Source organism: Hyalangium gracile (assembly GCF_020103725.1).
Taxonomy (GTDB): domain Bacteria; phylum Myxococcota; class Myxococcia; order Myxococcales; family Myxococcaceae; genus Hyalangium; species Hyalangium gracile.
Genome location: NZ_JAHXBG010000025.1, coordinates 1 through 57,671, shown reverse-complemented (window position 1 = coordinate 57,671; position 57,671 = coordinate 1). Strand labels below are relative to the sequence as shown.

40 protein-coding genes (1 of these 40 running past the window's edge) are annotated in these 57,671 nt (G+C 69.7%); 22 read left to right on the top strand and 18 right to left on the bottom strand.

The genetic code is table 11. The features are described from left to right. On the bottom strand, positions 1-232 hold the start of the coding sequence (locus tag KY572_RS36640) for a class I SAM-dependent methyltransferase (RefSeq protein ID WP_224248349.1). It extends 956 nt beyond the left edge of the window; the window shows 232 of its 1,188 coding nt (coding positions 1-232); it begins with the start codon at positions 230-232; the stop codon falls past the left edge of the window. Next, positions 229-1,170 carry an alpha/beta hydrolase family protein gene (locus KY572_RS36635; RefSeq protein WP_224248348.1) on the bottom strand — a complete coding sequence of 314 codons (942 nt, stop codon included), beginning with the start codon at positions 1,168-1,170 and terminating at the stop codon, positions 229-231. The genes KY572_RS36640 and KY572_RS36635 overlap by 4 nt, the downstream gene beginning before the upstream one ends. A 202-nt stretch (positions 1,171-1,372) precedes the next feature. On the opposite strand from KY572_RS36635, the gene KY572_RS36630 reads away from it, so the two are divergent. Further along, positions 1,373-2,608: an amidohydrolase family protein gene (locus KY572_RS36630; protein ID WP_224248347.1), complete on the top strand. Its 1,236-nt coding sequence runs from the start codon at positions 1,373-1,375 to the stop codon at positions 2,606-2,608. 7 nt (positions 2,609-2,615) lie between these two features. Here KY572_RS36630 and KY572_RS36625 read toward each other — a convergent pair whose 3' ends face one another. Then, entirely contained in the window at positions 2,616-3,653 is a 1,038-nt protein-coding gene (locus KY572_RS36625; RefSeq protein ID WP_224248346.1) for a pirin family protein, read from the bottom strand. Between the two features lie 236 nt (positions 3,654-3,889). On the opposite strand from KY572_RS36625, the gene KY572_RS36620 reads away from it, so the two are divergent. Genes KY572_RS36620 through KY572_RS36610 form a run of 3 tightly spaced genes read left to right on the top strand, consistent with a single transcriptional unit; the run spans position 3,890 to position 7,043 of the window. Beyond that, entirely contained in the window at positions 3,890-5,335 is a 1,446-nt protein-coding gene (locus tag KY572_RS36620; protein ID WP_224248345.1) for an ABC transporter substrate-binding protein, read from the top strand. 3 nt (positions 5,336-5,338) lie between these two features. Further along, complete coding sequence (locus tag KY572_RS36615; RefSeq protein WP_224248344.1) at positions 5,339-6,172, top strand: carbohydrate ABC transporter permease; 834 nt, start codon at positions 5,339-5,341, stop codon at positions 6,170-6,172. Between the two features lie 19 nt (positions 6,173-6,191). After that, positions 6,192-7,043: a carbohydrate ABC transporter permease gene (locus tag KY572_RS36610; protein WP_224248343.1), complete on the top strand. Its 852-nt coding sequence runs from the start codon at positions 6,192-6,194 to the stop codon at positions 7,041-7,043. Between the two features lie 28 nt (positions 7,044-7,071). On the opposite strand, the gene KY572_RS36605 is transcribed toward KY572_RS36610, so the two are convergent. Then, the gene (locus tag KY572_RS36605; protein ID WP_224248342.1) at positions 7,072-8,460 is read right to left on the bottom strand and encodes a spondin domain-containing protein; all 1,389 of its coding nucleotides are present in this window, start codon (positions 8,458-8,460) and stop codon (positions 7,072-7,074) included. 142 nt (positions 8,461-8,602) lie between these two features. On the opposite strand from KY572_RS36605, the gene KY572_RS36600 reads away from it, so the two are divergent. Continuing rightward, the gene (locus tag KY572_RS36600) at positions 8,603-10,537 is read left to right on the top strand and encodes a hypothetical protein (protein ID WP_224248341.1); all 1,935 of its coding nucleotides are present in this window, start codon (positions 8,603-8,605) and stop codon (positions 10,535-10,537) included. A 20-nt stretch (positions 10,538-10,557) separates the two neighbouring features. On the opposite strand, the gene KY572_RS36595 is transcribed toward KY572_RS36600, so the two are convergent. The 3 genes from KY572_RS36595 to KY572_RS36585 form a co-directional block, all read right to left on the bottom strand. Continuing rightward, positions 10,558-12,057: an ammonia-forming cytochrome c nitrite reductase subunit c552 gene (locus KY572_RS36595; protein ID WP_224248340.1), complete on the bottom strand. Its 1,500-nt coding sequence runs from the start codon at positions 12,055-12,057 to the stop codon at positions 10,558-10,560. Positions 12,058-12,077: 20 nt separating this feature from the next. After that, the gene (gene nrfH / locus KY572_RS36590) at positions 12,078-12,569 is read right to left on the bottom strand and encodes a cytochrome c nitrite reductase small subunit (protein ID WP_224248339.1); all 492 of its coding nucleotides are present in this window, start codon (positions 12,567-12,569) and stop codon (positions 12,078-12,080) included. Positions 12,570-13,031: 462 nt separating this feature from the next. After that, a complete protein-coding gene (locus KY572_RS36585; protein ID WP_224248338.1) occupies positions 13,032-13,187 on the bottom strand; it encodes a hypothetical protein in 156 nt (51 codons plus the stop codon). A gap of 668 nt (positions 13,188-13,855) precedes the next feature. Here KY572_RS36585 and KY572_RS36580 point away from each other — a divergent pair. Both KY572_RS36580 and KY572_RS36575 read left to right on the top strand, forming a co-directional pair. Beyond that, the gene (locus tag KY572_RS36580; RefSeq protein WP_224248337.1) at positions 13,856-14,770 is read left to right on the top strand and encodes a DUF6310 domain-containing protein; all 915 of its coding nucleotides are present in this window, start codon (positions 13,856-13,858) and stop codon (positions 14,768-14,770) included. Continuing rightward, positions 14,767-15,525: a DUF5953 family protein gene (locus KY572_RS36575; RefSeq protein WP_224248434.1), complete on the top strand. Its 759-nt coding sequence runs from the start codon at positions 14,767-14,769 to the stop codon at positions 15,523-15,525. Before KY572_RS36580 ends, KY572_RS36575 begins: the two co-directional genes overlap by 4 nt. A gap of 195 nt (positions 15,526-15,720) precedes the next feature. Here KY572_RS36575 and KY572_RS36570 read toward each other — a convergent pair whose 3' ends face one another. Together KY572_RS36570 and KY572_RS36565 are read right to left on the bottom strand one after the other, a co-directional pair. Next, the gene (locus KY572_RS36570; RefSeq protein WP_224248336.1) at positions 15,721-17,577 is read right to left on the bottom strand and encodes a discoidin domain-containing protein; all 1,857 of its coding nucleotides are present in this window, start codon (positions 17,575-17,577) and stop codon (positions 15,721-15,723) included. Positions 17,578-17,834: 257 nt separating this feature from the next. Then, a complete protein-coding gene (locus tag KY572_RS36565) occupies positions 17,835-18,713 on the bottom strand; it encodes a zinc metalloprotease (RefSeq protein WP_224248335.1) in 879 nt (292 codons plus the stop codon). A gap of 128 nt (positions 18,714-18,841) precedes the next feature. Here KY572_RS36565 and KY572_RS36560 point away from each other — a divergent pair, with 128 nt between their 5' ends. The 8 genes from KY572_RS36560 to KY572_RS36525 all read left to right on the top strand — a co-directional run bounded on the left by KY572_RS36560 (position 18,842) and on the right by KY572_RS36525 (position 34,468). Then, positions 18,842-20,758, top strand: a complete 1,917-nt coding sequence (locus tag KY572_RS36560; protein ID WP_224248334.1) for a ribonuclease R family protein — start codon at positions 18,842-18,844, stop codon at positions 20,756-20,758. Between the two features lie 313 nt (positions 20,759-21,071). Next, on the top strand, positions 21,072-23,885 hold the full coding sequence (locus KY572_RS36555) for a serine/threonine protein kinase (protein WP_224248433.1): 2,814 nt from the start codon (positions 21,072-21,074) through the stop codon (positions 23,883-23,885). Positions 23,886-24,020: 135 nt separating this feature from the next. After that, entirely contained in the window at positions 24,021-24,902 is an 882-nt protein-coding gene (locus KY572_RS36550) for a hypothetical protein (protein WP_224248333.1), read from the top strand. An 8-nt stretch (positions 24,903-24,910) separates the two neighbouring features. Next, positions 24,911-26,320 carry a DUF4215 domain-containing protein gene (locus tag KY572_RS48250; protein ID WP_224248332.1) on the top strand — a complete coding sequence of 470 codons (1,410 nt, stop codon included), beginning with the start codon at positions 24,911-24,913 and terminating at the stop codon, positions 26,318-26,320. A 108-nt stretch (positions 26,321-26,428) separates the two neighbouring features. Then, positions 26,429-28,138: an NHL repeat-containing protein gene (locus KY572_RS36540; RefSeq protein WP_224248331.1), complete on the top strand. Its 1,710-nt coding sequence runs from the start codon at positions 26,429-26,431 to the stop codon at positions 28,136-28,138. A 121-nt stretch (positions 28,139-28,259) separates the two neighbouring features. After that, positions 28,260-31,283: an nSTAND1 domain-containing NTPase gene (locus tag KY572_RS36535; protein ID WP_224248330.1), complete on the top strand. Its 3,024-nt coding sequence runs from the start codon at positions 28,260-28,262 to the stop codon at positions 31,281-31,283. Between the two features lie 18 nt (positions 31,284-31,301). Then, positions 31,302-32,330 (top strand): hypothetical protein, encoded by a 1,029-nt coding sequence (locus KY572_RS36530; RefSeq protein WP_224248329.1) that lies wholly within the window; start codon positions 31,302-31,304, stop codon positions 32,328-32,330. A gap of 8 nt (positions 32,331-32,338) precedes the next feature. Then, complete coding sequence (locus KY572_RS36525) at positions 32,339-34,468, top strand: DUF4215 domain-containing protein (RefSeq protein WP_224248328.1); 2,130 nt, start codon at positions 32,339-32,341, stop codon at positions 34,466-34,468. Positions 34,469-34,592: 124 nt separating this feature from the next. Here the strand turns inward: KY572_RS36525 and KY572_RS36520 are convergent, their stop codons facing one another. From KY572_RS36520 to KY572_RS36500, 5 genes are all read right to left on the bottom strand, one after another. Then, complete coding sequence (locus tag KY572_RS36520) at positions 34,593-35,954, bottom strand: hypothetical protein (protein WP_224248327.1); 1,362 nt, start codon at positions 35,952-35,954, stop codon at positions 34,593-34,595. Next, positions 35,951-37,360 carry a DUF1501 domain-containing protein gene (locus KY572_RS36515; RefSeq protein ID WP_224248326.1) on the bottom strand — a complete coding sequence of 470 codons (1,410 nt, stop codon included), beginning with the start codon at positions 37,358-37,360 and terminating at the stop codon, positions 35,951-35,953. The genes KY572_RS36520 and KY572_RS36515 overlap by 4 nt, the downstream gene beginning before the upstream one ends. 18 nt (positions 37,361-37,378) lie before the next feature. Beyond that, positions 37,379-39,178, bottom strand: a complete 1,800-nt coding sequence (locus KY572_RS36510) for a hypothetical protein (protein WP_224248325.1) — start codon at positions 39,176-39,178, stop codon at positions 37,379-37,381. 33 nt (positions 39,179-39,211) lie between these two features. Continuing rightward, positions 39,212-39,910 (bottom strand): hypothetical protein, encoded by a 699-nt coding sequence (locus tag KY572_RS36505; RefSeq protein ID WP_224248324.1) that lies wholly within the window; start codon positions 39,908-39,910, stop codon positions 39,212-39,214. Positions 39,911-40,072: 162 nt separating this feature from the next. Then, on the bottom strand, positions 40,073-40,645 hold the full coding sequence (locus KY572_RS36500; RefSeq protein WP_224248323.1) for a hypothetical protein: 573 nt from the start codon (positions 40,643-40,645) through the stop codon (positions 40,073-40,075). Positions 40,646-40,859: 214 nt separating this feature from the next. On the opposite strand from KY572_RS36500, the gene KY572_RS36495 reads away from it, so the two are divergent. From KY572_RS36495 to KY572_RS36475, 5 genes are all read left to right on the top strand, one after another. Further along, entirely contained in the window at positions 40,860-45,191 is a 4,332-nt protein-coding gene (locus KY572_RS36495) for a pilus assembly protein (protein WP_224248322.1), read from the top strand. A 33-nt stretch (positions 45,192-45,224) separates the two neighbouring features. Beyond that, the gene (locus KY572_RS36490) at positions 45,225-45,902 is read left to right on the top strand and encodes an NADase-type glycan-binding domain-containing protein (RefSeq protein WP_224248321.1); all 678 of its coding nucleotides are present in this window, start codon (positions 45,225-45,227) and stop codon (positions 45,900-45,902) included. A gap of 63 nt (positions 45,903-45,965) precedes the next feature. Continuing rightward, positions 45,966-46,916, top strand: coding sequence for a hypothetical protein (locus KY572_RS36485; protein WP_224248320.1), 951 nt, complete (start codon positions 45,966-45,968; stop codon positions 46,914-46,916). Between the two features lie 38 nt (positions 46,917-46,954). Beyond that, positions 46,955-48,154 carry an SDR family oxidoreductase gene (locus tag KY572_RS36480; RefSeq protein ID WP_224248319.1) on the top strand — a complete coding sequence of 400 codons (1,200 nt, stop codon included), beginning with the start codon at positions 46,955-46,957 and terminating at the stop codon, positions 48,152-48,154. 54 nt (positions 48,155-48,208) lie between these two features. Next, positions 48,209-49,042 (top strand): metallophosphoesterase, encoded by an 834-nt coding sequence (locus tag KY572_RS36475; protein WP_224248318.1) that lies wholly within the window; start codon positions 48,209-48,211, stop codon positions 49,040-49,042. A 136-nt stretch (positions 49,043-49,178) separates the two neighbouring features. On the opposite strand, the gene KY572_RS36470 is transcribed toward KY572_RS36475, so the two are convergent. The 4 genes from KY572_RS36470 to KY572_RS36455 all read right to left on the bottom strand — a co-directional run bounded on the left by KY572_RS36470 (position 49,179) and on the right by KY572_RS36455 (position 54,145). After that, a complete protein-coding gene (locus KY572_RS36470) occupies positions 49,179-49,667 on the bottom strand; it encodes a hypothetical protein (RefSeq protein WP_224248317.1) in 489 nt (162 codons plus the stop codon). A gap of 62 nt (positions 49,668-49,729) precedes the next feature. After that, complete coding sequence (locus tag KY572_RS36465; protein ID WP_224248316.1) at positions 49,730-51,061, bottom strand: DsbA family protein; 1,332 nt, start codon at positions 51,059-51,061, stop codon at positions 49,730-49,732. A gap of 197 nt (positions 51,062-51,258) precedes the next feature. Then, on the bottom strand, positions 51,259-53,181 hold the full coding sequence (locus KY572_RS36460) for a carboxypeptidase regulatory-like domain-containing protein (protein WP_224248315.1): 1,923 nt from the start codon (positions 53,179-53,181) through the stop codon (positions 51,259-51,261). A 94-nt stretch (positions 53,182-53,275) separates the two neighbouring features. Beyond that, complete coding sequence (locus KY572_RS36455) at positions 53,276-54,145, bottom strand: hypothetical protein (RefSeq protein WP_224248314.1); 870 nt, start codon at positions 54,143-54,145, stop codon at positions 53,276-53,278. A gap of 178 nt (positions 54,146-54,323) precedes the next feature. Here KY572_RS36455 and KY572_RS36450 point away from each other — a divergent pair, with 178 nt between their 5' ends. Together KY572_RS36450 and KY572_RS36445 are read left to right on the top strand one after the other, a co-directional pair. Continuing rightward, positions 54,324-55,994, top strand: a complete 1,671-nt coding sequence (locus KY572_RS36450) for a tetratricopeptide repeat protein (RefSeq protein WP_224248313.1) — start codon at positions 54,324-54,326, stop codon at positions 55,992-55,994. 141 nt (positions 55,995-56,135) lie between these two features. Beyond that, positions 56,136-57,572, top strand: a complete 1,437-nt coding sequence (locus KY572_RS36445) for a BamA/TamA family outer membrane protein (protein ID WP_224248312.1) — start codon at positions 56,136-56,138, stop codon at positions 57,570-57,572. The last annotated feature ends 99 nt before the right edge of the window (positions 57,573-57,671 follow it).

Sequence of the window (57,671 nt, the reverse complement as noted above, 5' to 3'; positions counted from 1 at the left end):
GCGTGCCCTCCTCGACGGTGAAGTCCCCCTCCATGTAGGCCTCGCCCATCCCCAGGTTGCCCTGGCTCAGCACGCGCGAGAAGAAGCGACGGTCGTGGATGCGGAGCGTCGCCACGGGTGCATCCCCTCCGCCGCCCACCGTGAAGGGCTCGTCCTCCACGATCAGGCGAACGGTGGCATCGGCGATGTGACGGTTCAGGATCTGGATGAAGGTGTCTTGCGCCAGGCTCATGCCAGGGGAGAGGGCGTCTGCGCAGGCTGTGACAGGCCGAACCGCGGAACCCCGGTCGACGGGAGGGCCTCGGTTGCCTGCTGCTCCAGCCAGGAGGCCATGTCCTCCCACAGGCTCGCGCGGAAGCTCTCCTTCAGCCACCGGAAGTGGTCGATGGCGTCGACGTCCAGGTCCGCGGGAGCGAGGTGCAGGTGCTCCTTCCGGGCGCGGGTGTAGAAGCCCAGCAGGGCCTCCACCGCGGCACGCGGCGCGAAGCGATCGTCGGAGAAGCTGTAGGCCCGCAGCGGGCCGGTGAAGTCATGGAAGTACGGCCGCAGCGGCCCCCCACGCTCGTCGGAGATGTAGTTCGGGTTGCGGCACCAGCGGGCCCACTCCCGCGCCACGCCGCCCGGCAGGTCCTCGCCCATCCCCAGCCGCTTCGCGGGGAAGTAGCCGAGCAGCCTCGTCGCCGCCGGCATCGCCGCGTACCAGAGCAAGGCGAGCTGGTAGCGCCGCGGTCCCTCCCAGTGGCGCCAGTAGCCGCTCTGGGCCCCCACCGCGAGCAGGGCGGAGACGTGCTGGATGCGATCCGTCATCCCGAGCAGCTGTCCGCCCGAGCTGTGCCCCACCGCGAGCAGCGGGCAGTCGGGGAACTGCTCCACCAGCCAGTCCACGGCCCCCGCCAGGTCCCGCGCTCCCCAGTCCACCATCGTCGCGTCCAGTGAGCGCAGCGGCTCGGTGCGGGAGCCGCCGATGCCCCGATAGTCATAGGTGAGGACGTGCATCCCCCGCCCCGCGAGGAACCGGGCGAACTTCTCGTAGAGGGTGCGCTTCACTCCGGTGGCCGGGTTGATCAGCACCACGGGGCGGGCAGCCTCCCCGTCGGGGGAGTAGAGGGTCGCGGCCAGCCGGAAACCGTCGGTGGCGGGAATCGTCAGCTTCTCGAAGTGGATGTCCATGTCTCGCTGCCCTCGCGCAACAGGCCCCGGTCGTGAGGCCTCGTCTGGAAGGTGGGCCCTCCCTGGGTCGAGTGCGCCAGGCCAGGATGTGAGCAGGCCCTCCGACCAGGCCTGCTCCCAGGGCCGCCGAGCGGCACGCCCGTCACGCTCGCCGTGGGGCGCCTCTGTCTCCCGGGAGCAGCCGACACGGGAGCGACGAGCCATGGCACGAGCAGGCTACAGGGTCTTCGACAGCGACATGCACTGCGTGGAGCCTCCGGATCTATGGGAGCGGTACATCGAGCCGCGCTTCCGGGAGCGAGCTCCGCGCAGCTCGGAGTTCGCCTTCCGCAACGCGGTCGTCTACATGGAGCTCGAGCAGCGGATCATGCCCTGGTTCGATCCCCGGGGTCCGGACGGCCGCCCGCTGCCGTCGGTGCTGCCCTCGGCGCAGGTCCGGGCCATGGTGCGCCAGGCCATGGAGCAGCGCCCGGAGGCCCGCTCGCTGGAGCGCTTCCAGCAGGCCCGGTTCGCCGACTCCTCCCGGCGCGGCTGGTCCGCCGACACGCAGCTGGAGGCCATGGAGACCGAGGGCGTGGACGCCACCGTCGTCTTCCCCACCTCGGGGCTGCTCGCGCTCGCCGTGGATGAGCTGGAGCCGGAGTACGCCGGCGCGGTGGCGCGGGCGTACAACGACTGGCTCGCCGACTACGTGAAGCGCGCGCCCGAGCGGCTGTTCGGCGCGGCCATGGTGGCTCCGCACTCCGTGGAGGAGGCCGTGCGGGAGACCTGCCGCGCCGTGGAGGAGCTCGGCTTCCGCGCCATCTTCCTGCGCCCCAACCCCGTGCAGGGCCGCCAGTGGTACGACGCCGCGTATGAGCCGCTCTGGGAGGCGTGCACCCGGCTGGACATCCCCGTGGTGTTCCACGAGGGCGTCGGCTCGCACCTGCCGCAGGCGGGGAGCCAGTTCGGCGGCAACATCTTCCTGCGCCACGTGGCCTGCCACTCCATGGAGATGATGTACGCGGCCATGGCCCTCTGCGGCGGCGGCGTGCTCGCGCGACACCCCACGCTGCGGGTGGGCCTCCTGGAGGGCAACTGCAGCTGGGTGCCCTGGCTGCTGCACCGCATGGACGAGCACTGGGAGATCCAGCTGGGCGTCACCCACCAGCAGCTCCCCGAGCCCCCCAGCCACTACTTCCGGCGGCAGTGCGTCGTCTCCGTGGAGGCGGACGAGGACTTCGTCACGCACGTCGTCGACGCCCTGGGGGCCGACAACATCGTCTTCTCCACGGACTGGCCGCACCCGGACTCGCGCTACCCCCGGGCCGTGGAGCGCTTCCTGGAGATTCCCCTCCCGGAGAGCGCCCGACGGAAGATCCTCTGGGACAACTGCGCCCGGCTCTACGGCTGGGATCAGCGCGAGAGCCGGAGCGTCACCCGCGCGGCGCACGGGTAGCCACGGCTCAGGCGGGGCGCTCGATGCGGCCGTCGGCGTGGCGCGCGAAGCGCCCCTCCTCCCGGGCGTGGACCGGATCGTTGCTCGACCAGGGCCAGCCGCCGAACTGCGTGCGCTGGAAGTCGGCGAAGGCCTGCTGGATCTCCTCGCGCGAGTTCATCACGAAGGGCCCGTACTGCACGACGGGCTCGCTGATGGGGCGCCCCTGCAGCAGCAGGCACTCGGTCTCGTCCGGCCCGTTCTCCAGCACCGCGTCGAGCTCCGAGCGGAGCGTCGCGGAGTGCGAGGGGGGAATGACCTTCCCGCCCACGCTCAGCCGAGAGCCCCGGAAGAAGTAGAGCCGGCGGTTGCTTCCTCGCGCGGCGGCCGGCAGGGTCCACCGGGCGTTGGGCGCCAGCTTGATGGTCCAGATGGCGACGTCGGTGTCGGGGCGCGCGGCCCACGACTTCGGTGGGGGCGGCGGCGCCTTCACGTCTCCCAGCCGGCCCGCCACGAGCGTCACCTCGGTGGTGCGCCCCTCCGCGTCCCGCGCGACATGCCGCGGGATGGTGTGGTTCCAGAGCATGGCGAAGTGCGGCTCGGCGAACTTGTCCGCCTTCGGCAGGTTGAGCCAGATCTGGAACAGCTCGACCGGGTTGGGCGCCTCGCGGTTGAGCAGGGGGAACATCTCCGAGTGGAGCAGCCCCCTGCCCGCGGTGATCCACTGGGCATCGCCGCCCCCGAAGCGGGCCACGGCGCCGAGCGAGTCGGAGTGGTCGAGCAGTCCGCTGCGCACCACCGTCACGGTCTCGAAGCCACGGTGCGGGTGCTGCGGGAACCCCGGGACGGTCCTCCCGTGGTACATGCGCCAGCCGTCCTTGCCCACGAAGTCCTGCCCGATGTCGCGGCCCGCCAGCGAGGCGGCTGGCCCCATGTGCTCGTTGCCCTTCGGATACCGATCGTCATGGTGGACGCAGAAGAGGAACGGGTCGGGCGTCTCCCAGATGAATCCCAGTGGATTGACGCTGACGACGACGTCCACCTGCTCGCTACCTTTCTGACTCATCCCCTTCTCCTCCGGCTTCCGAGAACTGTCCGTGCAGCCTGTCGCCGACGCGCCCGCGACGGCAATCAGCTTCAGCGCATCCCTGCGACTCACGTCACTCATGGGTCGGGAGTCTAACGCGAACAGGACAGACGCGCCCGTCGTCCTGTCCGCCAGGGCTTGCGCGGCTGGACAGGGCAGCGGGTGGCTGGCAGAAGACGGCCCGGAGCATCCCTGAGTGTCCTCGGAGAGAAGAGATGAAGCGGACGGCCTGGACGGTGATGTGGAGCCTCGCGCTCGCGGCGCTGCTGGGTGGGTGCAAGAAGGAGGCGGACGACTCCAAGGCAGCGCCAGCGGCCCCCCCGAGCGACACCCGCCCTCCCGACGCGCCGAGTACCGCCAGCGCGGAGGTCACCCTCCAGCTCTTCGGCGATCCCATCGAGGTCGACGCCTACCGCCAGCTCATCGCCACCTTCGAGGCGAGGAACCCCGACGTGAAGGTTCGGCTGATCCCCATCGGCAAGCAGAAGGACCACATGGTGAAGCTCACCACGGGGTTCTCGGGTGGGACGCCGCCGGATCTCTTCCTGCTCAACTACCGGCGCTACGCGCAGTTCGCCGGCAAGGGCGTGCTCGAGCCCCTGGGCATGCGCCTGGAGAAGAGCACCGCGCTGAAGGAGGCGGACCTGTACCCCGCCACCGTGGAGGCGTTCCGCTACCAGGGCACCCTCACCTGCCTGCCGCAGAACATCTCCAGCCTCGTCGTCTATTACAACCGGGGCCTCTTCCAGCGCTTCAAGGTGCCGCTGCCCACGCGCGACTGGACGTGGGAGGACTTCCGGCAGGCGGCGAAGGCGCTCACCCAGGACACGGATGGAGACGGCAGGAACGACATCCATGGCCTGGGGATGGAGCCCACCCTCGCGCGGCTGGCGCCCTTCCTCTGGCAGGCCGGCGGTGACGTGGTGGACAACCTGCAGCGCCCCACGCGGTTCCTGCTGCTGACCCAGCCCTCCCAGGACGCCCTGCGCTTCGTGCTCGAGCTCCAGCGCGTGCACCGCGTGACGCCCTCGCTGGAGGAGGCGAAGTCGGAGGACCTGGAGGCGCGCTTCATGGCCGGCCGCCTCGGCATGCTGCTGCAGAGCCGTCGGCTGGTGCCGACCCTGCGCTCGGTGCAGGCCCTGGACTGGGACGTGGCGCCCCTGCCCAGGAACCGCGCCGCCGCCACCGTGCTCCACTCGGACGCCTACTGCATGGCCCGCGACTCGAAGGTGAAGGACCAGGCCTTCCGCTTCGTGGAGTTCGCGCTCGGGCCCGTGGGCGCCGAGCTCATCGCCCACACCGGCCGCACCGTGCCCTCGCTGCGCAAGGTGGCCGAGAGCCCCGCCTTCCTCGATCCCAGCCAGCGCCCCGCCTCCGCCCGCGTCTTCCTGGACTCCATCCCCACCATCCGCCGGCTGCCGAGCACCCCCGAGTGGAACGAGCTGGAGACCCGCGCTGACCCCATCGTGGAGGAGTGGTTCTACACCGTGCCCGAGGGAGGCACCCTGCTCCGGGATCCCTCGGCGCCCGCCGACCCGGAGCAAGGCCCCGGCGGCTCCGCGAAGCACCTGCTCCGGCGCCGCGATGAGGTGACGACGCTCGGGTACGAGCTCGACGAGGCCACGGTGGGCCTCCTCGCTCCCTCCAAGGTGAGGCGGTAGGAGATGAGAGGAGGGGCACGCCTCGGCCTGCCGCGGACCGTCGCCACCGGACTGGTGGCCGCCGTCTTCCTGGCGCCCCTGGTCGTGATGGTGACCGGCTCCCTGCGCGCCCCGGGGCTGCCCCCTCCTCGTGGCATCGAGCTGCTGCCGGCGGAGCCCGGGCTCACCGCCTACACCACGGCCTTCCGGCTCGTGCCCTTCGACGTCGCGGTCCTCAACTCCATGCTCATCTGCGCGGTGGCGGTGCCACTCAGTGTCATCACCGCCTCGTGGGCCGGGCTCGCGCTGGCTCAGTCGTCCGGGTGGCGCAGGCGCCTGCTGGTGGCCGCCGTGCTGGGCCTGGTCATGGTGCCCGGCACCGCGCTGTGGATCACCCGCTTCGCCGTCTTCAAGGAGCTGGGCCTCACCAACACGCCCATCCCGCTGGTGGCTCCCGCGCTCATGGGCGGCAGCCCCCTCTTCGTGCTCCTCTACGCCGTCGCCTTCCGGCGCATCCCCTCGGACATCCTCGAAGCGGCGTGGCTGGAGGGGGCCAGCCCGTGGCGGCTCTGGGCCCGCGTGGCCATGCCCCTGGTGCGCCCCACCAGCGCGGCCGTGGGGCTGCTGGCCTTCGCCCTCTTCTGGAGCAGCTTCATCGATCCGCTGCTGTACCTCCGGGGCGAGGAGTCGCTGACCGCGCCCCTGGCGCTGCACTCGCTGGAGCTGCTCGGCTCCACCCAGTGGCCCGTGCTGCTCGCCGGCGCGGTGGTCATCACCGTGCCCGCCGTCATCGCCTTCCTCGGAGCGCAGGGGGCCTTCCTCGGAGAGGAGCGAGGCCAGGGATGGCTGGGACGGTGATGGGGCGGGGGCGGCATTCATGAGGCGTGGACTGAGCCTGCTCGCCCTGCCCTTCCTCGTCGCGGCGCTGGTGCTCGTGGGGCTGCCCGCGCTGCTGACGCTGGGGCTGGCCTTCACCGAGTATGACGCGCTGAGCCCTCCTCGCTTCGTGGGGCTCACCCAGTTCACCCGGCTGTGGAACGATCCGCTGTTCTGGACGGCGCTGAACAACTCGCTCCTCTTCGCCGCGCTCACCGTCCCGGCCCGGCTGCTCCTGGCGCTGGGGCTGGCGCTGGCCCTCTCCCGGGGCGGCCAGGTGGCGCGGGCGGCGGTGTTCCTGCCCTCGGTGGTGCCCGACATCGCCTACGCGCTGCTGTGGCTGTGGCTGCTCAACCCGCTCTATGGACCGCTCTCCTCCATCCTGGAGCTCACCGGGCCAGGCTCCGGGTGGCTGCTCACGACGTGGGGGGCGCGCGGCTCGCTGGCGCTGCTGACCCTGTTCCAGGTGGGCGAGATGTTCGTCGTCCTGCTCGCCGCGCGCCGCGAGCTGCCCGTGGAGCTGTACGAATTGGCCGCGATGGAGGGCTCCAGTGCCTTCCACACCTTCCGCAGCGTGACGCTGCCCCTGCTGTGGCCCACCCTGGGGCTGCTGGCCGCGCGGGACGTGGTGCTCAGCCTCCAGGCGACGTTCGTGCCCGCCCTGGTCATCACCCACGGCGGGCCGCGCTACGCCACCACCTTCCTGCCCCTCTACCTCTACCAGAACGGCTTCGAGTACCTGCGCCTCGGCTACGCCTCCGCGATGACGTGGGTGATGTTCCTCGTCACCGCGCTCATGGTCGGCGTGCAGCTCTGGGTACTCAGCGCCTGGCGGGCCGCGCGCGTGGACTGAGAGGCTCCAACGCGCGGCCTCGGACGGCTCAGCGGCTGATGGTCAGCTTCAGGTGCCGCGGCACCGGCGTGCCGTAGACCGAGGAGGAGACCTCGCGGACCTTGTTGTCGGTGTCCGCCGCGCCGGTGTTCGGCGCGGGCTGCTGCGGGGCGATGTTCGCGCCCACCCCCGGCTCCTCGGACAGCTCGGAGCCCAGGTCATAGAGGTGGATCATCGCGGTGGCGTCGCCGGTGAGCGGCATGCCCGCCGCGTCGAACAGCGCGATGCCTTCCGGCGCGGTGCCGAAGAACCAGTCGTTGGACATGCCGTACATCGTCACCAGCGAGAGGCGGTCCCCCGGGAAGGCCTTCACCTCGAAGGAGTAGGCCAGGCCCGGCGTCAGCGGCATGGTGCCGTAGTCCCCGTCCGGAGCGGTGAAGGTGCCGCTCTTCGTCCCCACCGGCAGAAACTCACTCAGCGCCTGGGCCAGCGTGGCGGGGTTGCCCTCCTCGGCGATGCGCTCCAGGCCCATGCCGCGGTCGGCCTCGCCCAGGCGGTACATCGGGCCGGCGGCGCGGTGCACCACGAAGACGCCCGGAGACAGCGGCGTGGCCGCGCCCGTGCCGCTGGTCAGCTCGGACGCCAGCTGCGTCACCGCGCCCGACTCCGCGATGGCCTCGAGCCCCAGACCGCGGTCCGCCTTGCCCTCGGTGAAGAGCGGCTCGCCGCTCGTGGCCAGCGCCCACACGCCCGGGGAGATGCGCACCGGACGGGCGCCCCTGGACGTCTGCAGCGTGGAGGAGTCGTTCGCCACGTTCTCGATGCGCACGGTGAACCGGCGGGAGAGGACGTCCGAGTGGACGGAGACCTTGATCATCGACGCCACCGGCGGCACGTTGAACGAGGTGCCATTGGCCAGCCGCGTCAGCGGCATCACCCTGCGCACGCTCGGGTCCGAGTCGGGAGCGCCCGGCCCGTCGATCGAGGAGGCCTGGTTGGGGCCGGTGTGCGCGCCCACCCCTGGCTCCTCGTCCGCCTCGGTGCCGACGTCCCAGAGGGAGATGCTCGAGGTGACGTCCTTGGAGATGGGATAGCCGTTCTCGTACAGCTCGATGCCGCCCGGCGGGGTGGCGAAGATCCAGTCGTTGGACTGGCCCAGCATCGACGCGAACGAGAGCTTCTGACCCCGACCCGCGGTGAAGGAGAACTCATACGCCTCGCCCGGGGCCAGCGGACCGGGGGCGGTGCCACCCACCCGCGTGTTGTAGACGCCGGACTTGAGCTGGTTGAACCGGGCCACGTTCTCCAGCCGGACCTTGAAGGTGGTGGAGCCGTCGGCGTTCTGGGGCTCCTCGACGGCCTCCTCGCCGCCACAGCCGGCGCCCAGCAGCGCGGAGAGGAAGAGGGCGGATACACGTCCAGCGTTCAGGTTGATCATGGCTCGGCTCCAGAATGGGAAGGGGAGATTCCGTCGCCAGGGCGGCGACGTTCTGCTCCTGTGTACGCAGGACCGAAAAAACCGGTTACATCCAGCGCTCGCCGCCCTGGGGCGCGCTCTCACACGAAGGAGTCATGAACCCATGAGGAACTGGATGCGAGGAAGCTGCACCGGGCTGCTGGGGCTGCTGCTGCTGGGGACGGGCTGCTCGGAGAAGGAGGAGACGACGCCGCCCCTGCCCCCCCTCGAGGTGCCGGAGGGGTGCAACCCCATCGCCGCGGAGCATGACTGCCTCCTGCCCTTCCCGTCGGACCGCTTCCTCGCGAAGGACCCGACCCTGCCTTCGGGACGCCGCGTCCAGTTCACCGAGGACGTGAAGCTGAAGGCGCAAAGCGGGGCGCTCTTCGACTTCACGGACCTGCACCCGGCGGACGGCTGGTCTCACGGCACGCAGATCCTCGCCCTCTTCCGGGGGGGCGTGGACGCCACCCAGCTGCCCTCCGTCCGCAGCCCCAGCGCCGCGAAGGACGGCGCCACGGTGCTGCTCGACGTCGAGCGCGGTGAGGGCGTGCTCCACCTCGCCGAGCTGGACCCGCGGGCGCCGAGCGACGAGCGCCGCGCGCTGATCCTCCGGCCGCTCGTCCGGCTGCGCAACCAGGCCCGCTACATCGTCGCCCTGCGCGGGCTGAAGGCGAAGGATGGAAGCCCGGTCCCCACACCCGAGGGCTTCCGCCGCATCCGGGACGGAGTGACGAAGGGGGATCCGATCCTGGAGCCCGTCGCCCGGCGCTACGACCTGGAGATCTTCCCGGTGCTGGAGGCCGCGGGCATCCCTCGCTCCGAGCTGCAGCTCGCGTGGGACTTCACCACCCAGTCACAGGAGAACGTGACGAGGGACATGCTCGACGTGCGGCACCTCGCCAGCATGGCGCTGGCGACCACCCCGCCCGCGGTCACGGTGAGCGAGGTGAAGGATGACGTGGACGCGAACATCGCCCGGCGCATCACCGGCACCCTGCGCGTGCCGCTCTTCATGGAGAACGACCAGCCGGGCGCGCTGCTCGCCCGGGACGCTCGAGGCCGCGTGCGACAGAACGGCGAGGCGGAGGTGCCCTTCACGCTGCAGATTCCTCGCAGCGTCTGGGGGCAGTCGGTCGCCCCGGTGCGCCTGCTCCAGTTCGGCCATGGCTTCTTCGGCGGCCGGGGTGAGGCGGACGGCAGCTTCGTGCGGCCCTTCATCCAGGCCACGAAGATGGTGGTGGTGACGGTGGACTGGTGGGGCATGTCCACCGCGGACGCTCCGGGCGTGCTGGCCGCCATGGGCCAGAACCCGAGCCAGACGCTGCGCTTCACCGACCGCGTGCACCAGGCGATGGTCAACCAGCTGGCCGTCACCTACGCGGCTCGCACCACGCTCAAGGACGTGGCGGCCCTGAAGGACGACGGGGTGCTCGTGTACGACCCGGAGCAGACGTACTTCTACGGGATCAGCCAGGGCCACATCCTCGGTGGCACGTACCTGGCGCTCAGTCCGCACATCGCGCGCGCCGTGCTGAGCGTGGGAGGAGCGGACTTCACGCTGATGATGTTCCGGGCCCGGCCCTTCGGGATGTTCCTGGGCACCATCGCCCAGACCGTGCCCGACGCGCTCGACCAGCAGAAGTTCGCCGCCCTGCTGCAGACGGGCTTCGACCGCATCGATCCCCTCACCTACGCGCCCCACGTCCTGACGTCGCCCTACCCTGGCGCGCCCGAGCAGCGCAGGCTGCTCGTGCAGTACGGGCTGGGAGACGCCCAGGTGCCCAACGTGGCCACCGAGCTGCACGCCCGCGCCCTGGGCCTGGTTCAGCAGCTGCCCGCCACGCGCGAGGTGCCGGCGCTCCCGCGTGAGCCGGGAGCGCTGGAGGGCTCGGCGCTGGTGCAGTTCGACTTCCAGCTCCCGGAGCCGCTGCCGGGCACCGTCGCGGACCTGCCCGCTCAGGACAACCCCGTCCACGAGGGCGTGCGGCGCGACGCGGCCGGTCGCGCACAGGTGGACCGCTTCCTCCAGCCCGGCGGGAGAGTGGAGCCCCGCTGACGCGGCACGCTGGAGAAGCCTCAGTGGGAGGCGGGCTTCTCCGGCGTGGAGGAGGCAGGGTTGCCCGGGGCCGCGCTCGCGTCCCCGGCCTTCGGCGGAGGCTGGCCCGGCAGCTGCGGCTGGAACTTCGGATCCCTCAGGAGGATCTGCCCCTGCCGGGAGATGTTCGCGGACTCGGCGAGGATGCGGGCGGCCTCCTGCGGCGCGTGGAACCCCATGGAGTTCTCCGCCTCGATGAAGTCCAGCATGAACTGCGCGCGCCGCTGCAGCGCATGCACGGGCGCCAGCTCCGCCTCCGACTTGCCCGCCGCGCGCGCCGCCTTCGTGTCCTCGATGAGCCCCACCAGCGCATCCATCGCCTGGTTGCGCAGGTTGAAGGTCCGCTCCTGGATGGCCTCCGCCCGCGAGCGCAGTTCCTCCTCGGAGAAGTGATGGCAGGGCTGGCACGCCCGGTTGATGTTCAGCAGCGGGCTGCGCACGTGGTGGTCGCTGATCTTCAGCGCGCCCACGCGCTCGTAGGGCATGTGGCAGTCGGCGCATGCCACGCCCGAGCGCGCGTGGATGCCCTGGTTCCACAGCTCGAACTCCGGGTGCTGCGCCTTGAGCGCTGGCGCCCCCGTCTCCGCGTGCGTCCAGTCCTTGTGCCCGTTCTCCTCGTAGTAGGCGAGGATGTTCTCGATCTTCAGCCCCTTGTCCCACGGGTACGTCAGGCGCTTCTCCTTGCCCTGGAAGTAGTACTCGTCGTGGCACTGGCCGCAGACGAAGGCGCGCATCTCCTGGCGCGTGGCGTCCCGGTTCACGTCGTAGTTCTGGATGCCCTGCGAGGCCTTGAGCCGCGCCATGCCCTCCATGAAGGCCACCCGGGTGACGCGCAGCTGCATCGTCGCCGGGTCATGGCAGTCGATGCAGGACACCGGGTGCTCCACGTTCCTGCGGGCCTCGAAGTACGGCATCGCGTTGAGCTTCTCGAAGCCCTTCTTCAGGTCCCCGTCGCCCAGCTTCTTGTACGCGGTGTACACGGAGGCGTGGCAGTTGAGGCAGGTGCCCGGCTGCTGCGTCACCTGCTGGCGCTCGGTGAAGAGCTGGTCCTCCAGCATGTGCGCGTGGCCGCGCTCCTCGCGGAAGTCCTTGGCGAAGGCATAGCCGGCCCACATCGTCTTCAGCCGCGGGTCCTCCTCCAGGCGGCTCTGCGCCACCACCGTGCGCGGGTCGGCCTTGGTGGGCGTACGGGGCACCGCCTCGCTGCCGCCGTAGCGCGTGCGCACCTGATCCACGGTGCGCTTGTACCCGTCGTACTGGAGGGGGAAGTTCTTGCCCCACACCTCCGGGTCCACCGTGTCGTCGGTCAGCTCCACCACGCGGAAGAAGGGGTTCTTCGCCTCGTGCTTGCGTTGGGAGATGTTGATGAGCAGGGCGATGACCAGCACGATGGCCAGCGCGGAGACGAGCCCCACGGCGATGTAGAGCGCCAGCACGCGGCGTCGGAGGCTTCGGGCTTCGGAGGGAGCGGTCGAGGACACAGTGGGTTCTCTCCAGGAATTCACTCCTCGGGGTGACCCACCGAGGCGTGGCAGCGGATGCAGGAGATGGGCTCTTGCGCGGCGGGAGTGGAGGCTCCCGCGGGGGCCTGGCCATGCGCCGGATCGATGGCCTGGACGATGTCCTCATGGCAGGCGCGGCACTGGCCCTCGGTCACCTCGCGGTTGCGCGCGGTGATGCGGATGGGCTCGTGGAAGTCCCCGGTCGTGAAGGCCACCGAGTGATGCCAGCCGTTGAGGGCCTTCGTCGCGTACTTGCCCAGGAAGGCCTTCGGGGCATGGCAGTCGTTGCAGACGGCCACGTGGCGGTGGCTGGCCTTGCGCCAGCCCGCGTACTGCTCGTTCATCACATGGCAGTTGGCGCACGCCGCCGGGTCATCCGTCAGGTAGGAGGTCCCCTTGGCATAGGCGAACGTGAAGCTCGCGGCACCCACCGCGCCGCCAACGAGGATGCTGAGGAGGATGATGGCCCTGCGTCGGAATGCCCGGGACATAAGGAGTGGGTAGTGGGGAGGCAAGGTCGGCACTCCTCCCCGCCACGTCAACCCTGACGCGCGAGTTCCGACACCTTTCCCGACGCATCATGCCTATCTCGGGCGCCGGCGCCATGGCCCTGCGGCCAGGGGCTGCCACACCGGCCGTGTGCCAACCCACTCTCGAAGTGGCACACACATTGGCGCCCCGCTCCTCGTGGCCCTGGCCGCCGCCTGTCGGCCCGACTGGTTGCGAACTGGTATGACAAGCATACCAGTTGCTGGCGTTCTGGCCCGACACGGGCTGCTCCCCGGCAGGCGGCGGGGACTCGGGGGCGGTGCGTGCGTCGCGCACCGGAGCCGGCGGTCGAGCAGCGGCTCATCGGCGGCCTTGAGCAGCGCCGGCAGCAGAGCTGCTGCCAGCCCCAGGAAGACCTTCTCCCATGCCACCAGCAGCGGCATGTGGCCGGGCCGGTCTGCTCCTCATACCGCCAGTCTCAGCAGGTCGTACTCCCGCTCGACCCACTGGGTGCGCTCCTCCTGCCAGCGTGCCTCATCGCTCAACGAAGAACTGGCATTGAGCAGCAGCCCCTCATCAGGCTGGCTGGCGTGCTCGCACCAAGCGGCCAGCAGTTCCACCGTCACCTCCCGCTTGAGATGCAAAACAGCCCTGTAGAGGGTGCTTCTCGCATCAGAGTCTCAAGTGCCTGGGCTCTTCGGTGGGAGTTTGGTCTCGAGCACGACATACCAACCCCAAGGGGCGTCCTTCGTGACGAGCAGGCGCCCTTCAGCGCTTGCCCACTGAAGAGATGCACGGTCCTTGCGGAGCACCTGAAGCTTGAAGCTACGGCCACCTTCGCGAAGAACGTCCTCCTGTTGCTCAGTCCAGCGGCGGTGAGCGGCAGTGCGGAACGTCCGGAGGATGAGGGTGAAGATCGCCACGGCGGGGGTGAGGATGCCAACTGCCACTGCAATGGCTTGGAGCCTGGGGACCACGAGCGCGGCGACGGTAGTGAGAACAGCGAGCACTGCGGGGGAGTGCGCCTCATTTCGTGAGTGGTAGCGGGCAAGCGAGTGTGTCACCAACTCGCGGGGAGCCCTTGGTTGCACGAGTGGGCAAGTAGCAGGAGGCCGGGGAGGTGAAGCGCATATGAAGAGGCCGTCCGGGAGCGCGCCTCCCATGGGCGGAGCTGTCGGACGCGGGCGCTCCTCCATCGGCTCTCGCTGCCGGGGCGTGCTGATCCGCTCCAGCGGAGAACCGGCGTAGCCTTGACCCGCAGCACCTCGCTTGATTGAAAGGACCTTCCATGCTCCAGCGAACGTGCGGCGCCCCCCTGTTCCTGCTCCTTCTCTCGGCCTGCGCCACGATGGATGCGAGCCCGGGAGAGTGGGAGGACCCGAGTCCGAGGTACGCCAACCTTCAGCGGGCAGCGGAGTACCCCTGGACGGATGACGGGCATTGCGTCGTGCGCGAAGCCTCTAACGAATGGCCTATCCTGGCGGAGAGGTGCTTTCACACTCTCGACCGCGACAGGGTCAGGTTTCGTGATGTCACCGGGAAATGCGCTGTCGCCTCTGCCCCCGCGGCCGCAGCAGTTCCCGCGGCCGTGGCCCTCTGTATCTTTGCGTCACCGGCAGTCGTAACCGGAGCAGTGGTTGTGATTGGCGCGGTGGTGGTTGCAGCCGCCATACAAGAGGGGATTGATGTTTACCAGCGGAACGCAGCCCGTGAGCGTGCGAAGCCCAAGACTCAAACGCGGCCTGCGAAAGAACCTTTGGCGAACCGAGCGCCGAAGCCAAAGGGCTCACCGACCGGAGACACCTTCCCGCCCATACCATCCGATCCCAGGGAGCCCCCGGAGTGCAAGCCAATCCCGGTGCGGCACGCGGGCCAGGATGTCCCGCATAACGAGTGCGCCGATAGGTTTCCGCCCAACCGCTATCCCGGCATGGACGTATTCGTGGGCGGTGAGCGATTCGATGCTCTGCAAGTCGGCGTGCGCGTGCTGTGGGAGATCAAAACACATCGATTTGACACATATCCTGACTTCATCCGGAGGCGAGAGCTCGAGAAGGAGTTGGAGCAAATACAAAGGGAGCGAAGAACCGCGGAGGCATGTGGATATGACTTCATCATCGGGGTGAGCACCCAAGCGCACAAAGACGCGCTGCTCGAGGCGGATTTCTCACTTGATGTCGTCGTCACGGGGTGCAGACGATGACCAGACCTAGAGCCCTCACCCTCATTGTCTACGCGCCTGCGCTCGTGGGCAAAGACAGCCGCACGCTCGCTGTCGTCCATGGGATGGAAGAGGCGCTCCCCGGCCTGCGCCTGGAGTGGGAAGTAGGCAAAGGAGCACGCCCCATCGCATTGCCGCAGCGCGATGCGTGGCTCGTGGAAAGGACGCAGGACGGGAAATTCCCTCTTCTGTGCAACGGGGACGAGAGTTACCCCGTCACGGTCAACGGGAGGGGAAGACCTGGACTCCTCAGCCCAGGCGGTCAGTCCCTGTCTGAAGTGCATGCAGAACTGCCACTGGACGAGCCCGTGATCGCGGCAGCGGCGGCTGTGCTCGAGGGCGTGGCGGATGGTGCCCGCGCGTTCTGGGGGCATGCGTCGCCGTACGGTTTCGGCTCGAAAGTCGCGGAGCAGGTCCGCCGCTCGACTCATGCACCAGAGTTCTCACCGCGTGGGCTTCCCATGCTCAACCTTCCACAGAAGCTCTCCGCGCCTGAGATTCCCTGGTGCCTTGGGTGGCTGAACTACTGGTCGGCCGCTGCCGCGCAGGCCATCGGGTTCCCGGATCCTGCTCGCGACGCGGAGTTGCTCACGCGGGCGCGGCGCACGCCTTCGGGCGGATGGGTCGTGCAACTCACGGATGCCCCCCTCGATTACGACGACCCCACCCACTTGGACGCGCTGAAGCGGGCCTACGAGCGCTTCCCGGAGATCGGCGGGCGCGTCGCTCCGCGCTGAAGGAGGCTGCTGCGCGTCTCCTGGCGCGCTCCACAGGCCCAAGCGGCCCCTGTCCGCAGGAAGGGGGCGACGCGCGAGCACCTCCCTCGGTGAAGCTGCTGCGCGTGGTGAGCCGCACGGTGATGCGCGGAGGCACCTCTATGGCTGCAAGAGGTGCCCGCTCCCCAGGCAGGCACCTTGCCAGGACGACGAGGCTCAGTGAGACGGCTCGTCGTGGTCCGCCACCGACTCCGGCGTGTCCGCCGGAGGCAGCACCTTCTCGAAGCGCAGCCCCGCCGGCTCGCGGGCCGGATCGTCCACCGGGCCCGGAGGCGTCTCCAGCGACGAGGCCGAGACACTGCCCGGAGCCTCCACGGAGGCCGGGATCGTCTTCGTCAGCGTGAAGGTGTCCTTGATGGCGCCGCTCGCGTTGAGGAACTGCGCCACCAGCGTGCCGCCGTTCACCTTCACGTCCAGGTAGCCCGCGTCCGTATTGTTGCGGTACGCCGTCCAGCTCGGCTGCGCGATCGGGAAGCTCCGGAGGCTGGCGCCGCCGCTGCCCACCACCAGGTAGACGACGCCCCGGCTGCCCGAGGGCGCCACGCCGCTGCCCACCATCGGCTTGGAGCGCTCGTAGTTGTGGTCGTGGCCCGTGAGCACCACGTCCACCCCGTACTGCTCGAACATGGGGCCGAACTCACGCCGCATCAGCAGCTGCGAGCCATGCGCGCCGCTCGACCAGGGCGGGTGGTGGAAGAACACCACCTTCCACGGCTGGCGCGTGGCGGCCAGGTCCGCGGCCGCCCAGCTCTTCTGCGCCGCCAGCGTGCAGCGGTCCGACGAGGCCAGGCCGATGGCGCAGCTCGAGTCCAGCGCCACGAAGTGCACCGGGCCCCAGTCGAACGAGTAGTAGCGCTCCGTGTTCGCCGGGTTGTTGGCCGGCAGGTAGAAGTTGTCCAGGTAGGGCTGGGCCTGGTTCGTCACGTACTCGTGGTTGCCCGGGCTGGCGAACAGCGGCACCCGCCGCAGCAGCGCCGCCATGGGCGTGAACATGTGGTCCTGGAAGTCCTGCTCCGTGCCGGACTCGTAGGCGTTGTCGCCCAGCGCCACCATCAGCTCTCCGGCCAGGTTCGACTGCCCGAGCCGCTCCAGCACCCGCGCCTGCGAGGAGCCGCCCGTGCCGAAGTCTCCCATCGCCGTGAAGTGGATGCTCCGCGTGCTCGACGTCGTCGCCGTGCGGAACTGCCGCACGCCCGTGACGGAGCCGCACGCCTCGACGACGTAGCTGTACGTCTGCCCCGCGCTGAGGCCGGTCAGCTTCACCACGTGCCGCCAGCCGGCCGCCGTCGCCGTCGCCGTGCGGGACAGGTCCGTGCCCAGGCCGTAGCGCACGAAGGGCGTGCACGACACCGCCGAGCGGAACGCCACCAGCGCGCTCGTGGTCCCCACGCTCTGCAGGTACGGCCTGCGCGGCAGCGCCGGCCCCGTGTCCTCCGTGGGCGGCGGCTGCGAGGTCTGCTCTCCGCACGCCCGTGCCTCGAGGATGGAGGCCCAGTCGTTGACGGTGTTGCCGTTGACGGTGACGCGCAGGTAGCGCGCCCGCCGCGGGGCGAACGTGTACGTCTGCGCATCGAGGTTCAGCGCGCTGTCGGCCGCGTACACCTGTGTGTAGGTCGTCCCGTCCTCGGACGTGGAGAGGACGAAGTGGTTCTGGCGCTGGTTGCCCTGGTGCCAGGCAATGGCCGCCCCCGCCAGCGTCTGCACGCTGCCCAGGTCCATCCGCAGCCACGCGCCCACGCCCGGCCCGGCCCAGCGGGTGGTCAGGTTGTCGTCCTGCGAGTTGGCCGCCACGCCGCCGGCGCCGTCGTCTCCGCTGGCGCTCACCGCCGCCGTGGTCAGCACGCGGCAGTTGGTCACGGTCAGCGGACCGGCGGTGTCCTGGATGTCCTGGGATGGGAGCTCGGCGGCGGGCGTCTCCGCGGAAGGCGGCTCCTTGGAAGGAGCGTCCTCCTCGCACGCGGAGAGGAGCCACACCGCCAACAGGCCTGAGGTGATCAGTGAGAGTTTACGCATCGCGGCGTGGCCAACAGCACCTGCCTGGCGGGATTCCCGCTCGAGGCGGCCAGGCACCGCGCGCCCTCGGGCTCCCGGCCGTCGAGGCGCCAGGCGTGCGCGCCGCAATGCTTCGGATTTTCGAGCTCGCCCGTGTGTCCGGGCATCTTCCGAGCGGCCCAGGCCCAGCGCGCCCGGCGGCTCGAAGCCCGCAAAAGAGAAACGCCGAGGTGCGCGGAACACCCCGGCGTTTCAGGAAGTGAGTCAGCTCGACTGGATTACTTGCCGAGGCGGTACGCCGTCCACATGGAGTCCATGCGCGCGTTCTGGCCCGCGGTGAACGTGTTCATGCAGCTGTCGTCCGTGTAGTCCATGAAGTTGTAGATGGGGTCCGCACCCGGGTCGCGGGTGCAGGTGTCGCGGCCCACCGGGCAGCCGTAGGCAGGCGACTTCTCCTGCGGGGTGTCGCTCACGCCGTCGTTGTTCTTGGCGCAGCCGCCCTGGAAGGTGTGGTACAGGCCCAGCCAGTGGCCGACCTCGTGCGTGCCCGTGTCACCCTCGTTGTACGGAGCCGCCGTGCCACCGGGCACCGACGAGTACAGCAGCACCACGCCGTCCATCTTCGGAGACGAGGCGTACGAGGACGGGAAGGTCGCCCAGCCCAGCAGGCCGCCGCCCATGTTGTTGGAGTAGATGTTCAGGTCGTCCGCGGTGCCCTGGCGCAGCGCGTTCTTCATCTGCGACTCGGCGGTGCTGCCGTGGGTCGCGGTGTACCAGGTGGCGTTGGTGGTGCGGGACACCGACACCAGCGCGAAGCGGAACGGGGTGTTCGCATACGCCGCGTTCAGCACCGCGATCTGACCGTCGATCTTCGCCTGCGTGAGGTCCGACGCGGTACCCGCGCCGTTGTTGATGACGTGCCAGTAGACGTTCACCGTGATGGAGCCGACCGCGGCGGCCGCGCTGCGGGTCTCCGCGAGCGTCGCCTCAACAGCCTCACGCTCCGTCTGGCTCAGGTCCTTGGTGGCGCAGCCACGAGCGTCCACGACCTGCTGCTCCACGGGGGCCGGCTCCTGCTCCTTGTTCTCGGTGCAGCCGGAGAAGGCAACCATGGCACCCAGCAGCAGACCGCTCTTCCAGTTGAAACGACGCGACATTTCCCAGCTCCTAGGAAAGTGGGGGAGCCAAGAAATAAGATGAATCAGTAGCGTGAGTCACGCTGCTATCAGATTATCTTGTAATTATACAGTCACCTCGATTTTTTCGTTGGTAGGACTTCGTAAGCATGTCTCAGACTTCCTCCTCCTCGGGCCTTCCTGCTTCTACACGGAATGTCACCGGGCGTATTGATGTCCATCCCCGCGGGTTCGGGTTCCTCAGTGTGCAGCCGGCCCCCGCCGGTGAGGTGATCTCCGCGTTCATCCCACCGCCGGAGCTGGCGCCCTTCCTCGCCGATGACGTGGTGTCCGCGACGGTGAGCCAGGCCGCGGATGGGCGCTGGTCCGCCAGCGGGCTCTCCCTGGTGCAGCGTCCGCGCGAGCAGGTTTATGGAGAGGTGGTGCTGCGCAAGGGCGCCCCGCACCTGCGCATCGACAAGGAGGTGGCGAACACCGACTGGCCGCTGGACGCGGCCGGCGTCGAGGTGCAGCCCGGCGACGCGGTGGTGGCGCGCGTGGCCGACGGCAAGGGCGTGCTCGTGTACAAGCTGGAGCCCGGGGCGGACCGCTCCATCGAGCGCGTCATCGCCCGGCACGGCCTGCGGCGGGCCTTCACGCCCGAGGTGCTCGAGGCGGCCCGAGCCACCCAGGCCCGGCCCCATACGGTGGGGGCGCGGAGGGATCTCCGCTCGCTGCCCACCGTCACCGTGGACGCGCCCTCCACGCGGGACATCGACGACGCCATCTGCGTGCTGCCGGCGGGGGCGGACGGGGCGCTGCGGCTGCTGGTGTCCATCGCGGACGTGGCGGAGTTCGTCTCGGAGGGCTCGGTGCTGGATCAGGCCGCGCGCGAGCGCGCCACCAGCGTGTACCTGGCCGGCCACGTGCTGCCCATGCTCCCGGAGGAGCTGTCCGCGCACTGGCTGAGCCTGGTGCCCGGCGAGGAGCGGCTGTGCCTCACGGTGGAGCTGCGCATCGACGCGGAGGGGCGCGTCACCGCGGCGGACGTGTACGAGAGCATCATCCGCTCCTGGGCGCGGCTGAACTACGACGAGGTGGCGGACTTCCTGGACAAGAGCATCGTCTCCTCGCCCATGGAGCCGGTGCGCGAGGTGATGCCGTGGTTCCGCGCGGCCGCGGCGCGGCTGGCGGTGGCGCGGGCGGGGCGCGGCGGCATCGAGATGGCGCGCGAGGAGGCGCGCTTCACCTTCGACCGGGAGACGGGCCAGGTCTCCGGCATCGAGAACGAGCACCCCACCTCGGCGCACAAGATGATCGAGCGCTTCATGGTGGCCGCCAACGAGGCCATCGCGGAGTGGATGCTCACGCGCGGCCTGCCGGCCCTCTATCGCGTCCAGGACGAGCCGGATCCGCTGCGGGTGGCGGACTTCGCGGCGTTCGCGCAGCACTCGGGCTTCGCGGCGGGCTTCGGCGGCCGGATGTCTCCGCTGGCGCTGGGGGCGTTCGACCGGCAGATCTCCGGCTGCACGGCGGAGCCGGCGCTGCGCTCGGTGCTGCGGCGCTCGCTGGGCCCGGCGCGCTACACGGTGGTGCCCTCGGGGCACTTCGGCCTGGCGGCGCGCTGGTACCTGCACTTCACCTCGCCCATCCGGCGGTACGCGGACCTGGTGGTGCACCGCATCCTCAAGCAGTACCTGCATGGCCGCCGGGACTTCACGCACCAGGATCCGGCGGTGGAGCAGCTGGCCACCCACATCAACACGCGCGCCCGGGGTGCCTCCCGCGCCGAGCAGGATCGCCACCGGGTGCTCGAGGCCCGGCTGATGGCCTCGCACGTCGGGAAGAGCTACCCGGGGCGCATCACCCGCGTGAAGCCCTTCGGGCTCATCGTGCAGCTGGACGACATGCTGGTGGAGGGTGTGCTGCCGGTGGACGCGCTGCCCGGAGGGCCCTTGCGGCCGGACGCCCGCGAGACGTCCCTCATCGGGCCGGAGCGGACGTTCACCATCGGCATGCCCGTCCAGGTGAAGGTGGTCTCCACCGACGAGCTGCTCGGCCGCATCGAGTTCGCGCTCGCGGGCTGATCTCGGAATCGGAGAAAACCGATTTCCTGGTGAACACAGAGGGTGCCCTGAAGTGCTGATCACTTCCGTGCGGCATTCCCGGCATTAACTACCAGCACTGCCTGTCTCCGGCCGCGGTCGGAGACGATGGTGGGTGGTGATCGGGAGTGCGGTGGGCTGGGAGACACTCGGGGGGGACCGAGGGCATTCGTCTCGCTCAGCACGGGACCCCGGTTCGTAACTGCATCCCACGGAACGAAACCGGAACATGAACCAGACCGACGCGGGCGCCGCGCTCCGGCCCCTCACCGCCAGCACGGCGGGGGGCGGAGCCATGGCCCAACGAGAGAGCATGGGGGGCGTTCCCGCAGCGGGGACGCGCATCCACCACTACGAGCTGATCCGCCAGCTGGGCAGTGGCGGCATGGGCACCGTCTTCCTCGCCCGAGACATGCGGCTGGGTCGCCGCGTGGCCATCAAGTTCCTGCACTCGACGGCGCCGGAGATCACCCAGCGGTTCATCCTCGAGGCCCGCGCCACGGCCCGCTGCAGCCACGAGAACATCGTCGTCATCCACGAGGTGGGCGAGTTCCAGGGCACCCCCTTCATGGTGCTGGAGTTCCTGCAGGGCCAGCCGCTGCACAAGGTCGTCAGCGGCCAGCGCCTGCCTCCCGCCCGGGCCGTGGAGCTGATGGTGCCGGTGGTGCGGGCGCTGGCGTGCGCGCATGCCCAGGGCATCGTCCACCGCGACCTGAAGCCGGACAACATCCTCGTCACCGACACGGGCACCATCAAGGTGCTGGACTTCGGCATCGCCAAGGTCCTGCAGGCTCCCGAGCAGGCCGCCGAGGGCACCAACGTGCTGCGCCTGCGCCCGGCCCATGCCGCCGCGGCCGCCTCGGCCCTGGACTCGGGAGAGGAGCTCGTCAACCTGACGCATGGTGGCGCCCTGCTCGGCACGCTGCCGTACATGTCTCCGGAGCAGTGGGGCAACGGCGCTCCCGTCGATCACCAGACCGACATCTGGGCCGTGGGCATCATCCTGTTCCGGATGCTCGCGGGGCGGCACCCGCTGGATCCGCTGCGGGGCCCGCAGCTGGCCGTCACGGCGTTTGTCGACGAGAAGATGCCGCGCCTGCGCGACTTGGCACCGGACGTTCCCGCGGAGCTGGCCGAGGTGGTCGACCGGTGCCTGCTCAAGCGCAAGCAGGAGCGCTTCCCGGATGCGCTCGCGCTGCTGCGCGCCCTGGAGCCGTTCCTGCCAGGCCGCTATGCCCGCGAGCTGCGCGTCGACGAGAGTCCCTACGCCGGCCTGAGCTCGTTCCAGGAGTCGGATGCGGATCGCTTCTTCGGGCGCTCGCGGGAGATCACCGCGCTGGTGGGACGGCTGCGAGATCGGCCCCTGCTGGCGGTGGTGGGGCCGTCGGGGGCGGGAAAGTCCTCCTTCGTGCGCGCGGGGCTGGTGCCGGTGCTCAAGCGCTCCGGCGAGGCCTGGGAGACCCATGTCGTCCGCCCGGGCCGCGAGCCGCTGGGTGCGCTGGCCCACCTGCTCGCGCCGCTGGTGACGTCGTCGACCTCGCTCGCCGATGATCTCAAGGAGCACCACAAGCTGGTCGAGCGCCTGCGCGCGGAGCCGGGCATCGTGGGCTCGGTGCTGCGCGGCCGTGCGCGCCGCCAGCGTCAGCGGATCCTCCTGTTCGTCGATCAGTTCGAGGAGCTCTACACGCTGGTGCCGGACGCGCGCGAGCGCCTGGCCTTCACCGCGTGCCTCTCCGGTCTGGCGGACGATGCCACCTCGCCCATCCGCGTGGTGCTCTCCATCCGCTCGGACTTCCTGGACCGGGTGCCGGAGGACGAGCGCTTCATGGCCGAGCTCAACCAGGGCCTGTTCTTCCTCACCACGCCCCAGCGGCAGGGGCTGCGGGACGCGCTGGTGCAGCCGGCGGAGATGGCCGGCTACCGCTTCGAGACGCCGGCCATGGTGGACGGCATGCTCCAGCACCTGGAGTCCACCCAGGGCGCGCTGCCGCTGCTCCAGTTCGCCGCCACCCAGCTCTGGGAGCAGCGCGACCCGGCGCGCAAGCTGCTCACCGAGCAGAGCTACACGGCCATGGGCGGCATCGCCGGGGCGCTGGCCAGCCATGCGGGCAGCGTCCTGAACGGGCTGTCTCCCCAGGGGTATGCGCTGGCGCGCGCCATCTTCCTGAGGCTCGTCACGCCCGAGCGCACACGCGCCATCGTCTCCCTGGAGGAGCTGCGCGAGCTGTCCCGGGACACCCGCGAGCTGCAGGGGGTGATCGACCAGCTCGTCCAGGCGCGCCTGCTGGTGGTGCAGACCGGAGGGGGCGCCACCGGGGCGACCGTGGAGCTCGTCCACGAGTCGCTCATCCACGGCTGGCCCGCGCTGAAGCGCTGGCTGGACGAAGGGCAGGAGGACTCGGCCTTCCTGGAGCAGCTTCGCAACGCGGCACGGCAGTGGCAGGCCAACCACCGCGACCGGGAGTTGCTGTGGCGAGGCGAGGTGGTGGAAGAGGCCCGCCGCTTCCAGCGGCGCTACCAGGGCGAGCTTCCCCAGGTGCAGCAGGAGTTCCTCAAGGCCGTCTTCGCGCAGGCGGCCACGTCCACGCGACGCAAGCGGGCCCTGGTGGCCGGCTCGATGGTGTTCCTGGGCCTGCTGGTGGCGGCCTCGGCGGTGGCGCTGGTGGTCATCCGCAACGCACAGCGGGATGCCGAGCGCCAGGCGAACCTGGCTCGCGGCGAAGTGGAACGTCGGCGCGAGTCCGAGGCCAAGGCCGTCGAGGCCGAGGCGCAGGCGCGGCAGCGGCTCGCCGAGGTCCAGGCCAAGGAGCTGGAGCGCCAGCAGGCCTGGAACAAGGCGGAGCAGGCACGCCAGGAGCTGGCGGATGCCTATGCCCGGCTCCAGCGTACGAACACGGAGCTGAAAGCAGCACTGGATGGTGCCAGGAGAGCGCAAGAGCGCGCACGGGCTGCCCAAAGGAGAGCGGACCGCCACGCGCGCGCGGAGCGTCTGGCCGCGGAGAAGGCTCTCCTGCTCGCGAAGGAACTCGAGAAGAAGCGACTGGAAGATCAGGAGCGCATCGAGGAACTCAACAGGCGACTCGGTGAACTCGTACTCGACCTGGAATGAAGAGGAGACGGGATGAAGACGAACAGATTTCCCCATGTCCTCGCGGCCCTCCTCGCTCTAGGAATGGCGCCCGCGTTCGCACAGTCCCCCCAGCTGGACGTCGATGATACAAGGGCCTGGGCACATGGAGTCCCCATGGAGGCTCGACAGTCCTCCAGGCGGCTCTTTCTCGAAGGCATCTCCCTGTCACAAAACGGGATCTTCGCCCAAGCCGTGGAGCGCTACCAACAGGCGCTCCAGCACTGGGATCACCCTGCCATCCACTACAACATGGCGATGGCGCTGCAGAACCTCAACATGCCCATCGAACTCCATGCGCACCTCACGGCGGCGCTGCGCTACGACGGGAAGCCTCTGGATGAGGGAAAGCAGAAGCGAGCCAGGCAGCTCAAGACACTCGTCGAGCAGCAGCTCGCGCAGCTGGAGATCATCTGCGATGTCCCAGGTGCCACTGTCACGACGGGAGAGGAGATCCTGTGCCACTCTCCCGCTCACCTGACGCGGTGGGTGCTTCCCGCCGAGTACACCTTCGTTGCCAGGAAGGAGGGCTACTCCTCCGAGCTTAACACCCGGAGACGGACCCTGCGGCGAGGAGAGAACCTCACCCTCCATTTCCGGATGTACACGGACGATGAGTTGAAGCGAGGCGAGCGGTGGTTGCCCGTATGGGCGCCGTGGGCCGTGCTGGGGGGGGGAGCCGCCTTCGCCATGGGCGGCGGATGGCTCTACACCCGCGCGCATGATAGCCACCAGCGCTTCGACAAGGCCATCCGGGATTGCGGAGGCTGCCTGCCCGCCCCCGAGATTTCCGCCCTCCGCGTCCGCGGGGATCAGCTCCAGCGGGGCGCAACCGGGGCCTATATCGCGGGCGGTGCAGCGCTGCTCACGGGGCTGGTCCTCCTCTACGCCAACCAAGAGCAGACTCGCTATCTCACGGCGGACGAGCACGAGCGGCAGCTCAACATCGCGCCCCTGCTGGGAGATCAGCCTGGTGCAGTCATGACCTTTCGTTACTGAGGTGCCCGATGATCCGCTTGTACAGCCCATCCCCCAATAAGGTTGCCCTCGCCTCCGCGCTGGTGCTCCTGGCGCTGTCGGTGCCAGCCTGCTCCAAGTCCACAACCGAGACCTGCTCCTCGGGCCTCGTCTGTCCCCCGGGCTGGGCCTGCTCCGCCGATGGCCAGGCGTGCATCAATAACTCCTGCGGCGATGGCGTCGTCCAGGAAGGAGAAGCCTGCGACGACGGCAACCTCCAGAGTGGAGACCGGTGCAACAGCACCTGCACCTCCGACGAGCAGTGCGGAAACAGTGTGACTGACCCCGGAGAAGCATGCGACGACGGCAATACCGTGAACGGGGACACGTGCAGTGCCGACTGCAAGCGCTCGGCGGAGTGCGGCAACCACAGCGTCGATGCGAGAGAGGAGTGCGACCCACCTGGAGACCGAGTGGGGTTTCGCTGCAGTCAGAACTGCCTCATCGCCTTTTGCGGGAATGGAAAGATTGAGGAGGGAGAGGAGTGCGACGATGGAAACCACAGCAATGAGGGCCCCTGCCTCGCCAACTGCCTATGGAACCGCTGCGGCGACGGCCACCTAAATCCACTGAACGAAGCCTGCGATGACGGGAATACCGTCACCGAGTCGAGCTGTCCCTATGGGACCAAGGACTGCACCATGTGCAACGCCAACTGCTCGCGAGAACTCACTCTCCGTGGGCCGTCGTGTGGTGATGGGGAGAAAGATTCCGGCGAGGTGTGCGACAGCGGTTCCGCGAATGGCTCAATGACTTGTCCCTATGGCTCGAAGACATGCTACGTCTGCAATGCCACCTGCAGTGCCCTGGAAATGCGCAAGGGTGCCTACTGTGGCGATGAACATCAGGATCAAGCCGAGGACTGCGATTTCGGCCAGGCCTGCGGCACCTGTACGAGTCAGTGCACACGGGCCGCTCCTGCTCCGGCCCGAGGCAAGATCACCGTCAAAGCTCCTCACCTCATCGCGGAGGGCACGTCCTTCATCTTCAGCGACGGCTGGGCTCCTCCCATAACCTTCATGTTCCATGCGGATTGCACGGTCGAGAAACGCTGTTATGGCAACGAGAACCGCCGTTATTGCTGCATCATGATGCCTTGGTCCAGGGAAAGTGAGACATTGGCATCGGCCATCCGGGACGCCGTCAATGCAGCTTTTAATAAGAAGGACTGGCTCGCTGTATCCGCACAAGCACAGTCAGGCAGCGTGATACTCACCCACTACCATCCTGGAGTCGCTGGCAATCAGCGCATCAACACGACCGATCCCCTGGCGTTGTCCGTGGAAGACCTCTCAGGGGGTGTGGGGTTCTCTTGTGAGGAGGGTTCAAGGTGCGATCGAAAGGAGGACTGTAAGTCCCATCTGACGTGCGGCACCAACAGACGGTGTGTGCCTAAGTAACCCCGCCTTCCGCGCCCGTGCTCCGCGTGGCACAGTCCACTGTGTCGGGGACCGTGACCGGGTCTCCAGGAAGCTCCTGGAGCCTCTGTCCGGCCAGGGGACGTCAGCATGCGCAGCGGATGGTTCGGGCTCGTGGCAGTGGCGGCACTCCTCACCTCGTGCGGCGATGGAGCTGGGGACTCCGAGCCGACGCTCCAGTTCCGCGTCGGAGGCACGGTGAGCGGCCTCGACGGCAGCATCACCCTCCAGCTCAACTCCGGTGAGCGCCTCACCCTGAGCCAGAGTGGACCGTTCCTCTTCGAGACTCCCATCGACGACGGGAACCCCTACCGGGTGGCCATCACCACCGCTCCCGCGGAGCAGGTCTGTACCCTGAAGGCCCCCTCGGGCCGCATCGCCGGCACGGACGTGGACTCGGTCCAGGCCACCTGCGTGCGGCGGACGTACACGCTTGGCGGACGGGTGGCGGGGGTGACGGGCTCCCTCCAGCTCTCCCTCGACAGCGGAGAGACGCTCTCCGTCGATGCGCCCTCCGCCTTCACCTTCCAGACGCAGCTGCCCCGAGGCAGCCCCTATACGGTCACCTTGGGGACTCCACCGCGCGGCTTTCGCTGCGCCCTCACGGGAGGCAGCGGCACGGTGGCGGGCCCCGTCACCGACATCACCGTCCAGTGCACGCCCTGGTTCGCGCTCACCACCTTCCAACCCGCGAAGCTCGTCCTCGGGCAGAACGACTTCACCCTCCGGCTGCCGAACCAGGGAGACTCGACGGGCTACACCACCCAGTTCCGTCCCGCGGGACACCCGACGCTCGTCGAGGGCCGGCTCTACGTCTCGGACTCGGGCAACCACCGCATCGTCGGGTTCGATGTCATGCCCACGGCGAACGGCCCAAGCGCCAGCTTCTTCCTCGGGCAGATCGACTTCTTCCCCCACAGCGAGAGCGCGGGGCCCCGGGGCCTCGCCAGGCCCGCGACCATCGCCGTCGAGGCAGGACGCATGGTGGTGGCGGACCGGGGCAACAACCGCGTCGTCGTCCACCTCTCGACTCCCAAGGACACCTTCGTCCCGGCGAACGCCATCGTCGGCCAGCCGGACTTCCTCAACATCTCTCCGCGCTGTGACAGGCGCTCGCTCCGGACGCCCTCGGGGGTGTCCCTCGTCCAGGGCAAGCTCGTGGTGGCGGACACCGACAACCACCGCGTCCTCATCTGGAACACGCTCCCCACCTCGCACAACGCGGCGGCGGACCTCGTGCTCGGCCAGCCGGGCTTCACCTCCTGCGTCGCCAACGACGCCCACCAGGACGGCACCTCCGCCGAAGCCCCCACCGCCTCCACGCTCTCCAGGCCCGAGGGCGTCTGGACGGATGGCACACGCCTCCTCGTGGCCGACACCGGCAACCACCGCGTGCTCCTCTGGAACCCGTTCCCCACCACGAATGGCCAGCCCGCGGACCTCGTCCTCGGCCAGCCGGGCTTCACCACCGCCGACGCGGCCACCTCCGCCACCGGCATGAACGCGCCCAACAACGTCAACTCCACCGGCCAGCAGATCTTCGTGAGCGAGCGCGGAAACAACCGCATTACCCTGTGGAACCAGTTTCCCACGAATAATGGAGCCGCCGCGGAGCTCGTCCTCGGGCAGCCGGACCTCACGTCGCGCTCCCGCAGTGATCCGCCCATCGAGGACCCCGACCAGGACCCCATCCCGAGCGCCCGGAGCCTCTACGCGCCCGGTGGTGTCCTGCTGGCCGCGCCCTACCTGGTGGTGACGGACACCGAGAACCACCGCACCCTCATCTTCGAGAGCCAGTGAGACTGCGCGCAGGCTCGGCAGGCAGCCGCTCGGAGAAGCTTCCCTCGCGTCTCCTTGTGAATGTGTCCCATACTGCATGAAAATGTCCCGCTTGCATGCCAAGTGGGGGGATGCACCCGAGATGAACAACAGCGACGCCAGAGCCAGGAGCGGACTTCCCCAGGCAGGCCCCGGCCTCCCCGAGCCGGATGAGCGCACCCAGGCCGCGGATGTGGACGCCCTCTTCGCGCCGAACACCGCCCACCCCTCGCAGCGGCTCCAGGCGGAGCACTCGCGCCCACCCACCGGGGATGGCCACCCGTCGGGTGCCACCCACGAGGACACCCAGCACTCGGGGCCCGGCAGCGTGCCCGCGGCGGGCACCCGCATCCACCAATACGAGCTGATCCGCCAGCTCGGCAGCGGCGGCATGGGCACCGTCTTCCTCGCCCGCGACACCCGGCTGGGCCGCCGCGTGGCCATCAAGTTCCTCCACTCGGACAACCCCGAGGTCACCAAGCGCTTCATCCTCGAGGCCCGCACCACCGCGCGCTGCAGCCACGAGAACATCGTCATCATCTACGAGGTGGGCGAGTTCCGCGGCAGCCCCTTCATGGTGCTCGAGTACCTGCAGGGCCAGCCGCTCAACAAGGTCATCGCCGGCCAGCGCCTGCCCCCCGCGCGCGCCGTGGAGATCATGGTGCCGGTGGTCCGGGCGCTCGCCGAGGCGCACGCGCAGGGCATCGTCCACCGCGACCTCAAGCCGGACAACATCATCGTCACCGAGTCCGGCGCCATCAAGGTGCTGGACTTCGGCATCGCCAAGGTGCTCCAGGATCCGGAGCACCCGCCCGAGCACGAGCACGAGGTGCCCGCGCACGTGGCCGCGGCCGCCGCCGCCGAGCCCGTCACCGGCACCGGCCTGAACCTGGACGAGAACATCTCCAACCTCACCCGGCGCGGCGCCATCATGGGCACGGTGCCGTACATGTCCCCGGAGCAGTGGCGCGGCGGCCACAAGGTGGACCACCGGACGGACATCTGGGCGGTGGGCATCATGCTGTTCCGGATGATCGCCGGGAAGCACCCGTTGGATCCGCTGCGCGGCCCGCAGCTGTCCGTCACCGCGCACCTGGCCGAGCCGATGCCGCGCCTGCGCGACATGGTCCCCGACGTGGATCCGGCGCTGGCCGAGGTCGTCGACCGCTGCCTCATCAAGCCCAAGGAGCAGCGCATCCCGGACGCGGTGTCGTTGCTGCGCGCGCTGGAGCCCTTCCTGCCGGGCCGCTACACGCGCGAGCTGCGCATCGACGAGAGCCCCTACGCGGGCCTGTCCTCCTTCCAGGAGGCGGACGCGGACCGCTTCTTCGGGCGCACGCGGGAAATCACGGCGCTGGTGAACCGCATCCAGGACCAGCCGCTGATGGCGGTGGTGGGTCCGTCGGGCGCCGGCAAGTCCTCGTTCGTGCGTGCCGGCCTGGTGCCGGTGCTCAAGCGCTCCGGCGAGGCGTGGGAGGCGCTCGTCATCCGCCCTGGCCGGCACCCGCTGGCCGCGCTGGCCAGCATCGTCGCGCCGCTGCTGAGCTCCTCCACCACCATCGAGGAGGACATCCAGGCCCAGCAGCAGCTCGTCCAGCGGCTGTACGCGGAGCCCGGCTACGTGGGCTCGGTGCTGCGCAGCCGCGCCCGGCGCGAGCGGCGCAAGGTGCTCGTCTTCGTGGACCAGTTCGAGGAGCTCTACACGCTGGTGCCGGACGCGCGCGAGCGCCTGGCCTTCACCGCGTGCCTGAGCGGCATCGCCGACGATGCCACCTCGCCCATCCGCGTGGTGCTCTCCATCCGCTCGGACTTCCTGGACCGGGTGCCGGAGGACGAGCACTTCATGGCCGAGCTCAACCAGGGCCTGTTCTTCCTCACCGCGCCCAGCCGGGACGGCCTGAGGGATGCCCTGGTGCAGCCGGCGGAGATGGCCGGCTACCGCTTCGAGACGCCGGCCATGGTGGACAGCATGCTCCAGCACCTGGAGTCCACCCAGGGCGCGCTGCCGCTGCTCCAGTTCGCCGCCTCCAAGCTCTGGGAGGAGCGGGACGCCGGGCGCCGGCTCCTCACCGAGGAGCGCTACCAGGCCATGGGCGGCATCGCCGGAGCGCTCGCCAGCCACGCCGACCACATCCTGGCGGAGATCCCCTTCCAGGCCCGGGCGCTGGCCCGCTCCATCTTCCTGCGGCTCGTGACGCCCGAGCGCACGCGCGCCATCGTGTCGCTGGAGGAGCTGCGCGAGCTCTCCAAGGACGCCAACGAGATCCAGCTCCTCATCGACGTGCTGGTGCAGGCGCGCCTGCTGGTGGTGCAGACGGGGGGCGGCTCCTCGGGGGCGATGGTGGAGCTCGTCCACGAGTCGCTGGTGCACAGCTGGCCCACGCTGCGCCGCTGGCTGGACGAGGGCCAGGAGGACTCCGTCTTCATGGAGCAGCTGCGCAACGCGGCCCGGCAGTGGCACGCCAAGGGGCGGGACAGTGACCTGCTGTGGCGAGGCGAGGTGGTGGAGGAGGCGCAGCGCTTCCAGCGCCGCTACAGCGGTGAGCTGCCCGAGGTGCAGCGCGCCTTCCTGGACGCCGTCTTCGGACAGGCGGCCAAGGCCACGCGGCGCAAGCGCTTCCTGGCGGTGGGCTCCATCGTGTTCCTGGTGGCGCTGGTGGCCATCTCGGCGGTGGCGCTGGTGGTGATTCGCAACGCGCAGCGCGAGGCGGAGCGCCAGGCGGTGGCGGCCCTGAAGGCGGAGACGGAGGCGCGCAAGGCGGCGGAGGAGGCGCGCTCCGCGGAGGCCCAGGCCAAGGAGAACCTCGCGCAGGCCCAGGCCAAGGAGCTCCAGCGCCAGGAGGCCCAGGCCCGGGCGGAGAAGGCCAAGGAGGAGCTGGCTGCCGCTTACGCCCAGGTGCGCACCACCAACGACGAGCTGCTGTTGGCGCTCAAGCGCGCGAAGTACGCGCAGTGGCTCTCCAAGCGCGCCCAGAAGAGCGCCACCGAGAACGCGGAGGCCGCGCGCGTCGCCGAGGACAAGGCCATCCGCGCCGCCGAGGCCCTCAAGAAGAAGCTGCAGGAGGAGCGCGAGCGCATCCAGTTCCTCGAGGGGCAGCTCGGCTCTTTCGCTACGGACCTCAAGTAGGAGGCCGCCAGGGTGAAGATGAACAGGTTGACGATCAGTCTGATGGTGGCGCTGGCGCTGGTGACGCTCGGGGCCACGCCCGCGGCCGCGCAGCAGCCCGAGCTCGGCACGGGGGAGCGGCCCTGGGCCAAGGGCGTCCCGCAGGACAAGCAGACCGCCGCCCTCGCGCTCTTCCGGGATGGGAACTTCCTGCTGAAGAACTCCCTCTTCCCCAAGGCCGTGGAGAAGTACCGCGAGGCCCTCAAGCTCTGGGACCACCCGGCCATCCACTACAACATGGCGCTGGCCCTGCTGAACCTCAACGAGCCCATCGCGCTGCACTCGCACCTGGTGGCCTCCATGCGCTACGGCGAGGCGCCGCTCGACGCCGACAAGTTCGAGCGGGCCCGTACCTTCAAGACGCTCGTCGAGTCGCAGCTGTCCCACGTGGACATCTCCTGCGAGGTGCCGGGCACCACGGTGATGATGAACGGCCAGGTGCTCTTCAAGGCGCCGGGCCGCCACCAGGGCTTCGTCGTCCCCGGTCCGCACACCTTCTCGGCCACCCGGGAGGGCTACCCGCGCAACGACCGCAAGCGCACCCTGGCTCCCGGCGAGAAGCTCACCCTGCCCATCAAGCTCTACACCGACGAGGAGCTGACGCGGTACACGCGGCACTGGGCCTCGTGGAAGTCCTGGGCGGTGCTGGGCGCGGGGGCGGCCGTGGCCGCGGGGGGCGGACTGCTCCACCTCCAGGCCCGCGACAGCTTCGACAGCTTCGACGCGGGCGTCCTGTCCTGCGGCGGCTGCATGCCGGACGACTCGCTGGCCAGCAAGCGCTCGCGCGGGGACACGCTGCAGAAGGTAGCGGTGGGCAGCTACGCCGCGGGTGGCGCCGCGCTGCTCACCGGCATGGTGCTGCTCTACGTCAACCGCGCCCAGCCCTACCGCATCTCCCCGGACGAGCTCGAGCAGGCCCCCAGCGCCACGCCCGAGCCGCCAGCGGTGAGCGTCACGCCCATCGTGGGCGGTGGTGAGGGTGGAGTCCTGGCCACGTTCCGCTTCTGAGGTGCCCGATGATGCGCCCTACCCCTTCCCTCGTCCGTCGTGGAGCCGTGCCCACGTGGGTGCTCGTGCTCCTGGTCCTGCCCCTGTCCGCGTGCTTCGAGCCCAAGAGCGTGACGTGCCCCTCCGGCCTCGTCTGCCCCGAGAGCCAGAGCTGCTCGGGAGATGGGACGCAGTGCCTGCAGACGCCCTGCGGCGACGGCGTGGTCCAGTCCGACGAGTCCTGTGACGACGGCAACATCCGCGACGGGGATGGCTGCAGCGCGGACTGCAAGTCCAACGAGGCCTGCGGCAACGGCAAGGAGGACCCCGGCGAAGTGTGCGACGACGGCAACACGGCCTCCGGCGACGGCTGCAGCGCGGACTGCAAGTCCTCGGAGCGGTGTGGAGACGGCTTCGTCGATCGCGCGGCGGGCGAGGTGTGCGACGACGGCAACACGCGAGACTCGGACGGCTGCAGCGCCAACTGCCGCTCCGCCGAGGTGTGTGGCAACAACATCAAGGACACCACGGTGGGCGAGGTGTGCGACGACGGCAACACCGTGGACGGGGACGGGTGCAGCTCCAACTGCCGCTCCGGCGAGGGCTGCGGCAACGGCATCCTGGACCCGACCGAGGAGTGCGACGACGGCAACACCGACAACCACGACGACTGCCGCGACACGTGCCAGGTGGCGCGCTGCGGCGACGGCTTCACGGACAGGCAGGCGCCCGTCACCGAGCCGTGCGATCCCGCGGACCCCACGCCCCAGGCTCCGCCCGTCGTCTGCAACCTCAACTGCACGCCCTCCGTGTGCGGCGACGGCATCGTGAACAAGCTGGCCGGCGAGGAGTGCGACAACGGCGCCGTCGTCAACACCGCCACCTGTAACTCCAACTGCAAGATCAGCCGCTGCGGTGACGCCTTCACCAACCCCGTGGCGAACGAGCAGTGCGACGACGGCAACACGAGCGACGGCGATGCCTGCCTCAACACCTGCAAGAACAACATCTGCGGCGATGGCATCCTGAACTCCGCCGTCGAGGCCTGTGACGACGGGAACACGGTGAGCGAGGACGAGTGCCCCTACGGCACCGAGGACTGCTCCCCGTGCAACAGCACCTGCACCGCGGTGCTGACCCGGACGGGCTCCTTCTGCGGCGACGGCGTCCGGGACACGAGCGACGGGGAGGCCTGCGATGACGGCAACAAGACCACAGAGACCGCGTGCCCATACCCGTCCACGAGCTGCCCCAGCTGCAGCGCGGACTGCAAGGTGTCGCTGACGCTCCGCGGGCAGTACTGCGGTGACAGCCTCAGGAACGGTCCCGAGACCTGTGACGACGGCAACACCGTCAACGAGACGGCCTGCGTGTATGGCAACACGCCCTGCACCGCGTGCAACAGCACCTGCTCGGGGAACCTGTCCCTCACGGGTCCCTTCTGTGGAGACGGCATCCGGAACGGTCCCGAGGCCTGCGACGACGGCAACACCGCCACCGAGGTGTCATGTGCCTACGGCGCCACCTGTACGGCCTGCCGGAACGACTGCGGCCAGGTGCTGAACCTCATGGGGACGAAGGTCTGCGGTGATGGATCCGAGGACGGCCCCGAGGCCTGCGACGATGGCAACACCCTCGCCTGCGGCACCTGCAGCGCCGACTGCATGCAGGATCAGAACCCGCGGTTCGCTACCGGAACCATCGACATCGGAACGATGACGGGCGCATCGTTCCAGGACGGGGACAGGTTCGGCATGAGCGACGGCATCCACCTGCCGGTCATCTTCGAGTTCGACAAGGACAACTCGTGCAACTCCACAGAGACGCGTGAGTGCATCGACATCACGGATGGTTTGAGCACGAGCGCCGTACGTGATGTGATCATGGTCAACATCGATCCCGGGACCGTCCTGGACATCGTCGCGACCGCCTCTGGCAACAATCGCATCGACCTCCGACACGAGGCCCAAGGCATCATCGGCAACAACCTCATCACCGAGGATGTCAGCTCTTCCATGTTCAAGGTCTCCGGCCTGTCCAACGGCACCGGCCGCGATTGCCCACAGACCACCCGGTGCAAGGACGACGTGGACTGCGCCCTCGGGCTCACCTGCAAGAAGGCTCAGGCCAGCGACGCCTTCAAGCAGTGCCTGCCCTGAGCGGCTGATTTCGGCCGAACTGGTATGACAAGCAGACCAGTTCGGCCCGCGCTCGCCGCCACCGGGGGCTCCCGAGTCGGGTCAGCCCCCTGCTGTAGACTGGCCTTCCTGGCGGCTCAGCGGCTCAGTCGTTCAGCGCGCCGGCGAGGATCCAGGTCTGGATGCTGTCGAGCTGGTCCTGGGGCAGCGAGCGGCTGCCACTGTTGAGCGGGTCCAGCGGCATGCGGCTGCCGGAGACGCTGCCATCACCGGCCAGCTTCAGCCACAGGTAGCTCTTCTCCGGACGGCCCGAGTCGATCAGCTTGAGCGTCGGGTTCTGCAGGGAGAAGGCCTGCAGGCGGTTCCACGCACCCGGGGAGAGCAGATCCAGCCCCGCCTGAGGGTTGGAGCCGCCGTGGCAGCCGCCGCAGCTCGACTGGAGGATGGGCCACACGCGGTCCGCGAAGTGCACGCCCGCGCCTACCAGGCTGAGCGCCTCCGGGTTGGCCGAGTAGGAGCACCCCGCGTAGTTGATGGAGGAGGACAGGTTCCACGCCTTGGCGTTCGGGTCCAGGCCCTCGATCCAGCACATGATGGCCAGCATGTCCGTCACCGACGGCGGCTGGTTGGCCAGCGGCATGCGGGTTCCGGGGATGGGGTCTCCCTGCATGTGCCCACGCATGCGCGCCACCAGGTAGCTCTCCTCCGGCTTGCCGGGGTTGATGAGGGGCACGGACTGGCCCTCTCGCGCGCCGAAGGTGCCGTTGCGGTTCTGGTCACCCTGGATGATGCCCACCGCCTGCAGCTCCTCCATGTCCTCGGCCTGGTAGTCGCGCACCTCGCCGTAGAGGTGCCGCCCGTCATCCAGCACCCACCAGCGCGTGTTGTAGTTGGCGAACGAGAGCATCTCCACGTTGCCATCCGCGTTGACGAAGTTGCGCAGGAAGGCACCCGTGCCCCAGTGCGCCCGGCCCTTGTCCAGCGGCACCGGGTCCCTCAGGTGCAGGTGGAAGCCGGCGGCGTCCGAGGGCGGCGTCTCGTTGTCCTTGTACTCCACGTAGGCGCCGACGATGACCTCGTACCAGCCGATCTCGATCTCCTTGAACTTCTGCTCCGTCATCTTGAAGCGATCGCCCAGCCGCTCGCAGCGGTCGTACACGGAGCCAAACGTGCCGGGCTGCAGGTTGCACGGCGCGTTGATGGCGCTGGCGAACGTGCCCGTGGTGTGCAGGTCCGGGTACTCCTTCTGGTTGTGGCACACGCCGTTGGTGGGGCCGCAGGTGCGCAGGATGACCTTGCGCTGCAGGTCCATGCCGGTGGGCATGCGCGTCTGCGCCTCCAGCACGAACGCGTTCGTCCCCGCGTACGGCGCCACCGTGCCCGGTGAGGCCATGTCGGGACGCTCGGGGTCGAAGGTGATGGTCCCTTCGGGCTCTTTGTAGGTGCCTGCACCGCCGCAGCCCAGCAGGAGCGCGGCGAGCACGGAAGCAGTCGTGGTGCGCATCATGTGAACAGATCCTGGATGGGGTTGTCCGCCGGGAAGACGGTGCCGTGGTCCGCGCCGAGCAGGTCCATCATCGTCTTGAGCACGGAGCGGTAGGTGTAGACAGGGCCCAGGGCCCGCAGGTCCGAGGCGCGCGTCTCGCCCAGCCGCCGCCCGCCCTTGCCCGCCTGGTCGATGATGCCGCCCATCATCGGCATGGACATCCAGCGCGTGGCCAGATCGCTCGAGTGGTCGCTGCCGCCGGCGGAGTTGAACTTGCCCCCGTTGCCCGTGCGGCCGAACTCGCTGCCCAGCACCACCAGCGTCCGGCTCCAGTAGTCGCCACCCTTGGGGTGCTGCATGCGCTTGAGCGCCACGCGCAGGCCGCTGAGCAACTGGTTGGCCTTCTCGAGCTCGTCCGGAAGGCTGTCGTCCTCGTCGGAGTGGTAGTCGTAGAAGCCCTGGTTGAGGAAGACGGCCGGGCAGCCGAAGTGGAACAGCCGCAGCCCGAGCACCACCTGGCGGCCCGTGGTGTCGTCGCCCAGCATCGTCACCAGGTCCCGGTTGCTGATGCCGTCCACCGCGTCCGTGGAGTTCGCGTTCACCCGGAGGATGGGGTCGCGGAAGATGCGGCCGTAGGCGCGCGTGGCCTCGCGCGTTCCCTGGTAGGCCTCCACGCCGGAGCGCACTCCCGTGTGGAGCCTCGCCCGGAAGCGGCTGTCCAGGTTGCCGGCGATCTTCGAGGCCCAGTCCGGCAGGCTGGAGTCCGGATCGAACGCGAAGCGCTCGAAGCCGCTGCCGTCCAGCACGGGCGGCCGGTAGCCGGCGTAGATGCCGGCACCCAGGGCCATGCCCGCCTCGCCCAGGCTGAAGGCCGGCAAAATCGTCCGTCCCTGCGCGGCCTCCGCCGCCACCTTCTCGCGCAGGCCGTAGTTCAGGTACGTGAGGAAGCTGGTGGTGCCGCCCACGTAGCCGGTGAGGAAGCGCTCCAGCCCGGTGCCGTGGTTGCCGTCCGCGCGCGCGGAGAACGGCTCATGGTCCACGCACGGCAGCACGCAGATCTCGTTGGAGAAGGCGGACACCGGCTGCATCCCCAGATCCACCCGGGCGGCGTTCTCCTCGCCCTCCAGCCAGCTGGCGCGGTCCAGCAGCGCGCTCACGCCCCACTCGGTGCCGGGGGCGCGCTTGGAGGAGCGGCCGAAGGGGTTGAACTCCTCGGACACGTCCGCGTTGAAGGCGGTGGTGAAGCGGAAGCCGCCACCGAGGCGGATGTAGATGAGGTGCTCCACGGTGCCAACCGCGGAGGTCTGCGCGGCGGCATTGCGAGGCAGCCACAAGGTGGGCAGGGCCGCGGCGGAGGCGGCTGCCCCCAGGCCCTGGAGCAGCTTGCGGCGGCCGAGCGTGAATGGCTTCTTCGTCTCGTCGGACATGGGCAATGGCTCCGTGGCTCAGTAGAAGAGACGCTCCGCGCTGGACAGCAGCGCGAAGCACAGTGGCCGGGCGAACTGCTCCGCGGTGCACCGGTCGCGCGCGCACTGCGTGCCCGCCTCCCGTGCCTCCGCGAGCTCCTCGCCCGTGGGAGAGCGGCCCAGCAGCGTGCGGTACTGCTTCGCGGCGATCTGCTCGGCCAGGTCCGCCGTCAGCACGCGGTCGCCCCCCACGCCCTCCGGCACCAGGTTCTCGAGCGGGGCGCTCTTCGCCTTCGAGTCCAGCGAGGGGTTGCACAGGTCTCCCACGAAGGCCAGCTGCGTGCCGGTGGTGAGGATGCTCACCACGTGGAAGCGCCCGCCGACGATGTTCTCCGGGCAGCCGCCCAGGGTGCGCGCCAGGTCCGCGTAGCTCTTGTCCACCTGCCCCTTGTCGTCGATGCGCCACCGCGAGGTGGAGAGCACCCGGTACGAGGCGATGCTGCCGTTGCGCAGCAGGTTCTCCGGCTGGCTGATGCGGTGATCGCACGCGCTGCTGGCGTAGCCGGAGTTACGCGCCATGGAGTCGATCCACACCTCCGCGTCCATCTGCTTGAGCGGCCCGTAGGACCACCGGTACGAGGTGGTGGTGCTGCCAAAGGCGGACTGGAGGTAGGCGGCCGACGTCAGCACCGCGTAGTGCACGGAGCGGATGTCGCCCTGGTTCTCCAGCAGGTAGCGCACCAGCTCGGCGCGCACCTCGGGCACCTTGGGCGACAGCTCGTAGCCCAGGTACAGCTCGAGCACCTGGTCCACCGCGTGCTCCCAGAAGGGCACCTCCTGGGCCAGCACCCGGCCCGGCGTCTGCACCTGAGACCACTCGTCCACGCTGAGCAGGCCGTTCCACAGCGTCAGCTGGTTGATCTGCCGGTCCGTGGCGGCGCGCACGTCCGGGGTGAAGATCATCTCGTGGTAGCCCCAGAGCACGCTGGTGCACTCGCCCTTCTTCACCGGGTCCACCGACTTGCCGTCCTGCGCCAGGCAGCGGAAGCGTACGTACGCGTCCGGCATGCGCCCCAGCTGCGGGTGGTCGTAGTAGCCCGAGTGCCACACCCCGTAGAGCCGGGACATGTCCGCGCGCTCGTGCTCGAAGGGCGGCCGGCCCAGGAACAGCTCGAAGAGGGCATCCACCTTGTCGCCCGCGTCCGCGTGGCGGCGCGTGAGCACCGGGTGCGCGCTCACCACCGCGGCGAACTGGTCGTACGCCACCTTGCCCCGGTAGAGCTTCTCCACCAGCCGATCCATGTCGTAGATGGCCTGGATGTTCACCACCTCGTTGCTGTAGAGGAACTTGTCGGCGGCGCGGCGCTGGTTGATGAAGATGAACTCCGGCTTCTCCATCAGCTGCTTCACCGTCTCGCCCCAGTTGCCGCTGCAGGTGGACTCGGCCTCCTCCGCGGTGGGCACCCGGCCAATCATGTCCACGAAGAGCCGGCGGCACGCCTCCGCGAACTCGATGGGACGGTGGCTGAGCCCCACCCCCCACAGGCTGCGGCACAGCCCGCGGTTGACCGGGTTCTTCAGGTTCGCCGCGTTGCAGTACGACACGCACGCGCCCTCGCAGTCCGGCGGCCGCGTGTCGTCCGGCGGCGTCTCCACCTGGCGCGGCGCGGGCAGCACGTCACTGCCGCCCTCGAAGTTGCCGGAGGTGAGCGGCTCGCCGTTGCCGACCAGGCCACCCGGGCCCACGGCGAGGCGCTCGGGATCAAAGGCTGGCTCGCCTGTGCAGGCGGCGCCCAGCACGACCAGGGTGCTGAGGACCAGCGTGAGAGGACGGTTCATCCGCGACTCCCGTGGTGGGGGGTGAAGCCCTCGTCAGAGGGCGAACTCGATGCCCAGGGTGAGCCCCAGGCGAAGACCGAAGGTGCTCCACGACTTGTTGAACTCGAGCCCCTGGATGTCCTGCGTCGTGGCGAACAGGAGCACCCGCTCGAGCTGACCGAAGACGTCCCCGCGCAAGAGGATGTGCTCGCTCATCCTCCGCCGCGCGCCCACGGAGATGCCCGCCAGCCAGCCGAAGCGCGGCACGCTCCACGCGTCCACGCCCTCCTGGTTGAGCCGGTCGATCTCCAGCTGGAATTCCTTGCCGGGCAGCAGCATCGCCAGCCCGCCGCGCGCGCCGAACACCGCCTCCGTCTTGTCCGCGATGGGCAGGCCATACTCGCCCGTCACGAACGCCTCGTTGAGCAGGCCGAAGCCGAACACGCGATCGCCGCCCGAGCCGTAGTTGCCGAACAGCTTCACGCCGGCGCCCATGCGCGCCTTCGGGGAGATGGGCGCGGGCACGCTCAGGTTCAACGAGGCCGCCAGGAAGCCGTCGCTCTTGTAGTCGAACGACTCATCCCGGCGCGCGCCGTTGATCGTCTGATGGCCCGCCATCCGCGAGCTCTCGGTGAACAGATCCAACCCCAGGCCGATCCGCACGTCCGCCGCCTGCGCGGGCACGGAGAGCAGCAACAGCACGGCGGCGAGCGGGGCCTTCCAGATGTCTTGCAGTACGAGCAGGGAGCGCATGCGAGTCCAGCCGTGGAGCCTAGACCAGAACGCCCACGGCTCGGTGCATGCTCGCCTGCTCGTCCTGGCAGGATGGAAAACTTCCGCCACGCCGCACCCGCATCATTAGAGAGGCGCGTGCGTGCCCTGGAGTGGGCTCAGGTGGGCGTGGCGCGCCGAGGCCTAGAAGTAGCCGCCGACGAGGGTGCTGACGCTGAGGGTGGCGACGGTGTCGTCCCCCAGCTGGGTGACGAGCCCGGGGCCACCGCCCACGAAGAAGTGGGGCGCCAGGTGCACGAGGAAGGGGCCGGTGAGGGAGATCTCCAGGAAGGTCCGGTCGAACGGGCTGGTGTGTCCCACGGCGAGCCCAAGCCGCGGCCACACCGACACCGTGCTGTTGAGCGGGATGTTGTAGCCGGCGCGCACGCCCAGGCCGACCGTCAGCGGATCCTCCCCGTCCTGGAAGGCAGTGGCCAGGGTGACGTAGCCCCCCAGCGAGAGGTTCTCCTTGAAGAAGTAGTCGGCCGCGGGGTTGAGACGGATGAAGAAGGCGTCTCCCGCGCCGCTGGTGTAGCCGATGCTGCCCGACAGATCGTCCGAGATGACGACCTGCCCGACGGTGCCGAAGCCGCCGGAGCTCACGGGCCTGTCGATCTCCTGGGCCGCCGCCTCCACCGAGAGGATGAGTCCGGCCACCAGGCCCAGGGTCTGCCACTGCGTGTTCCGCATCATCACAGCCATTCCCTTTCGTTTCATGCGTCCGGGTTCTCCCTGGACGCGGCTGCGTTGTAACGAACCCGCCGCGAACGCGAGGGGTTTTTCACGCGGAGCGTCAGATGCTGAAGCCATGCCCGCGGGAGCACGGGCGGAGCAGCGCTCATCAGGAATATCCATCAATTAACGCAAATCATGGTTTCCATGTTAAGGAGCCGGGCCGTCGCGGTCCGGATCCCCTCGAAGGGAGCTCACGATGAAGCGTCTGTGTCTCGGTCTGCTGGTGCTCGGCCTCGCGGGGACTGCGTCCGCGGAGCTGGGCAATCCCTCCATCAACAGCCCTGCCTGCTGCCAGCTCACCACCTCGCTGGTGCAGGAGGTGCTGAGCAGCCAGGAGGCCTCGGCCGAGGAGCGGCTCCTCAACGCCCCGGGCGTGCCGGCCAACGTCCACTTCCTCATCGACACGTCCGCCTCGATGCAGGAGCTGCCGCAGCTCACCAACAGCGAGCACAGGAACTTCTTCGATATCACCACCAACGGCTGTGACAACCCGCGCCTGGATGCGTTCTCGGCGAGCCGCGGGTGGGACCCGGCCATCCAGTACTCCGTGCCGGACGTGGGCACCGGCCTGGGCTCGGACTACGGCTTCCCCAACCTGTTCCAGGACAGCAAGTTCTACGGCTACATGTACTGGGGGAGCAGCTCCAACCCGTCCTACCAGTTCGAGACGAAGGAGCATGCCTGCCAGTCCCAGGTGCCCTCCTGGAACACCACCAACGCGGCCACCTACGCCCAATGCCTCCAGTGCCTGAGCACCAAGGGCTACTGGAAGCTGCCGGGAGCCATCGGGCGTGACAGCCCGCCGCTGACCAGCCTGGACTTCGTCTTCTGGGGCCGGTTCCTCAACTTCAACCCGCCCAAGTACGTCAGCCTCCGCGCGGCGCTCAAGCAGGCCATCCAGAACATCCATCGCTCGCGGGTGGGCATGAGCATGTTCGCCGCCCCCTCCAATCCCACCTTGAGCACGATGCTCAAGCCGCAGAGCCCCTCCTGCTCCCAGCTCCTCGCGGACCCCAGCGCCTTCGACTCCCACCGCGCCTCGTACATCAACGCCATCAACGGCCTGACGTTCACCACGGGCACGCCGCTGGCGAGGTCGCTGCTCAACATCGGCTACTACTTCACCTCCGGCCAGGACGTGTACCGGGACGTCTTCGCCTTCGGGACGGCCTACACCTATCCCACCGAGTTCCAGCCCCCTCCGCTCAGCACGGAGAGCCGCACCGTGTGCTGGGGCTGCCAGACCTCCTCGGTCATCATCCTCACCGACGGCGAGCCCAGCGGCGACACCGTCAGCAGCACCCTGGCGACCAGGCTGCGCACCGTCAACGGCGGCCCCGTGTACTGCCCGGACAGCATGCCCTGCGGCGCGGGCGGCTCACTCTCCCTGCGAGACAAGGGCACCAACCCCACCAACGTCTCCGACGACAACCCCAACTACTACCTGGATGACGTGGCCAAGGTGCTCCACGAGCAGGACCTGCAGCGCAGCACGCCGCCCATCGTCGGGGCGCTCGACACCCGCGGCAAGCAGAGCCTGAACATCTACACCATCGGCTTCGGCATCTCGAGCAACCTGCTGAAGCACACCGCGGAGGTGGGCGGTGGCCAGTACCTCACCGCCTACGACGGGGAGAGCCTCCAGCAGGCGCTGCAGCAGATCCTCAGCACGCACAACGTGCAGCGGCGCGCCACGTCCTTCACCCCGGCCGCCGTGGAGAGCCACACCCGCAACGGGGCGGCGGCCTCGGTGCTCGTGCCCCGCCTCGAGCCCTCGCGGGACTTCACCCAGCCCTGGAAGGGCTTCCTCTACCGCTTCCAGCTCGTCCAGGAGCGCCTGGCCGGGTGCGATCCGCTCTCTGCCTTCGTGGGCGACTTCAACGGGGACGGAGACTGTGACGACACCGCGCTGCTGGATGCCGCGGGCGACCCCGTCACCGAGAGCGCCGACGGCTCGTTCGTGAAGCTCTACTCGCCCTTCACGTCCGCCGTGCCCTTCTGGGAGGCGGGCAAGGCGCTCAAGCCCTCCACGGCGCCGACGAGCCGCTGGCAGACCCGCCGCATCTTCACCCTCGTCGACACCAACGGGGACGGGAAGCTCGACCGCCGGGACACGCCGGTGGAGTTCACCGAGGCCAACGCGGCGATCCTGCGCGAGTACATGAACATCAGCCAGAACCCCAACGACTGCGCGGATCTGGCCACGAGGCTCGGCGTGGCCTTCCTGACGCCGAACGAGTGCGCCCGGCTCGTCATCCGCTGGTACCGCGGCGCGGACGCCCTGAACGTGGACCCCTCCCTTCGCTCGTACGACAGGCCCTTCCTGCTGCACGACATCTTCCACTCCACGCCCATCAGCGTGGAGCCGCCACAGCGCCGCCAGGAGTGCGCCGACTCCACGCAGTGCCTGCCGGCGCTCTTCAGCGGCGCGACGGGGCTGCAGCAGAACTACTCGGTGCCCAACCAGCCCGGGATGGTGGTGGATGCCTATGACAAGTACGTGGCCGAGGCGGGCGATCGGGACAAGGTGGTGCTGGTGGGCTCCAACGGCGGCATGCTCCACGCCTTCCTCAACGGCCGGAGCACGGGCGTGGACTCCTCCGGGCGGCCCGTCCACGACGCCGGCACGGGCGAGGAGCTGTGGGCCTTCATCCCGTCGGACCTGCTGCCCAGGCTGCGCCCCAACCTCGGCAAGCACGCCTCCTTCGTGGACGGCACGGCGATGGTGCGCGACGCGTGGCTCGACGGTATGGGTGGCGAGCCCGCGGATGGCGTGAAGCAGTGGCAGGAGTACCGCACGGTGGCGGTGGTGGGCACCGGCCGCGGCGGCGTGCACCGCTTCGCCCTGGACCTGACGCGCCTGCTCGGCCAGGCGCCCGGAGAGACGGGCTTCCGAGTGCCGAACCAGGCAGGGGACTTCCTGTGGATGTGGCCGCAACCGTGCGATCCGCTCGCGCTCAAGGTGGGCGAGAGCTTCAGCAACTTCGCGCCCCAGCCTCCGCCCATCGGCCCGGTGGCCCTCACGCCTGGCGCCGATGACGCCCTGCGCGCCATCGACTCCAACTATGGGTGGGTCGTCGACAGCCCCTGGGTGATCGACTCCACCCCGGCCCGCGAGCGCTGGGTGGTGGCGCTCAACGGCGGCCATGACACGTACCAGACGCGAGGGCGGGGCCTGGCCATCGTGGACCTGGCGAGCGGCCACACGGTGTGGAGCTTCTTCCACCAGGATGGCAAGAACCGCTCCCAGTACCTGACCTCCTCGTTCGCCGCGGGCCTCGCGCTGGCGGACGTGGGCAGCTCGTACTCCGCGGCGGCGGAGGAGGACTCCCTCTTCGACACCGCCACGGTGGGAGACTTTGGCGGACAGCTCTGGGCGGTGCGTTTCTGGAAGCCCGGCGTGTGGAACCCGGCAACGCAGCAGGTGACCAACTGGCACGCGGCCCGCTCGTTCCGCGTCGCGAACCTGGCGGGCCTGACCAGCCACCCGGACGCGCTGCGCGGGCCGTTCAGCACCACCGCCACCAACGTGGTGCAGCCGGACACAGGCTTCCTGCGCACCTTCGTGGGCACCGGAGACAGCCAGAACCAGCTGGACGCGGGCAGCAGGTGCAGCCTGGGCAACCCGCGCGCCTGCGCCGCGCAGGGCTGCGCCGCGCAGACCACGCTCGAGGTCCGTCGCGGGGGGCAGCTGACCGCGGCCTCCACGACGGCCTACTCGGGCTTCGCCCAGAGCTACGCCAGCACCTTCCAGGGCGGAGCGGCCCCCTCGTGCGCCGGCGCGAGCGTGCAGCTGTCGTGGAACAACGACGCCGCGAACGGCTGCATGAACAACCTGGACGGCGCGCTCGAGTACGTCTGTGATGGGAGCGTGACGGCGTGGAGCTGCCGCACGGTGGTCAACACCTGGCAGCAGGTCAGCTACACCCGGCAGACGAGCCCGACGCCCCAGCGCTTCTACGGCATCTGGAGCTACGGCGGCGCGCCCCACCGGACGTTCAACACCGACGCCGAGGCGAGCCTGTTCGATGCCTCGATGTTCACGGACGCGGACCTGGTGGGCGTGGGGCAGTTCGACAGCGGCGGCACCGTCATCCAGCCGGAGGCGAGCGCCGCGCCGTGGGGAGCGGGCTGGTACATCCCCTACGCCAGCTCCAACGAGCAGACGAGCGCTCCAGCCACGGTGGTGGACGGGTGCGTGCTCTGGAACTCCTTCGAGCCCGCTCCCGCGGCCCCCACGTGCTCCCCCGTGAGCTACGGCTCGTCGCGGCTCTACCAGGCGCAGGCGATCAGCGGAACGGCGAGCTGCGCGCAGGGGCACTACACGCCCGCCAGCGGCGCGTGGGCCCGCTACCTCCGGTTCGGCACCCAGGTGAACCTGCCCGCGCCGGCTCCGCAGCGGATGGAGTCCGGCTCCACGGTCTACAAGAACGTCACCTTGAGCACCCCGTATGGGGCGATGCCTCCTCCAGGCACCGTCAGCGGTGGTCCGTTCGTGTCGCTGCCCGTCACGGAGGGTCCTCCGTAGCCGCCAGGGGTATGCTGGGGAGCGGAGGTTTCCATGCGTCCGCTCCTTTCCGCCCTTGCCCTGCTGTCATCCCCCCTCGCGCTGGCAGCCGAGCCGGCCACTCCCTCCAAGCCCGTCGTGCTCGAGGTGGAGTTCAAGGGCGGCTCGGCGCCCGCGGGGAGCCACCCGCTCGCCGCCACGGACATGAAGGTCAGCGCCTCGTCTCAGCTGTGCGAGGGCAAGGGTAAGAAGCGCGTGTGCCACGGAGCGGAGCGGCTCGTCGACCGGGACGGCGCCACCGCGTGGTGCGAGGGGGCGGCGAAGGACGGCACGGGCGAGTCCGTGACGTTCGAGTTCCCATCACCCCAGGAGCTGGTGGCCGTGGACGTGGTGCCCTACTACGCCAAGGACATGCGCCGGGCGATGGGCAACGCACGCCCCAAGGCCGTGGCGCTGTATGTGGACGCGCAGCGCTACGAGCTCACCTTCCCCGATCACCCCGCGCGTGTCTTCGAGGAGAACCGCTCCGAGCCCCCGGACACGTCGGAGGGGCCCTGTGGGGACGAGACGTGCACCACGCAGGACGAGCGGATCAACTGGGCCGAGCACTACCGCGTGAAGCTGCCCGCTCCGGCGAAGGTCCAGAAGGTGCGCCTGGAGCTGCTCTCCACCTACGAGGGTGACGACCATCCCGACACCTGCATGTCGTCGGTGACGTTCCACGTGCGCTGAGTTCCACTGAGCGCAGAGGGCGCGCGGAGGCTCGCGCCGCGCCCACCGTGTAGACTGGCGCGGATGGAGCGCACCTTCTCCTCGAGCTGTCCCCGCTGCGGGGCTCCCCGGGCTCCGGCGCCGGAGTGCCCCCGGTGCGGCGTCTTCTACGACAAGGCGGAGGCGCGCGCCGCGAGGGTGGCGCTCGCGGAGGAGGCCCCTCCCTCCTTCCCGCCACCCGAGCCCGAGCCCCCGCCGCACCTGCCTCAGGAAACACTGCGGTGGGAAGGGGCGGCTGAGGACGCGCGGCTGGAGCTGAGGATCCGCACGTTCGCCATCCCGTCGGCGCTGGTGCTCATGTGGGTGCTCCACTCCACGGGCATGGGCAACCGCCTGCTGCGCATCTTCCTCTCGATGTGGATCCACGAGCTGGGGCATGCCGTGACGGCCTGGCTGTGCGGCTTCCTCGCCTTCCCGGGCCCCTGGCTCACGCCCGTCTCGATGATGCGCTATCCGTTCCTCTCCGCCCTGCTGGCGGCGGGGCTCGTGTGGCTCACCTGGCGCGGGTGGAAGCTGCGCCAGCGGCCCCAGCTCATCGCGGGCATCGTGCTGTTGGTGCTCCAGTGCGTGGGCACGCTGCTCATCGGCCGGGCCCGGGCCCAGTCCTTCGTCTACTTCGGAGGCGATGCCGGGTGCATGGTGCTGGGCACGCTGCTGATGACCACCCTCTACGCAGGGCCGGACAGCGCGCTGCGCAAAGGGGGGCTGCGGTGGGGCTTCCTCGTCATCGGCGCGGCGGCCTTCACGGACGCATTCCAGACCTGGTGGAGGGCCCGGAGTGACTTGAGTGCCATCCCCTTCGGCCAGTTCGAGCGCGGAGGCCTGAGCGATCCCTCCACGCTCACGGAGTCCTTCGGCTGGAGCGTCGACACGTTGATCTCCCGCTACGTAGTGCTGGGAGTCATGTGCCTCGTGGTGCTTGGAATGGCCTACGGGGTCGGCGTGTTCCGCGCCCGCGCAGCCGTCCGCGCGTGAACTCGGGTCCAGGCGGACCCACCTACCGAGAGCCTTTCATGAGCACCTCCCGCAGGAAACTCCTGCAGTACTCGCTGACCGCAGCCTCGATGCTGGCGATGGGTTCCGAGGCCCTGGCGGGCCCGGCCAAGAAGTCCCGGGTGCCGGTGAAGAAGAAGCTGAAGATCCTCGTGCTGGGTGGCACGGGGTTCCTGGGTCCGGCCTTCGTCAACGCGGCGCAGGCCCGAGGCCACACGCTGACGCTCTTCAACCGCGGGAAGACGCGGCCGCAGCTGTTCCCGGACGTGGAGAAGCTGCAGGGAGATCGAGACCCTCAGAAGGGCACGGGCCTCAAGGCGCTCGAGGGCCGCAAGTGGGACGCGGTGCTGGACAACTCGGGGTACTACCCGCGCATGGTGGGGGCCTCCGCGCAATTGCTGGCGCCCAACGTGCAGCACTACGTCTACATCTCGAGCATCTCGGCCTACGCGAACAACGACGTGCCCTGGGAGGACGAGAGCGGCCCCACGGCGAAGCTGGCGGACCCGACCGTGGAGACCATGGGCAAGAACTTCGAGAACTTCGGCGGCCTGAAGCGGCTGTGCGAGGAGGCCGTGGAGAAGGCCCTGCCGGGCCGCGTGGCCAACGTGCGCCCCGGCTACATCGTCGGCCCGGACGACCCGACGGATCGGTTCACCTGGTGGCCGGTGCGCTTCGACCGGGGCGGCGAGATGCTCGCGCCGGGCAGCCCGGAGGACCCCATCCAGCTCATCGACGTGAGGGATCTGGCGGAGTGGCTGGTGGTCGTGATGGAGAACAAGCTCACGGGCATCTACAACGCCACGGGACCGGAGAAGCCGTGGACGATGGGAGGCGTGCTCGCCGCGTGCAAGGAGGCGACGGGCAAGGACACGAAGCTGGCCTGGGTGCCCTCGGAGTTCCTGATCAAGAACAAGGAGGATGGTGACGGGGACATCCCCATCTGGGCGCCGCCGGTCGGCAAGTACAAGGGCTTCCACCTGCGCTCGGTGGACAAGGCGATGCAGTCCGGGCTGAAGTTCCGGCCGAGCTCCGTCACCGTGAAGGACACGCTGGCGTACTTCCAGAGCCTGCCCGAAGAGCGGCGCAACAAGATGCGCGCCGGCCTCACCCCGGAGAAGGAGAAGGAGCTCATCGCGGCCTGGGCGAAGGAGCAGGCGTCGGGGGGCAAGCCGGCCGCCCCGGCCACGCCCGCGACGCCGGAGAAGAAAGGTCAGTAAGCGGCGCAAGCATGCGTCCTGGGCCGCCGCCCTCTCACATGGAGCTTCACCGCCATGACTGGCCGCTCCCAGGACGTCTTCTTCGCCGCCGTGGGTGATGTGCACGGCCGGATGCACCAGATGGTCCGGCTCCTCCAGGAGTGGAGCCGGAAGTCGCACCGGCAGCTGGCGTTCGTGCTCCAGGTGGGGGACTTCGAGCCCCACCGGCACGAGGCGGACCTGGCCACCATGGCGGCGCCCGCGAGGTACAAGCACCTGGGTGACTTCTCGGAGTTCCACTCGAGGCGCGCGCGGTTCCCGTGGCCCGTCTACTTCATCGGCGGCAACCACGAGCCCTACGGCTACCTGGACAGCGCCCCGGACGGCTTCGAGCTCACGCTGAACTGCCGGTACCTGGGGCGCGTGGGGACGGTGGAGACGCACGGACTCCGGGTCGCGGGGCTGTCCGGCATCCTCCAGGAGGAGACCTTCCGCCGCCCCCGACCGTCCGTGGATCGACTGGGCACCGTCTCGCCCAAGGCCTTCGCCGGCTTCACGGAGCAGGACGTGGAGCGCGCCCTGGCACTGGAGCGGGCCGACGTGCTGCTGCTGCATGAATGGCCCTCGGGCCTCGTGGATCCGGCGGACGAGAAGGACTTCGAGCAGCAGCGCCGCAGCATGCGCTACGACGCGGTGGGCAACGAGTACGCCCGGCTCGTGGTGGAGGCGCTGCAGCCCCGGCTGGTGCTGTGCGGGCATATGCACAAGGCCTATCGCGGAGCCCTCCAGTTACCCTCGGGGCGGATGTCCACGGTGCGCTGCCTGGACCACGTGGCCCACGGCGCGTCCTGCTTCGCGGTCTTCCGGCTCACCGACGGCGAGCTTCGAGAAGTCACCGAGCCCGGCTGACGCCGACTGCCCAGCCAGGGAGGTGCCCTGTGAGCGAACCGGTACCGAACTGGTATGACAAGCAGACCAGCTCGTACGAAGTGCGCCCGGCAGGTGGGCGGACCGGACGCGGGAGCGGACTCGAGCCCTGACCTGCTCAGGCCACGGGCGAGGCGCGCTTGCGCGACGGCCGGGCCAGCGCCGCCTGCGTGGGCTGCGGCTCCTGGCGCACGGGCTCGGCCTCCACCACCACCGCCGCGTCCGGCGTCACCGGCGGCCCCAGCGCCACCACGAGGTGCCGGTACGCCTCCTCCAGCCGCCGATGCAGCGCGGTGAAGGTCTGCTGCACCGTGCTGGGCATGTCCTCGGTGTACGTGAAGTACCACCGCATCTCGTCCAGCCGCTCGTAGAAGGCGTGCACCACCGCCTGCTCCCGCTCCGGCAGGTGCACCAGGTCATGGAAGGTCGCGCTGGTGAATCGCGTGGTGATGGTGCTGAGCATCGGCTCGCGACTGCGCAGCCGCGAGAACAGCGTGAACATCTCGTCCCGTCGAGCCTCCAGACGCCGCATGATCAACGCGGCGTCCAGGGCGATCAGGTTGGTCACTCGAGCGGGCGTCTCATCCAGCTTCTTGCGGCGAGCCATGCCCCGTCGAGCCTACTACGAAACCCGGGGACCCTTCGCCTCGGCCCCCGGGCCCCTCCGCGCTACTTCGCGGAGGCCACGCCCGACTTCTTCAGCTCCTCGTCGATCACCCGGCGGAACACCTCGATGGGCTTGGCGCCCACGATCTGCCGGCCGTTGACGAAGAAGGTCGGCGTGCCGCTGGCACCCACCTGCGTGCCCTGCTCCGAGTCCTTGGCGATCTGCTCGTCATACTTGTTCGAGTCCAGCGCCGCCTTGAACTTGCCCACGTCCAGGTTCAGCTCCTGCGCGTAGCGCTCCAGCGAGGCCCGGTCCAGCGCCGTCTGGTTGGCGAAGAGCTTGTCGTGCATCTCCCAGAACTTGCCCTGCTCGTGGGCCGCCATGGAGGCCGCCGCGGCCAGCTTCGCGTTCGCGTGACGCGGCAGCGGCTGGTGCTTGAAGGCCACGCGCAGCTTGCCCTTGTACTCGTCCTCCAGCAGCTTCACGGTGTTGGCCGCGCGCGAGCAGAACGGGCACTCGAAGTCCGAGAAGGCCACCAGCGTCACCGGAGCGTCGCTCGAGCCCTTCACCGGCGCCGAGCCCACGTCCACCTTCTGCACCGGCGGCTCGGGCGGCGGCGGCGGCGCCGTCACGCCGTGCGACAGCACCGAGGCGTAGATCTCCGAGGCCTTCATCCCCTCGTTCACCATCATCTGCGCCTTGCCCAGCTCCTCCTCGATGGCCGCGCGGAACACCTCGATGGGCTGCGCGCCCGAGAAGAAGCGGCCGTTGACGAAGAAGGCCGGCGTGCCGCCCGCGCCCAGCGACTTGGCCAGCGCCTCGTCGCGGTCCACGATGGCGGCCAGCTTCGGGTCGGCCAGGTCCTTCTTCCAGCGCTTGACGTCCAGGCCCACCTCCTTGGCGAAGGTCTCCAGGCTCGCGTCATCCAGCGCCTTCTGATTGGCGAACAGCTTGTCGTGGTACTCGAAGAACTTGCCCTGGTTGTGCGCCGCGAGGGACGCCAGCGCCGCGGGACGCGCGCGCGGGTGGAACGGCAGCGGGTGCTGCTTGACGACCAGGCGCAGCTTGTCGCCGTACTCCTCCTGGACCTGCTTGATGGTCGCGTTGGCGCGAGCGCAGAACGGGCACTGGAAGTCGGTGAACTCCACCATCGTCACCAGCGCGTCCGCGGGGCCCTTGGTGGGAGACTCCTCCAGCGGGACCTTGAAGACGGTGGGCGAGAGGATCGGCCGCTGCGCCGGCGGGGGCGGAGTGGCCGGGGCCTGCGGGGCCTGTGGAGCGGCCGCGGCGACCTGCGCGCCAGCCTTCGCCGCGTCCGTCGGGCCGGTGCTGGTGGTCCAGATCATCCGTCCGACGCCGACTCCCAACATCAGGCCCAGAACGAGGCCCAACACACCTGTCTTCATCTCTTCACTCCGTCGATATCGATTGAAAGGCCCGGGCGAACCGAGGCCACGAGCCCCGGAACTCTACGCGAGAAGTGCGTCGAACCGCTCCCCGGTTTCAGGACTTCCCTCGAAAGGCGCTCGGGCGGGGGGGCAGGCGCTACCCAGGTAGGTGCCCTGCCTTCACCCGCTCACTGCGCCCGGCCTCACAGGCCCAGCTTCTTCCGGGGCACGGAGATGTCCCTCACGGTGGACTGGCCGGCCTTGCGCACACCGAGCAGGACCTGGGTCCCCTCCGGGCCGCGGATGCGCTGGACGGCGCTCGTGAAACCGATGTCCGTGATGAGCGTTCCATCGATGCGCACCAGCTCGTCCCCCGTGACGATGCCCGCCGCCTGGGCGCCGCCGCCGGGGAACACCTCGCCCACGACGAGGGCGTCTGCTCGGGGCCTCAGGACGGCTCCGATGCCCACCAGCTCCACCACCGGCCCGGCATCCGGGGCCGTGGCCGTCAGCTCGATCTCCAGGGGAGCCCCGGGCCGGACATTCGAGACGATGCGGGTGTTGTGCCCGGGGCCGGAGACATTCAGCGTGACGCCCGAGCCGGGGATGCCCTCCAGCGAGAAGGCCCCGTCGGCGCCGCTCACCGCATCGAACAGGGGCGCGAGCGCGTCGGCGGACCGCAAGGCCTCCACGGACACCCGGGCCCCCGCGATGGGACGCCGCGAGCCGGCCGAGAGCACCCGGCCCTCGAGCCGCGCGCCCCGCGCGAGCATGACGTCGGCGCGGACCTCCTGGGCTCCCTCGGTCACCTCCACCTCGCGCTCCGAGGGCACGAAGCCGGCGGCGCTCACCTGGACCACATAGCTCCCGGGCTTCAGCCCGCCGAACTCGAAGCGGCCCTGGGCGTCGATGAAGCGCGCCTGGGCGAAGGCGTACCGCTCGAGCGGCCCCTGCCGCAGCATGACGTTGACCACGAACGCCGGCACGGGGCCACCCCCGTCCTCCATCACGAGCCCCGCGAGCCTGGCACCTCCCGCCAGCCGCAGCACGAGCCCGCTGGCGGGCACACGCACATCCAGCGTCCGGGCCGGAGCAAAGCCCGGCGCCATCGCCGACACGTCATACAGCCCCGCCTCGATGCCCTCGACCACGAAGCTCCCGTCTGTCTCCGCGACGCTCTGGTAGCCGTCCCGCGTGCCGTACTCCTGGGGATAGGCGCTGGCGGCGGACATCACGGAGACGAGCGCTCCCGAGGCCGGCGTCCCGTCCGGAGCCAGGACGCGGCCCTCGACGCGGGCCTCCTCGAAGCGCGAGCCCTCCTCACCGGCCGCGGGCATGCGGACCTCCACACGCCGCTTCGCGAGGTCCTCGTCATAGACGCGGACGCGCGCCACGCCGTGCTGGGGGTGCCGGGCCTCCACCCGGGCGCCCTCGTGGGCGGTGAAGTGGAACTCGCCGCGCTCGTCCGTCGTGAAGCGGTCCTTGACCGGGAACAGCACCGTCTCTCCCGCGCGGGAGGTGAGCACGCGCACGGTGGCCCCGGGCAGGGGCGCTCCCTGCGCGCTCAGCACCTGCCCCACCAGCTCCGGCGTCGGCGTCAGCGCGATGACGACGTCACGCACCTGGACACCCTCCACCGCGGACAGGGCAATCGGGCTCCGCCCCCACTCCGGGCCGAAGGGCAGGAAGCCGTCGGCGCGGATGGCGGCCACCTGGTACACACCGGTGACCGAAGGCCGGAACTCGAAGCGCCCCTCAGCGTCCGTCACCAGGGACGTGGCGCCACCGGGGCCCGAGAGGGTGACCTCGGCGCCGCGGATGCCCTCGCCCGAGGAGGCGGAGACGACCCGACCGGAGAAGGCACCCGCGGGAGCGGAGGCGCTGCGCTCGACGGTGACGCGAGGAAGCTGCCGCACGGGCTCGGTGGGCGCCGGAGGAGCGGTGAGCGGCATGGCCGCGCCCACGTAGGGAACGGCCAGCTCGGACTCCGAGGAGGTGGAGGTGACGGGCAGGGGCTCGAAGCTCCTGCCCGGGGAGGGCTCGGCTCGGAGCAGGACCACCGCGAGCACCCCTCCGACGAGGACGAGCGCTCCCACCCCGAGCATCATGCGACGGCGACCGGACATGGGCCGACTGTACGTCGGCTCCGAGCCCGCGGGAACACTCTTCAGGTCACCCGCGCTTCACCCTCCCCGTGAAGTAGTCCGCCGCGGGTCTCCCCTACTCTTCCTCCTCCATCGGCGGCTCGACCTGCTCGACGCTCGGGTCCTGGGCGTCGCCGCCGAGCGCATCCTGGAGCGCGGTGCCCAGCTCGCTGCCGTTGCCGACGAGGAGCACGTCGAGCCCGGCGCTGGAGGCCTCCTCGATCTTCTTCTTGTACTTCTGCGCGAGCGCGGCGTTCGCCTCGTAGACCTTCTGGGACTCGGGCGGCGGGGTGTTCGCGGCGGGCAGCGCGGAAAGCTTCCTGTCCACATCGGCGATCTGCTGGCGGGCCCACTCGCGCTTGTCCTCGGTGAGGCTCGAGTCCTCGGCCTGCTTCTGGTAGCCCGACCGGAGCTGCTCGAGCATGGTGCGCTGGTGCTTGGGCAGCTCGCCCTTCGCCTTGCTCCACTCGGAGGTGTAGACGGCGGCGGTGATGGCGTGGAACTCGCGGGGAGACATCTTCCGCTCATCGAGCGCGTCGAGCCACTTGGCGCTCAGGTCCGCCCGCAGGTTCGTCATCATCCCGAGCGCCTGGATGCTCTTGCCGAGGTTGGGCTGCTCCCCCTTGGGCGGAGCGAAGTTCTTGGCCTTCACCTGGAAGTCGTCGAGCACCGGCTTCAGGGACGCGCGCACCGCGAGGTACTCCTGGAGCCGCTCCTCGGTGAGCCGCAGCGGCTGGCCCTTGGGCGGCGCCGCGAAGGAGTAGCGCTGGTTCATCTCGGCCACGCGCTGCTCCAGCGACTGCATCTTCTCGCCGCCCTGGTTCATCTCCTGCGCGACGTCCTCGAGCTTCCCCTTGGCCCAGATGCCACCGGCCACCACGGCGACGACTCCGATGACGACGATGGCACCGCAGCCGATGCCGACCCCGACCAGGACCTTGTTCACGTGCTTACCTCCCCGATGGGTTTTCCCGTGGCCACTCTCGAAGCTCCGAGGTCGGAAGGCAAGTCGACGGGTATCGCACGAGCGGTCGGTCCGCTCTATGCTCGGCGGCAGCAGGCCAGGGGGGAGGCAGTCACGTCGAGTAGAACCGGATGAGGAGCCCATGGCTGTCGAGAACGGAGTGAGCCCACGCTCTGTGGGAGCAAGCGCGGCGGAGCCACCTGAGCGGGCAGCCCAGGCGCTCATCGACGGGGGCAACGCGCTGCTGGACCAGGGGCGGTTCGAGGAGCTGGTGTCCCTCACCGACCAGGTCATCCAGCGCTTCGGGGGCGCCGACGCGCTGGCCGTGCGGGTGCAGGTGGCGCGGGCGTTCATCGCCAGGGCCATCGCCCTGGGGCAGCAGGAGCGCTTCGAGGAGTCCCTGGCCGCCTGCGAGGAGGCGCTCCGGCGCTACGACGGCGGCGGCGACGCGAAGCTGGGAGAGCTGGTGGCCAAGGTGCTCGTGCACAAGACGCACGCCCTCATGGGCCTGGGGCAGCCCGAGGCGGCCCTGGGCGTGAGCGACGAGCTGCTGCGGCGCCACGACGGCACCCCGGAGGAGGGGCTGCAGGTGGTGGTGGCCAGTGCCCTGCTCACCAAGGCCGACGCCCTGGGAGAGCTGAGCCGGCTCGAGGAGAGCCTGGCCCTCTACGACGAGGTGGTCCAGCGGTACGGCGGCGCGCAGGCCGCGGTGCTGCGCCACACGGCGGCCCTGGCGCTCCTGAGCAAGGCCATCGTCCTGCGGCTCTCGAACCGCCCCCGGGAGGCGCTGGCCACCTACGGCGTGCTGCTCCAGCGCTTCGGCGAGGAGCAGGATGCCCGGATCCAGGAGCTGGCCACCACCGCGCGGGAGAGCCAGGCGCGCACCGAGGACCTGCTGCGGCGCGCCGAGGCGGAGCTGGCCGCCCAGGACGAGGTGGTGCGGCGGCACGGCGACGCGAGCGAGCCCGCCCTGCGCGAGCAGGTGGCCAAGGCGCTGCTGGAGAAGGCCGAGGTGCTGCGCCAGCAGCACCGCTCCGAGGAGATGGTGTCCACCTTCGACGAGCTGCTCCGCCGGTTCGACGGCGCGAGCGAGCCGGCGCTGCGCGAGGCGGTGGCCGAGGCGTTCCTCTACAAGGGCGTCGTGCTGGGGAACCTGAAGCGGACCCTGGAGGCGCTGGCCGTCTATGACGCGATGATTCCGCGCTATGTCGGCGCGAGCGAGCCCCTGGGAGTGCGCATCCAGGTGGCCAAGGCGCTGGCGTACAAGGCCATCTTCCTGGGGCGGCTGGAGCGGCGCGAGGAGGAGGTGGCGGCCTTCGACGAGCTGGACCGTCGCTACGGCGAGGCGAGCGAGGCGGAGGTGCGAGCGGAGGTGGCTCGGGGGCTGGTGTGCAAGGCGGAGATCCTCTGGAAGCTGAACCGGCTCGAGGAGGCCCTGGCCGCCTACGACGTCGTGGCGCACCGGTACGGCGCGGCCACGGAGGACTCGGTGCGCGAGCGTGTCGCCGACGCCCTCAACGATGCGGGGGCGCTGCTGATCCTCGAGGCGAAGCGGCTCTGGGCGGAGAAGCGCGACCAGGCGCAGGCGTTCCTGGAGCGGGCGAGCGCGAAGATCGCGGCCTCGCTGGAGCGCGGCCCTCACGGCTCCAACGCCCTGTGGAACGCGGGGTACATCGCCTTCCTGCAGGGCCGGCGAGATCAGGCGCGCTCGCTGCTGGCCGAGTCCCTGCGGATCGGCGGAGAGCGGCAGCGCGCACGAGGGCTCCGGGGCGGGGCGCTCTCGCCCATTCCGGAGGACGAAGAGGTCCGCGCCCTGGTGCTCGCACTGTAAGCCAATGCGCTCCCGCGCCTCGGTGCGCCTTCGCCCCGCGCCTCTTTGAGCTATGACCCTGGAGGACGAGGGCCGGCGATTCACGAGAGAGCGGTGCGCGTGCAACGAGCGATGAGTAGACGACGCTGGGCGAGTGGATACATGGCGCTGGTCCTGGGGCTCGGAGCCTCCCTTGCGGGGGCTCAGGAGGCGGCCCCTCCACCTCCGCCCGAGACGGAGGCAGCGCCCCCTCGAGAGCTCCCGCCACCACCCACGCTGGATGTGCCCCCACCCGCTCCCGAGCCTTCACGGAGCGTGGTGGTGAGCGAGGTGGTCGTGCTCGGCACGGAGAAGACGCTGCCCGGGACGGTGGAGGCGTACTCGCGCATCGACGCGGGCGACACGCTCACCGACGAGGACCTGACGCGGGTGGAGCGGCGGCTGCTGGCGACGGGGCTCTTCCAGGAGGTGAAGGTGAGCACCCAGCCCACGGGAGATGGCCGGGTGCGGCTGGTGCTCCAGGTGGAGGACAAGGCCTCGTGGGTGGTGGCGCCTACCTTCTCGGTGTCGAACGGGAACATCGGCGGCGGGGTGCTGTACGCGGAGAGCAACCTCTGGGGCCGCAGCAAGAAGTTCGCGACGGCGCTGCAGATCAGCACCGCCGAGAGCGGCCTCTTCGTGGGCTTCCTGGATCCGAACCTGTTCGGCTGGCCTCCGCTGCGGCTGAGCCTCGAGGGCCAGCTGCGCAGCGACCGGGTGGAGGAGTTCCGGCCGGGCGCGAGCCAGGAGGTGCCCGAGGTGGTGCGCCGCACGCGGCTGAACTCGGCCTCCGCGGCGGGCGAGCTGTCGGCGATGATCGCCGAGCGGGTGCGGGTGGGCGCCAGGTACCGGGTGATGCTCATCGACGCCCAGGAGCCGAGCCAGGACATGCCGGTGACGGAGCCCGCCTTCGAGCCGGGCTCGGCGCAGCGCGACACCTCGCTGCGGCTGATGGTGGGGGTGGACACGCGGCAGAACCTGCACGCCGTCATGGAGGGGCTGAACATCGAGGGCTCGCTGGAGCTGTCGAACCCGGGGGTGGGCAGCCACTTCCGCTACCGGCGCTTCGGGCTGCTGTACCGGCACGGCGTGCGCTTCTTCGAGGAGCACAACCTGGTGCTGCGCGGAGAGACGGTGACGGGCACGGACCTGCCGTTCCACCAGGAGTTCGTGGCGGGCGCGAACTCGCTGCGAGGCTTCCTCTACCGGCAGTTCCGCGGAGACACGCGGCTGTCCTTCACGGCCGAGTACCACTTCCCGCTCTTTACCATCCGCTCGTTGTCCTTCCGGGGCGTGGGCTTCTCGGACACGGGGCTGTTGATGTGGCGCAGCCTCCCGGAGGACCGGCTGCTGCGGGACATCAACGGGCGGGTGGTGCGCGGCTACCTGCCCGAGTCCGAGGGCGGACTGGGCAACGCCACGGTGGCGCAGGGCGTGGGCGTGGGCCTGCGGCTGTTCCTGCGCAGCGTCGTGCTGCCGCTGGTGGGCGTGGACGTGGCATACGGCGTCAACTCGGGCGAGTTCCGCTTCTACCTGGTGGCGGGCGTGAACCCCTCCTGAGCCCGTGGCTAGCTGGCGCCGCTGCCGGTGATGACCACGGGCACCGTCTTCAGGATGAGCCCCAGGTCCGTCAGCAGGGTCCAGTTGTCGATGTACTGC

What these genes read in the sequence shown, in the direction of transcription:
- KY572_RS36635 (WP_224248348.1), bottom strand. Translation starts at nt 1,170, where the DNA reads ATGGACATCCACTTCGAGAAGCTGACGATTCCCGCCACCGACGGTTTC.
- KY572_RS36630 (WP_224248347.1), top strand. Translation starts at nt 1,373, where the DNA reads ATGGCACGAGCAGGCTACAGGGTCTTCGACAGCGACATGCACTGCGTG.
- KY572_RS36625 (WP_224248346.1), bottom strand. Translation starts at nt 3,653, where the DNA reads ATGAGTCAGAAAGGTAGCGAGCAGGTGGACGTCGTCGTCAGCGTCAAT.
- KY572_RS36620 (WP_224248345.1), top strand. Translation starts at nt 3,890, where the DNA reads ATGAAGCGGACGGCCTGGACGGTGATGTGGAGCCTCGCGCTCGCGGCG.
- KY572_RS36615 (WP_224248344.1), top strand. Translation starts at nt 5,339, where the DNA reads ATGAGAGGAGGGGCACGCCTCGGCCTGCCGCGGACCGTCGCCACCGGA.
- KY572_RS36610 (WP_224248343.1), top strand. Translation starts at nt 6,192, where the DNA reads ATGAGGCGTGGACTGAGCCTGCTCGCCCTGCCCTTCCTCGTCGCGGCG.
- KY572_RS36605 (WP_224248342.1), bottom strand. Translation starts at nt 8,460, where the DNA reads ATGATCAACCTGAACGCTGGACGTGTATCCGCCCTCTTCCTCTCCGCG.
- KY572_RS36600 (WP_224248341.1), top strand. Translation starts at nt 8,603, where the DNA reads ATGAGGAACTGGATGCGAGGAAGCTGCACCGGGCTGCTGGGGCTGCTG.
- nrfH (WP_224248339.1), bottom strand. Translation starts at nt 12,569, where the DNA reads ATGTCCCGGGCATTCCGACGCAGGGCCATCATCCTCCTCAGCATCCTC.
- KY572_RS36580 (WP_224248337.1), top strand. Translation starts at nt 13,856, where the DNA reads ATGCTCCAGCGAACGTGCGGCGCCCCCCTGTTCCTGCTCCTTCTCTCG.
- KY572_RS36575 (WP_224248434.1), top strand. Translation starts at nt 14,767, where the DNA reads ATGACCAGACCTAGAGCCCTCACCCTCATTGTCTACGCGCCTGCGCTC.
- KY572_RS36570 (WP_224248336.1), bottom strand. Translation starts at nt 17,577, where the DNA reads ATGCGTAAACTCTCACTGATCACCTCAGGCCTGTTGGCGGTGTGGCTC.
- KY572_RS36565 (WP_224248335.1), bottom strand. Translation starts at nt 18,713, where the DNA reads ATGTCGCGTCGTTTCAACTGGAAGAGCGGTCTGCTGCTGGGTGCCATG.
- KY572_RS36560 (WP_224248334.1), top strand. Translation starts at nt 18,842, where the DNA reads ATGTCTCAGACTTCCTCCTCCTCGGGCCTTCCTGCTTCTACACGGAAT.
- KY572_RS36555 (WP_224248433.1), top strand. Translation starts at nt 21,072, where the DNA reads ATGGCCCAACGAGAGAGCATGGGGGGCGTTCCCGCAGCGGGGACGCGC.
- KY572_RS36550 (WP_224248333.1), top strand. Translation starts at nt 24,021, where the DNA reads ATGGAGGCTCGACAGTCCTCCAGGCGGCTCTTTCTCGAAGGCATCTCC.
- KY572_RS48250 (WP_224248332.1), top strand. Translation starts at nt 24,911, where the DNA reads ATGATCCGCTTGTACAGCCCATCCCCCAATAAGGTTGCCCTCGCCTCC.
- KY572_RS36540 (WP_224248331.1), top strand. Translation starts at nt 26,429, where the DNA reads ATGCGCAGCGGATGGTTCGGGCTCGTGGCAGTGGCGGCACTCCTCACC.
- KY572_RS36535 (WP_224248330.1), top strand. Translation starts at nt 28,260, where the DNA reads ATGAACAACAGCGACGCCAGAGCCAGGAGCGGACTTCCCCAGGCAGGC.
- KY572_RS36530 (WP_224248329.1), top strand. Translation starts at nt 31,302, where the DNA reads ATGAACAGGTTGACGATCAGTCTGATGGTGGCGCTGGCGCTGGTGACG.
- KY572_RS36525 (WP_224248328.1), top strand. Translation starts at nt 32,339, where the DNA reads ATGATGCGCCCTACCCCTTCCCTCGTCCGTCGTGGAGCCGTGCCCACG.
- KY572_RS36520 (WP_224248327.1), bottom strand. Translation starts at nt 35,954, where the DNA reads ATGATGCGCACCACGACTGCTTCCGTGCTCGCCGCGCTCCTGCTGGGC.
- KY572_RS36515 (WP_224248326.1), bottom strand. Translation starts at nt 37,360, where the DNA reads ATGTCCGACGAGACGAAGAAGCCATTCACGCTCGGCCGCCGCAAGCTG.
- KY572_RS36510 (WP_224248325.1), bottom strand. Translation starts at nt 39,178, where the DNA reads ATGAACCGTCCTCTCACGCTGGTCCTCAGCACCCTGGTCGTGCTGGGC.
- KY572_RS36505 (WP_224248324.1), bottom strand. Translation starts at nt 39,910, where the DNA reads ATGCGCTCCCTGCTCGTACTGCAAGACATCTGGAAGGCCCCGCTCGCC.
- KY572_RS36500 (WP_224248323.1), bottom strand. Translation starts at nt 40,645, where the DNA reads ATGAAACGAAAGGGAATGGCTGTGATGATGCGGAACACGCAGTGGCAG.
- KY572_RS36495 (WP_224248322.1), top strand. Translation starts at nt 40,860, where the DNA reads ATGAAGCGTCTGTGTCTCGGTCTGCTGGTGCTCGGCCTCGCGGGGACT.
- KY572_RS36490 (WP_224248321.1), top strand. Translation starts at nt 45,225, where the DNA reads ATGCGTCCGCTCCTTTCCGCCCTTGCCCTGCTGTCATCCCCCCTCGCG.
- KY572_RS36485 (WP_224248320.1), top strand. Translation starts at nt 45,966, where the DNA reads ATGGAGCGCACCTTCTCCTCGAGCTGTCCCCGCTGCGGGGCTCCCCGG.
- KY572_RS36480 (WP_224248319.1), top strand. Translation starts at nt 46,955, where the DNA reads ATGAGCACCTCCCGCAGGAAACTCCTGCAGTACTCGCTGACCGCAGCC.
- KY572_RS36475 (WP_224248318.1), top strand. Translation starts at nt 48,209, where the DNA reads ATGACTGGCCGCTCCCAGGACGTCTTCTTCGCCGCCGTGGGTGATGTG.
- KY572_RS36470 (WP_224248317.1), bottom strand. Translation starts at nt 49,667, where the DNA reads ATGGCTCGCCGCAAGAAGCTGGATGAGACGCCCGCTCGAGTGACCAAC.
- KY572_RS36460 (WP_224248315.1), bottom strand. Translation starts at nt 53,181, where the DNA reads ATGTCCGGTCGCCGTCGCATGATGCTCGGGGTGGGAGCGCTCGTCCTC.
- KY572_RS36445 (WP_224248312.1), top strand. Translation starts at nt 56,136, where the DNA reads ATGGCGCTGGTCCTGGGGCTCGGAGCCTCCCTTGCGGGGGCTCAGGAG.